Here is a 48,282-nt window from a genome sequence, read left to right as displayed (position 1 = left end):
GACCACGCGGAAGTAGGCCACGGCGGAGACGTCGACGCTCACGTTGTCCTTGGTGATGATGCCCTGGGACTGGATCGGCATCGTGACGACCCGCAGCGACACCCGGTGCAGGGCGTCGACGAACGGGATGATGAACCGCAGCCCGGGGGAGCGTGTTCCGACGAGTCGGCCGAAGCGGAACAGCACCCCTTTCTCGTACTGCTTGACGACCTTCACGGCCATGGCGAGCGCCACGAGGGCCAGGAGGCCGACCACCACGATGAGAACGATCAGGACTTGCATGGAAGGCTCCTCGGGACGAGGACCACGGCGTTCGCGCGAGGTCCTGAAAATGGGTCGGCGGAGCACGTGACGCCAAGGGGAGCGAGCACTCTGTGATGTGCTCGTGGCCCGTCGCGAGGAGCGCGATTCACCGGACCGGGCACCGAAGGCCGTGACGACCTGAGGACCGGCCGTGTCTCCAGCATCGCTCGTCGGGGACTGGGATTGCATGGGTCGAACGGCCCCCACCGTGCCGGCCTCCGTACGACGCCGGGTCAGCCCTTGTCCGCGGGGAGGGGGACGGTCCAGTCAAGGGTGGTGCCGGTGGGCCGGTGCGGGGCGATGGTGAGGACTCCGCCGAGTCCCGTGGCACGGGTGTGGAGGTTGGCCAGTCCGCTGCGACGGGTGCTGCGAGCCGGGTCGACGCCGTGGCCGTTGTCGGAGACCTGCAGCCTCAGGTGTGTGGCGGTGGCCTCGACGGTGACGTTCACGGCGGTGGCGTGGGCGTGCCGGGCGACGTTGGCGAGGGCTTCGCGGAGCACGGCGAGCAGCTGGTCGGCCATGGCGTCGGCGACGAGGGTGTCCAGCAGGCCGGTCATACGCAGGGCGGGAGTGAAACCCAGAGTCGCGGCGCCCGCGCCGACCTCCGCGACCAGACGCGTCCTCAGGCGCGTATGCCCGGTGCTGTCACGCTGTCCCAGAGCGTAGATCGTCGACCGGATGATCTTGATGGTGTCGTCGAGGTCGTCCACGACCTGTTGGATGCGCTCCGCGGCCTGCGGGTGATCGGAGACCTGCGCGAGGACCGATTGCAGGGTCATTCCTCCGGCGAACAGGCGCTGGATGGCCAGGTTGTGCAGGTCGCGGGCGATACGGTCGCGGTCGCCGAGGAGCAGGAGCTGTTCGGCGGCGCGGCGGTGCTCGGCGATCTCCAGGGCGAGAGCGGCGTGGTTGGCGAATCCGGCGATCATGGCGACGGTCGCGTCGGTGAAGGCGGATCGGCCCGGAAGACCGGCGACCTGCAAGACGCCCCGCACGTGTTCGGGGGTGCCGAGCGGGACGAGGAAGACCGGCCCCAGGGACATGAGGGCGGTGTCGTGTTCGGTTCGGGGGTCGGAGTTCCAGTCGTCGGTCGTGATCGTCTCGCCGGAGGTGTAGACCTTCGCGGCCAGCGTGGTGGCCGGCAGGACCAGCCCGCGTACGCGGTCGGCGTCCTGGCCGGAGGTGGCTTCGACGACCAGGTCGCCGGTGCGGGGGACGGGCACGGCGAGGGCGACCAGATGGGCGTCGGCCATCTCGCGAATGGTGGCGGTGAAGGAGTTCAGGACCTCGGCCGGGGCGGTGCCGGACAGCAGGCTGCTGGTCAGTTCGCTGCTGGCCGTCAGCCAGCGTTCGCGGCGCTGTACCGCCTCGTACAGCCGGGCGTTGTCGACCGCCACCCCGGCCGCCGCGGCCAGCGTCGCCAGCACCGCCTCGTCATCTGTGTCGAACTCGGCCCCACCGCGTTTGTTGGTCAGGTACAGGTTGCCGAACACCGCCTCGCGCACCCGGACGGGAACGCCCAGGAAGGTTCGCATCGGCGGATGCCCGGCCGGAAAACCAGCGGCGTCCGGGTGCTCGTTGAGATCGGCCAACCGCAGCGAGTGCGGCTCGCGGATCAACAGCCCGAGGATTCCCCGACCTTCTGGACGGTGCCCGATCGCGGCGAGGGTCTCCTCGTCCATCCCGTCCGTGATGAACTCTTTGAGGCCGCCTTCCTCGCCCAGTACGCCCAGCGCCCCGTACTCGGCATCGACCAGGGTGACCGCGGACCGTACGATCTGCCGCAACACCGCACCCAGATCCAGCTCGGTCCCGACAGCCAGAACCGCCTCCAGCAGTCCGAGCACCCGCTCCCGGGCGGTACGCACTCGTGTGATCTGGGCCTGCATCTCCTCCAGCTGCTCGTCCAACCGGATGTGGGGCGCCACCTGGTCTCCGGTACGCCGCGTAGCGCCCGTGCCCTCGTCCACGCGGACTCCCTTCGGGCGGAAAACTCCCTTTGGTCCCTCCAGCATGCGCCCGAAAAGCCGCCATCGGCCTGTCACGGAGGAGGACCCCGCTTGAATGTTCGAATCGAGCAGGTAGGACGACCATCGACTCGGTCGGCACTCCACGGCCCGGCCTGACCTGGCAGCGAGCCGCGCGCCTTCCGCGAACAAACGTGCGAGGCGCCTGTGGCGGGGCAGGCGATGCGCGGACGGCAGGTCAGCCGTGCCCTCAGTTGCCGGCTCCGTCTCGGAAGCGGCGCTCGCAGAGGTGGTGCGTTCCCACTCCGGGAACAGGCTGCGATCTCGGCGGTCCCCCGTTCTGCCCCGGAAGCAGGCGGCCGGTCACGGCCGGGAGTGGCTTGACGCTACCGAGAGCTTTTCGGGTGCACGACTGCGGCGCCCTTCCTGGCGGATCACAGACACGGGCAGTTGGAAGCGCCTCGACCGGCATGACACTCCAGAGTGTGGGCCGCTTCATCAAGCATCCCGAGGCCGCCAAGCGGGTGCTGCGGGCCGTGGAGAACCTGGACGAGACCATCAGGATCATCTGTTCGACCATCTTCGGGCTGCGGGCCCGGGCCGTAGACGTTGTCGGCGTGAGACCTCGGTGCTGGGTTTCACGCCCAGCGTCCGCCTCGAGAGCCTGCTCGACACCAGCGTCCCGCTGGAGATTGCCGACCACCTCGTGGTCGGCAATCTCCGAGGTCCTCACCAACATCGCTCGCCATGCCCATGCCGATAGGGGGCCCGCAACATGGCCGAGCGCACGGAGCAGCCGGGCGGGCACCTCCACGTGTCCAGCCCCGACGGGGGCGGTGCCACACTGCACTGGCGGGTACCCCTGCCCCCCACGTAGGAAGCGGGCACTTCCCTGGCGCGGGGGCGGAGTCCGGCAGGCCGTGTTGGCGGACCACACGGGCAAGGGGTCCAGGGACGGCCCACTCGGCCCATGTTCCGCGACCGCTCGCCGGTGCAGCCTGAAGGCGTCGTAAGACGGCACCTCGGCTCCCTGGAGGACGCCATGAAGGGCACTCCCACCGACGTGAGTGACGTGATGACCCGCAGGGTCGTCGCCCTGCGCACGGGCGCGGTCTTCAAAGACATCGTGCGGACCATGCAGGAGTGGAGGGTCAGCGCCCTCCCCGTGCTGGACGACCGTGGACACGTCGTCGGCGTCGTCTCCGAGGCCGATCTGCTGCCCAAGGAGGAGTACAGCGAGGGCGACGCGGGCCGGTACGGGCCGGAGGGCCGCAAGGCGGACGCGGTGACCGCCGGTGAGCTGATGACCGCTCCGGCTGTCACTGTGACGCCCGACGCCACCCTCGCCCACGCCGCGCGCGTCATGGCTCGCAGAAGGGTCAAGCGGCTGCCGGTGGTCGGCTCCGACGGGACTCTGCAGGGCATCGTCAGCCGGTCCGACCTGCTGAGCGTCTTCCTGCGGGACGACTCGGACATCGCCGAGGACGTCCGGCACGAGGTCGTCGCACGGCTCTTCGGCGCACACGCCGGAGCGATCCGGATCGAGGTGCGCGACGGTGTCGTGACCCTCACCGGCCGGGTCCGCGAAACCGCTCTGATTCCGCTCGCCGCCCGCCTCGCGCGATCCGTCGCGGGCGTGGTGGACGTGCACTGTGCGCTCGGCGGCACGCCCCGCCATCCGGACCTCGACCCGGACCTGCCGGACCCGCAACGGCCGGCCCCTGCCTGACGGAGGCAGATCGCAAGGCGAAGGAGGGCGGGCCGATGACACGGACACCTCCCATGACCGTGACACGGGTGAGGCTGTGGCGCTGGGGGCACAACCCGCTCAAGCGGCACAGTGACGTCGTCGAGGCCTGGATCGTGCTCGTCACCTGGGCCCTGGCGCTCCTCGGAGGAGTGCTCGCGGGCGTGGTGGCGGCGCAGGCCACGGACTCGGCGTTCGCCGCCCGGCGGGCTCAGGTGCACGCCGTGTCGGCTGTACTCACCGACGACGCGGCGAAGACCCCCTCCGGCGGCAGCGGATACGACAACGGCCGGGTGTGGGCCGCCGTGCGCTGGACGGACGCGGTCGGCAACGTGCACACCGGGCAGGCGAAGGTCCTCCCGGGCTCCCATGTGGGCAGCAGGCTCACCGTGTGGGCGGACCGTACTGGCGGGATCGTCTCCCCGCCTCCCAGTGGGACAGGGGCGACGCTGCAGGTGGTTCTGACCGGTGCCCTCGTGGCACCGCTGGCCGGTGCGACGGTCTGGGCCGGCGGCTGGCTGATCCGTACGCGGCTCCTTCGGCGGCGCCTGGCCGAGTGGGAGGAGGAGTGGGAGCAGGTCGGACCCGAGTGGCGTAAGCGGAGCGGCGGCAGAGGTTGATCGGCAATGCCGGCCGCGGCAGGCCCGGCATCAGCAGGCACGGGGCCGTGGCCCAAGGCGCAGTCCCACGGTACCGACGCAGCGAAAGCTCAGCCCCACGGTCGAGTGAGTTGGGCGGTCGGACGCATCGACGCCTGCCGATCGGCTGCGCCGAGGGCGTCACCCGGCGTCGGAGTCGGCGGCGGTAAGTCGGCAGTCCACGCCCACGACCCCTTCCACGCCCCGGACCAGGCGCTCGGCCAGTGGAATCCGCGCGGCGTCCCCGACGCGTCCCGTCAGGGTCGCGACACCGTCGCTGACGACGATGTGGACGGGCTCGACCGGGGCCGGGAAGAGAACATCGATGATGTCGCGTCGGATCTCGTCCGCCAGGTCGTTGTCGGGACGCAGGAACACCTTCAGTAGATCCCCGCGACTGACCACGCCTTCGAGGACGTCCTCGGCATTCACCACGGGCAGCCGCTTGACATGCCGCAGCGCCATGATCCGTGCCGCTTCGGCGAGCGTGGCGTCTTCATGGACGGTGACGGCCGGGCTGCTCATCAGCTCCTCGGCGGACACCGCCCCGGCCTTGGCCAGGTCGGGCAGCCGACGCAGCTGAGTGAACCGGTCAGGATCGCTGTCCCGGAACTCCTCCTTGGGCAGCAGGTCGGCCTCGGAGACCACCCCGATCACCCGCCCGTCGCCCTCCAGCACGGGAAGGGCACTGACCTTCCACTGCTCCATGCGTTCGACGATGTCCTTGAACCGGGCCTTGCGGCCCACCGCGACGACGGCATGCGTCATCACGTCGCTCACCCGGTGGGGGGTGCTGTCCATGCTGTCCTCCCATGACCGTCCGGCCGGACGGAGCGTGCGCGCGGTCACGACAGGTCACCGCTGCCGTAGGGGGCGTACAGGTCGAGCAGCCGGACCCGGGTGGCGTGCAGCCGCTGGGCGACCACGCGTCCCACCCACACCGCTACGGCCCGCCCGAACGTCGGATCTGCGGCGCACATCCCGCGCACCGCCTCGGCGTCGAACTCCCAGGCCCGCACCGGGGTCATCGCCTCGGCGCCCAGATGCCAGAGATGCGGCGGGAAGTGCCAGGACCAGCCGACCAGTTCGCCGTGCCCGAGTGACTCGACCACGGCCGGGCGGCGGCCGGGCACCTGCAGATCGAGGGCGACGGTTCCGGTGCGGACGATCCAGAAGCGGTCGGCGTGCCGGCCCTCCTCGAACAGGCGGGTCCCGGCCTCGAAGGAGACCTCGCGGGCGAGGCGCATCAGCCGTTCGCGGTGCACGGGCTCGAGCGCCGTGCTCATGGTGGTCGCGGAGGTCATCGCACCGACTCCCTTCCTGGGCTGTCGATCCCAGCGTGCGCGACCTCGGCCGCCGACGCCACGGGCTGCCCGGACCGGGCCGTGGGCCCTTCGGCTCATACCGCGCGGTGCGTCGCCGGGTCGGCCCCCGTACGAACCGAGCCGGTGCCGCTCACTCGAATGGGCCGCCCCGGCCCTTTGTCGGGACTCTTCGGCCCCGTGCGTCCCGCCCGCTGGTCCACGCACGCTGGACGCACCCGCAGTGGAGGGAGAACGATCATGAGCGTCTCCACGCGCATCGCCGTCATGGCGGTCGGTGACCCGTCCCGGCACGACGAAGGGGTCAGCCGGGCGGTGCTGTCCCGCCTGCGCGAGCGGGCGCTGGAGAGGTCTTTCCGGCCGGGCACCGTACTCGCGGAGTGCGACCTCGATCCGGGACGGCTGATCCAGCTGTGGGACCACACGGAGCTGACCGTCGTCCTGGAGTCCGCGCGCACCCGACCGGGGAACCCCGGCCACATCCACCCGCCTGGAACTAGGCGCCCGCCGACTGCACCGGCCGAACGCCATGGTTGCACGCGGACTCGGCGAAGCCGTCGAGGTGGCCTGGGAGCCAAACCGGCTGGCTGCCCGGTCACCTGGTGGCGTACGCCGTCGAGGCCGCCGACACCTCGGTCGGACCGGGGCTGTCCCCACCCGTCAACGCCGTGGTGGACATCCTCGTGAAGCGGGTGGAGGACGAGATCGTCCGGCATAGGGTCGCCGCGGCGCGTGGGGCCGACGGCGCGGCCATGGCATGACTGGACGGGAAGGGCTCGTCTCCCGCTTCTCGCGGATCCCGATTGCGCGGTGAGCGGCTGCCGGCCGCTTCTCCACGTCTCCTACGGGTCCTTCCCGCCACTACCAGCACACCACCGAAGCCGCTCGCCCACCAGGGCCGATCGGCCCCGATACGGCGGTGATCGCGAGGAGCCCGAGCACATGAGAACCGCGCTTCACGACTCAGCGGCCCAGCCCGCCGTAGGGTCCCGCCCCGCGCTGCTCACCTTCCTCGGCGGCGTGGGCACGGTCACCGGCAGCAAGTTTCTGGCCGAGAGCGACCACGCCCGGGTCCTGATCGACTGCGGCCTCTCCCAGGGCCTCACCGACCTCGCGTCGACGAGCACCTCGCGCTGCACGGCCCGCCGGATCTCGTCATCGGCGCGGAGGAAGACCTGGAGCAGATCGCGGTGGGTGACGATGCCGACGAGCCGGTCCTCCTCGTCGACCACCGGCAGACGTTCGATGCCGTGCCGAGTCATCAGCCGGGCGGCCTCCGGCAAGCCGGCTTGCGCACGGACCGTCACCGCCGGCGCCGACATGATTCCGCCGGCCGTACGAGCCCGGTTCCGGGCGGAACTCGCACATGCACGGCGGCGGAGCTTGCACGCCAAGTCGTCGAGACGGCCGCCGGATTCACTCGACCGCGCCTGTCGCTGCATCAGCTCGGTCTCCGAGACGACCCCGGTGGCCTTGTCGTCCTCGTCGATCACGGGCAGCCCGCTGACGTCGTGGTCACGCAGGAGGCGGACGAGGTCCATGAACGGGGTGCCGTACCGGGCGGTATGACGTCGCCACTCATGACGTCGCCGATCTTCGTGGGCTTCACGGCGGTCCTCCGTTTCGACGGTCGTGACCCGGTCAGCGCAGTCGGCGCAGGTACGGGTCGTGGGGCCGGCGCGGGACCAGCCGTACACGCGCGTCGAGGGTGGTGACGCCGCGTGGCCCGGCCAGCACAGGATTGAGGTCGGCCTCCACCAGCTGGGGAAGGTCCGCAGCCATCCGGGAGAGGCGGTGCAGGAGTTGCTCCAGGGCGGCGAGGTCGACGGCAGGGCTGCCGGCAAAGCCGAACAGCAGGGGAGAGCAGCGTGGGGAGGTGAGCAGGTCGTGCACGTCCAGGTCGGTCAGCGGCGCGAGCCTGGCGGCGTGGTCGGCGAGGAGTTCGGTCGCGGTACCGCCGAGGCCGAACACCACGAGCGGCCCGAAGACCTCGTCCTGGACGACACCGGCGAACAGCTCGGTGCCCCGTTCGGCGAGCGGCTGGACGACCACTCCGGTCATCCGGTCGCCGAACCGGGTGACCAGATCGCGGTGGGCCGCCCTGACCTGGGAGGCGTTCTGCAGGTCGAGGTGGAGGGCGTGCTGCTCGCTCTTGTGGACCAGACCCGGCCAGTACGCCTTCATGACCACGCGTCCGTCCGGTCCGGCGAGCCGTTCGGCCGCTGCGACCGCCTCGTTCTCGTCTCGCGCCCACCCCCAGGGGATCTGTCGGATGCCGTAGCAGCCCAGGAGCACGGCCGTGCTCTGAGGGTCGAGCCAGCCGCCCTCCGGATGGGCCTCCAGGTAGGCGGTGGCCAGGTCCTTCGCGCGTGCGGTTTCCACGTCCGGCAACTTCGGTACGGCGCCCGGCCGCCGGGCGAGCCAGTCGGCGCGCGTTGCGGCGTGGGCCAGGGCACGGGCGGCGTCCTCCGCGTCGGAGTACGCGGGCAGGGTGCCTCTGCCGGCGGTGGGCAGCAGCTCGACGCGGGCCGCTTGCGCGGGGAGCACCGCGACGACGGGGCGGGCGAGAGGGCCAGGAGCCGAGGTCAGGGCGCGCACCAGGTCTTCTCCGGTGGCCGTGGCGACCGCCGTGGGGACCAGGCTCACGAGGACGGCGTCGACGGCGTCGTGCTGGGCCAGAAGGCTGATGCATGCCTGTAGTTGCTCCTCGCCGACGGCCGCCGTGACGTCCACGGGGTTGGTCGCGGTGGCGCCGTCGGGCAGCAGGGCGAGGAGTGCGTCCACCAGGTCGGCGGCGAGTGGTGGGATCACCAGTCCGGCGTCCACGCACGCGTCGGCGGCCAGGACGCCGGCCCCGCCCGCGTTGCTGACGACGGCGATCTTCGTGCCGTGAGGCAGCGGCTGGGCATGCAACAGGGCCGCGGTGTCAAGGAGTTCGCCGATGGTGCGGGTGGCGGTGATGCCGGCCTGGGTGAACAGGGCCTGCCGGGTCATGGTCGGGGTGGCCGCCGCCGCGGTGTGCGAGGCCGCGGCCCGCCGCCCGGCCTCGGACCGGCCGGCGTCCACGGTCAGCACGGGCATCGTCCGGGCCACCCGGCGGGCGGTGCGCGAGAAGGCGCGGGGGTTGCCGAAGGACTCCAGGTGCAGCAGCGCCAGGTCGGTGTGCCCGTCGCTCTCCCACCACTGGAGCATGTCGTTGCCGCTGACGTCGTACTTGTCGCCGAGCGAGACGAAGGTCGACACCCCGACGCCGAGCCGGGCCAGCCCGTCCAGCAGCGCGATGCCGACACCACCCGACTGCACGGCGACACCGGCCGTCCCGGCTCCGGGGTGCCGGGCGGCGAAGGTGGCGTCCAGATGGACGTCGTCCTCGGTGTTGGCCAGGCCCAGGCAGTTCGGGCCGACGAGTCGCATGCCGTGGCGTCGGCACGCGCCCATCAGAGCGCTGCTCTGGTGCGTGTCCAGGCCCGCGGACACCACGAGCAGGGCGCGTACGCCGGCTCTCCCGCATTCCTCGGCCACCTCGGCAACGGCCGCGGCCGGTACGGCGATCACGGCCAGGTCAGGCACCTGCGGCAGGTCGGCGACGGACCGGCAGGCGTGCACCCCGGCAATCGCGGCAGCCTCCGGATGCACGGCGAACAGTCGCCCGGCGTAGGAACCGTTGTCGATGTTCCGCAGGATCGCGCGCCCGACCGACCCCGGCCTGCGGCCCGCGCCGATCACCGCGACCGTTCGGGGCCGCAGCAGCGGCTGCAGGCTGATGACGTCGGCGACCCGGCCCCGGGCTTCGACCGCGCTCAAGTAGGTCTCGTCCTCGGTGAGTTCGACCGAGCAGTGCACCTCCGGTCCGTCGAAGTGGCGAGTGACGCGCAACCCGAGGTCGTGGAAGACCTTGAGCACGTCGTGGTTCTCGGCCAGGGCGTCGGCGCTGAAGGCGGTGACGCCCGCCGTACGCGCGGCGTCCGCGAGGTGTTCCAGCAGGAGGGTGGCCACACCACGGTGGTGCCAGTCGTCGGCCACGGCCACCGAGATCTCGGCGGTGCCACCGCCGGGCAGAACCTCGTACTCGGCCAGCCCCACAAGCCGCCCCCCGCACTCGGCAGCCAGCGCACGGTATCCGGAGCGTCCGCCCCTGGCCACCCGCTCGGCGGCCTGCCGGGCGGAGGACGGGCTGACGGAGAAGAACCGCAGCCGCAGGTTCTGCGGTGCCATCGCCTCGTACAGGCGCTGCACCTCCTCCCGATCCGCCGGACCCGCCTGCCGTATGCGGACAGTGGTTCCGTCGGCCAGCAGGGCATGCAGCGGGGCCTCCTGGATACCGGTCATCACGAACTCTCCCTCCGGACGATCCCGCGTTCAGCGTCCGGCGGCGGGTCCCGGTGGCACAGGGGCTGACCGGGCACCGCGCGGGCCGAACGGCCCTCCCGGGCCGAGACCTGCACGATCTCACTGGGCCAGGGAGAAGTAGCTCTCCTCCTCCTGCGTGAAGTGCAGGAGGAGGACGGTGTGCAGTCCGTACAGGCAGGAGCGCAGGTCGTCGAGCTGGCTGGGGGACAGACCGCCCCCGGCGCGGGCCAGCTGCAGGTGGGTGGCGATGCGGTGGGAGAGGCGTTCGATCTCGGTGTGGGCCCGGCTCATGGTGGCCGTGGCCTCTGGGCCGCCGAGCGCGGGGGCGAGGGCGGGGTAGAGCTCGTGCTCCTCGGCGTGTTCGTGGGGCAGCAGCCGCTCGGTGAGCAGTCGATGAGCCTCTTCGACAGCTGCCAGAGCCTGCGGTCCGGGATCGTCGGAGAGAGTATCGGCGGCACCTCGCACCGATTCGAGCACGTCCTGGAGGTCGTCGTGCTCCGAGGCGAAGCGGTGGATGAGCGCCTCGGCGGCGGGCGTCAGTGCCGGCCGCGCGGCCTGGTCCGCGCGCAGTGCGCGCAGGGCGTTCAAGATGACCGCCACGTCGATGGCCTCCTGAAGGAGGGCGCCGACGGCGGGCGGCAGCAGTCCGAAGGCGGCCGCGGCCATCGCGGCCAGGGACATCGCCATCCCACCCAGGGCACTCTGCACGGCGATCCGACGAGCCCGTACGGCGATGAAGACGGCGTCGGCCAGCCGGTCCACGCGATCGGTGGTCAGCACGATGTCGGCGGCCTCCGAGGAGGCGGTGGAACCGTGGGCGCCCATCGCCACACCGATGTCCGCGGCGGCCAGCGCGGGGGCGTCGTTCACGCCGTCGCCCACCATGACGGTGACCGCGCGTTCGCGTTCGGCCCGTACGACGGCGACCTTGCCGGCCGGGTCGAGTCCGGCGCGGACGTCGTCCAGACCGAGGACGGCGCCCACCTCGCGGGCCGGCTCCGCGCGGTCGCCCGTCAGCATCAGCAGCCGCTCGATGCCGGCGGCCCGCAGGTGTCGCAGGGTGCGCGGGGCGTCGGGGCGGAGGGGATCCCGGAGCAGCACCGCACCTACCGAACATCCGTCGACGGTCAGCCAGGCGACCGCCGCGCCGTCGAGAAGCGCCCGGTTGTCCACCGCTCTGGTCCAGGCCGGGCGGGCGCCGGACGCGCCGATGCGGCCGACGGACACCCGGTGACCGTCCACAGTGCCCGCAGCACCCCGGCCGGGCTCCTCCGTGACATCGGACGGCACCGACAGGACAAGCTTGCGTGCGCGCGCGGTGTCGACGATCGCCTCGGCCAGAACATGCGGGGAGTACTGGTCCAGCGACGCGGCCAGCCTCAGCACCTTCGCAGGCTGCCACCCCGGTGCGGCCACCACGTCCAGGACGCGAGGGCAGCCGCGGGTGAGGGTGCCGGTCTTGTCGAGCAGCAGGGTGCGTGCCCGGCCCAGGTTCTCCAGGGCGCCACCGTCGCGCATGACGACTCCCAGGCGTGAGGCGCGGGAGATCCCGGAGACGATGGCCACCGGCGCGGCCAGCAGCAACGGACAGGGGGTGGCGACCACCAGCACCGCGACCGCTCGGACCGCCGAGCCGCTGAGCAGCCAGGCCAGTCCCGCCACCGTGAGAGTGAGGGGAAGGAACCAGGCCGCGTAGCGGTCTGCCAGCCGGACCACGGGTGCGGACTCGGCCCCGGCCTGCCTGGCCAGTCGCACGATTCCGGCGTAGGTACTGTCCTGCTCGGTCGCCGTGGCCCGCAGCTCGAAGGCGCCGCCGGCGTTGACCACCCCACTGCGGACCGTGTCACCCGCCGTCCGTTCGACGTGCAGGGACTCGCCGGTGAGCACGGACTCATCGAGGCAGGCCACGGCGCCCTCCATCCGCCCGTCGACCGGGACGACCTCGCCCGGACCAACGACGAGCAGGTCACCTATGGCGACTTCGCCCAGCGGGACCGTGGCGACGCCCTGCGCTGTCCGGCGGCGCGCCGAGCGGGGAGCGTGCTCCAGCAGCGCGCGCAGATCGTGCGAGGCACGCCGCTGGGCTGCCGCCTCCAGCGTGCGACCGGTGGCCAGCATCAGCGCGATCAGCGCACCGGCAAGGTATTCATGGACGGCGAGGGTGCCACCGAGAGCGAGAACCGCGATCAGGTCGACGCCCGCACGGCCATGACGAAGTGCGGCGACTACCCAGCCCACCGCGGGTAGGACCGCAGCCGAGGTGCCCAGACCCCACAGGAAGTCCGCGAGACCCTCGTCACCGGCGAGCCAGGCAGCACCCCCTGCTGTCAAGGCCGCTGCCGTGACGGCCAGGAGGGCGGGCTCCAGCCGTGCCGAGGCAACGGCCACGGTCGGAGAGCGCAGCCGTGTGATGAAGGCGCAGCGGTTCATGGCCACCTCTGTCTGCCCGGCGTAGTTGCCCGGTCCGGTCCGCGTCCACCACACCCCGGCGCGCCGGGTCCCTGGCAGGGGACGAATGGCTCTCTGCCAGGGCCGTCCGGACCTTGTCTGGGACTATGTGCGTGCCAGCGGCGATCAGAGTCTCCGGACGAGTGCGTGCTCGGGGCACCACGACGGCCGTCGCGTTGGCCGCACCGGCTCATGACGCACAGCTTGGGCGAGGGTGAGAAGCAGGCACTTCGAAAGTCGCAGGCGCCGAACCCTTACCGCTGTCGCTCGCGAGGAGGTGAGTTACTGTGATGATCTAGTACGGCCAAGGTGTGGGCCGATGGGGCTGGTTCGCCATGTCCGGTAGGCCTGATCCTCTTCTGGACCCTGAGCGTCACCCTCGGCATCATCCTGTACCGGGCCCTGGTGAGGCGGGGAGAAAGCAGTGACAGAGCCGACGCCAAGCCGATGGACCCCGCCCCAGGGCAGCTCCTTGCTAAACGCTTCGCCCTGAGTGCGGTAGACGAGGACGAGACATTGCTGATGGCCTGGGAGGTAGTGCAGCGATCCGGGCAGCGTCATCTGCCGGTGTTATACGAGAACGGCTGCTGCGCCGGTGTGCTGGGCCGCGCGAGGCCCGCCGTCGCCTGCGCCGACCCGCGGTGACACGGTCCCGCAGGGCGCGTCTTGCTCCAAGGCGCCGCATGGTCACGGCCCATCCGGAGGAATCGACACTCCGAGCGGCAGCCGTCATTACGGAGGAGCACGTCGACGCGCTGCCGGTCACCGACTCGCACGGACGACTGACCGGCCTGCTGACGGCGTAGGACTACGCGGCTGGTGCTGGTCTGCACCTGCACACCGGCTTGACGCAGGACACGCCGCACCTAGTCGCGCGAATCAGGACTTTGACTACCGAGTGTGATACTTGCTGAACGTCCTACCCCCTCCTTCCAGCCTGTCGGCGGGGTGGATCCCGCTGATCGGCGGGGTGACTTTCGGTGAGCGGCGCGCTGGGATGAGACGGGCGGCGGGATCACGAGGAGTTGCTGCGTTGACAGAGCGGGGCCAGGGCCCTGTCGGTGCTGGTGAGCCCGGTGTAGGGTCCAGCGCCGTGTGTGCCGGGCCTCGTGCGTCGTACCGTCTGCCGGTGGTCACGCCGGTCGACGTCCTTGTGCAAGTCCCGGCGGAGCGGCCGCCGGTCTGCTCCGAGTTCTGAAGCGGATTCGAATGATCTCTGTCCTGATTGTGATCACCACGGTGGTGGCCGGTTGGTCGCTGGTCGCCGGCCGGCTGGAACAACGGCACGTGAGGGCTCCTCTGGTGCTGGTGCTCGCGGGAGTCGTCACCGGGGTGTTCACGCACAGCCATATCGCCGCCACGTTGAACTCCGAGGTTGCTCAGCATGTGGCCGAGGTCATCCTGGCCGTCCTGCTGTTCGTCGACGCCACCGAGCTGCCGGGCGGGCGGCTGTTCGGAAACGACCCCGGCTCCGCCGCGCGGGCCCTGCTGGTGGCCCTGCCGCTGAGCCTGATCGCGGCGGTGCTGCTGGGAATGTGGCTGCTGCCCGGGCTGCCGGTGGCGCTGCTGCTGCTCATCGCGTGCATCGTCGTACCGACCGACTTCGCCCCGGCCGAGACGCTGGTCCGCGACCGGCGCATCCCGGCGAGGGTGCGCAGCGTGCTCAACTTGGAGAGCGGATACAACGACGGCATCGTCTCGCCCCTGTTCCTGTTCGCACTGATCCTCGTCGGCACCAACTCCGTCACCCGCACGCCCGAGCAGGCCCTCGGCACGGCCGTGCCGTTCGCGCTGAAGGCCGTCGTGGCCGGCTTCGTGGTGGGGGCGCTGGTGGCGTGGCTGATCAACAAGGCCGACCGCGCGGAGTGGATGACGGAGCAGTCCCGGCGGATCGTCGTGCTGGTCACACCGCTGCTCGTCTACACCGTGACCGTGGCAATGGACGGCAATGGCTTCGTGGCCTCGTTCGTGTGCGGGATCGCCTTCCGCTACGTCAGGCAGGCGCCGGTCCGCCGACGGGGCGTCTCGGCTCCCCACGCCTCGGACTTCCAGCTCATCGAGGACACCAACTCGATGATGACGATGTGCATGTGGTTCTTCTTCGGCAACGCCGTGGTGCTCGCCGTGGGCGAGGGCGTCCAGTGGCCCACCGTCGTTCTCTGCGTCGCAGCGCTCACCGTCGTGCGCGTCCTTCCGATCATGCTCGCCTTCCTCGGCTCGACGTTCACCTGGCGAGAACGGCTCATGGTCGGCGCGCTCGGACCACGCGGCACCACCTCCATCGTGTTCGGCCTGCTCGCGTTCAACGCTCTGCCGGACGGGCTGTACGCCGACACCGCCCTGTACGCCATGACCCTGACGGTGCTCGGCAGCGTTCTGCTCCACGGCGGCGGCTCGATGGTCATCGCCCGGTCCCTGACCGGCCCGCCCCCGTCGGCTGCCGGCGGCCCTGCCTGCCCGGGGACCGACGAGCCGGACTCGCGGGTCGTCGCCAAGCGGAGGTGATGTGCCTGGCGGTACCGCGTGCCTCGCGGTGCTGTGATGTCCCGCGGTGCTGCCGTGCTGGTGACGCGTCCGCCTCGCGGCCCCGGCGGCTCCTGCTCCAGGCCGGTCTTCTCCAGCCACTCGGCGGGGGTGGACCCGACAGTCGCCGGATGTGCGGAGAGCGGGCGGGCGTCCAGTCTGGAGGCATGACACAGCACGTTCGCGACAATGAGCACGAGACCACCCTCGGGGCATCGGCCGACACCGACGTGCCGCGCGGTGATGTCACACCGGGCGGAGGCGGGTTGCTGGAGTTCGTCGGTCTGACGCTGGCAGCGGGCGCCGGGGTCCTGTTCGTCGTCCGTCCCGAGTTCTACGAAGCAGGGGTGCACATCTTCGCCACGCAGACGGCCTCACTGTTCCACTGAGCCGACGATCGGAGACCTCTCCGGTGTGGGCGTCTCCGCGGTCACCGGCTGATCTCCTGGTTGCCGTTGCACACACGCTCGCTACGAGGGCTGTGGCACCGGCCCCCTGAGCCGCGGCCCAAAGTACTCGTGCGGGCCGGTGCCCGCAGCCGCTGACGCGGCGCGCGTCCGACCCCGTAGGAAAGGGAGTTCTGTGAACACCGCATCCGCCTCCGAGCCGACGGGCGCCGAGTCCCTACGGGCCCGCGAGACGCTCAAGGCGCTCTACGGGTACATCCGTCCGCACCGGTGGGCCGTCGCGCTCGGTCTGTTGTGCGCACTGGCCGGGGCCGCAGGGGGACTGCTGCAGCCGCTGGCCACGAAGACCCTGGTCGACCGGCTCTCGTCCGGTGGCACGATCGGCACCGTCCTGCTGGCACTGACCGCGTTGGTGCTGCTGGGCGCGGCGGCTGAGGCGTTCGGTGCCTATGTGCTGGAAAGGACGGCGGAGTCGGTGGTGCTCGCCGCCCGCCGCGGCCTCGTCGGACGGTTGCTGCGGCTGCGCCTTGCGGAGGTGGACCGGATGCAGCCGGGCGATCTCATGGCGCGGGTGACCTCCGACACCACCCTGTTGCGGGCGGTCAGCACCCAGGCCGTGGTCTCCGCGGCGACGGGGGCGGTGACGCTGGTCGCGGCGGTCGTGGTGATGGCGTTCCTCGATGCCGTCCTGCTCGGCGTCACCCTCGCTGTGGTCGCGGTGCTCGGCGTGGGCGCAGCGCTGGTGATGCCCAAGATCGGGCAGGCCACCGAGCGCTCCCAGGCGGCTGTCGGGGAGATGTCCACGGGCCTGGAGCGGGTCTTCGGCGCATTCCGTACGGTGAAGGCGTCCGGCGCCGAGGAGCGGGAGACCGCTCGCGTCGAGGCGGCGGCGCGCAGGGCGTGGCGCCATGGCGTGCGCAGCGCGAAGTGGGAGGCCGTGCTGGGGTCGGCGGACAACCTCGCCGTCGAGCTGGCGTTCCTCGCGGTACTCGCCGTCGGCGGGGCGCGGGTGGCGTCCGGGGCGATGCCCGTGTCCACGCTCGTCGCGTTCCTGCTGTACCTCTTCTTCCTGATGGAGCCGGTGTACAAGCTGGTCGACGCCGCGTCCCACTACCAGGAGGGGGCGGCCGCGATCGCCCGGATCGCGCAGGTGGACGGCCTGGCGACGGAGCCACAGGACCCGCATCGGCCGGTGCGGCCCGCGGAATCCGAGGCGGTGTACCCGCGTCCGGCGTCGGTGCGCTTCGAGGAGGTGTCCTTCCGGTACGGTCCCGGGCTGCCGGACATCCACCAGCAGGTGGACTTCGAGGTGCCGGGCGGCGGGATGACGGCCCTCGTCGGCCCCTCGGGCGCGGGCAAGTCGACGGTCTTCGCGCTCGTCGAGCGGTTCTACGAAGCAACCGGCGGCCGTGTCCTGGTCGACGGTGAGGACGTGACGCAGTGGCCGCTGCCGGAGTTGCGGTCGGTCATCGGGTATGTCGAGCAGGACGCGCCGGTGCTGGCCGGCACGCTGCGGGAGAACCTGGTGTTGGCCGCGCCCGGCGCGACCGACGACGACATGCGCGAGGTCCTCGCCCGCACCAGGCTCGACACCCTCGTCGAGCGTCTCCCGCACGGCCTGGACACCCTGGTCGGGCACCGCGGCTCGAAACTGTCCGGCGGCGAACGCCAGCGCATCGCGATCGCCCGCGCGCTGCTGCGCAGGCCTCGGCTGCTGCTCCTGGACGAGGCGACCGCCCAGCTCGACGCCGTCAACGAGCAGGCACTGCGGGACGTCATCGCCGAGACCGCACGCGAGACCACCGTCCTTGTGGTGGCGCACCGCCTGTCGACGGTCACGGACGCCGACCGCATCGTCGCCGCGCCGTCGCCGGGAGACCGCTGCGGCCCGTGGACCCGGGCGGGCCCACGGGCCGATCCCACCGGACGAGAACCGGCCGGCGCCATCCGCCGAGCCTCGTCCACCTGCCCGCCGACGGGCCCGGAGCGCTCCCCCCGACCGGCTGGAACGGGCCTGCCGGGTGGCGGGTGTCCACAGCGGCGGCACCGTCGCGCTCCGTGCCGGACGTAGAGTCGACAGCAGGCGATCACCGTACGAGCAGTGGACGCCCCGGTGCGGGGTGTGCGGGTCGCCGAGAAGCTGGACAGATCAGACGAGTGTGAGGCGGAACGCCGGTGATCCGGGTAGTGGTGGTCGACGACGAGGCACTGGTGCGGTCCGGGTTCGAGCTGATCCTGAACGCCTCGGACGGCATCCAGGTCGTGGCGACCGCGGCGGGAGCGCAGGCCGCCGACGTGATCCGGCGCGAGCACCCGGACGTCGTGCTCCTCGACATCCGCATGCCGGACGTGGACGGCCTGACCGTCCTGCGGGAGATCCAGACGCTGCCCCAGCCGCCGGCGGTGGCCATGCTGACCACCTTCGACGCCGACGAGTACATCGTGACCGCGCTGCGCTCCGGAGCCGCGGGCTTCCTGCTCAAGGACACCGAGCCCGAACAACTCGCCCAGCTGGTCCGCACCCTGGCCGCGGGCGGGGTGGTGATGTCCCCGAAGGCCTCGCGGGCTCTGTTGCGCAGTCACCCGGGGGCGGGCGCGCCCCAGGACGCGGACGTGGCGCGCGTGAATCTGCTCAGCGACCGCGAACGTGACGTCCTCGTCCTGATCGCGGAAGGACTGTCCAACGCCGACATCGGCACCCGCATCCATCTGAGCGCGGGCACCGTCAAGGACCACGTCAGCTCGATCCTGACCAAGCTCCGGGTCTCCAGCCGCGTCCAGGCGGCGCTCCTCGCGGAGCGGGCCGGACTGCTCAGCGACGACGGCGCCGACACGGCACGGGGCAACGGTTGATGAGCACGGGCCAGGCGCTGTGGCGGCGGGTGCCGCCCTGGGCCGTCGACGCGGGCCTCGTCACGCTCGCCGTGCTCGACACCTGGGTCAACCTCTACGGCGAGGCGACACCGTTCATGTGGGCCTGCGCCGCCCTCGGCTGCGCAGGACTGTTCCTGCGCAGGCGCTTTCCACTGGTCGTCTTCCTGCTGACACTGCCCATGACCCTGTTCATGGACGTGGCGGTCGCGCCGATCGCCGCCCTGTACGCACTCGCCACGCGGACCCGCAACCGCCCGCTGCTGGCCGGCTGTGCCTTGCTGAACGCGGCGGCGGCCACCCTCGCCTGGCCCCTGTCCGACACTTTCTCCCGCGACCGGACCTGGACGCTCATCCAGTTCGTCTACACGCTGGCCACGGCCTTCGCCCCGATCCTGTTCGGCCAGCTCGTACAGGCCGGACACGACGTGGCCCGCCAGCTCGCCGAGGTCGAAGACGCCCGCGAACACGAACGCGCCCTGTACGCCCAGACCGTCCTCGCCCGCGAACGCGCCCAACTGGCCCGCGAGATGCACGACGTCGTCTCCCACCAGGTCAGCCTCATCGCCGTACAGGCCGGAGCCCTGCAGGTCGCCGCCAAGGAGCCCGACGCCCGCGACGCCGCCCGCACCATCCGCACCCTGAGCGTGAACACCCTCGACGAACTCCGCCACATGGTCACCCTGCTGCGAGCCTCCGGCGGCAAGGAGACCGAACTCACCCCCCAGCCCACCCTCGCCGACCTCCAGCAGCTGATCGCCAACAGCGGCATCGAGACCACCGTGACCGGAGGCCTTCCGGCAGGCATCAGCACCACCGCCCAACGCACCGTCTACCGCACGGTCCAGGAAGCCCTCACGAACGTACGCAAGCACGCCCCCGGCGCCCGCGCCGAGGTGCGCCTGTGGCACGACGCGCAGCACTTCGGCGTCACCGTCACCAACACCGCCCCCACCCGTCCGTCCGTCGCCCTGCCCAGCGCCCGGCACGGCCTGATCGGCCTGCGAGAACGCGCCGAACTGCTCGACGGCACCCTCACCGCCGAACCCACCCCACAGGGCGGATACAAGATCGAACTACGGGCCCCCACCCGGCCCGCCTGAGAAGCCATTGTCTTTCGGGCGGCGCGTTCGACGCCAGGGCCTGCCGTAGCTGAAGCAGCATCGCATACGCCACCGCCGCACGATGCTGGCCGGTGCCGGTGCCGGTGCCGGTGCCGGTGCCGGTGCCGGTGCACTCGCGCTCGCCATCACCACGGCCCTCACCTTCACCAACGCCCAGGCCGCCCCTGTACCCTCGGCGGCCAGACTGTCCCCGGCCCGCCGCGACCACCCCCGCGTCCCAGCTCACCACCGGCACAGCCGGCGCGTATTACGACCACCTCGCTGGGTGGTGGGTGTCGCCCGTGTAGTTGACGCTGGCGTTCAGCGCGGTGACGGTGGGCCGGCGCTCTCCGGACCCCGTCAGCTACGCTCGGCGCCCGGCATGCCGACGCCTCCTCGGCTGGCGGAGGCGTCGACCCGGTCGGAGCGCGGTCAGAGACGGCGGGCCGCGCGCAGCCCTTGAGCGTAGTAGCCGTCACCGTCGAGCCGTGAGGTGCCGCCCCTGTCGCCCATGGTGGGGCCGTCCGCGTTCTTCCGGCTGGAGATGAAGCGCGGGTGGTCATCGGTGTCCAGGCCGAGGTAGATACCCATGTGGCCGATCCGTGCGCCGGGCAGCTCCCGTGTACTGAAGAAGACGAGGTCGCCGGGCTGGAGCTGCTGGATGACAGCAGGGCGGCGGTCGGTGAGGGGGATCACGGGTACGCCGAGCCGCGCGTGGGCGATCGCGTCGGGGGTCCGTTGCAGTCCGCTGCCCGCCGGGCTGTCCCTGCTGTTCAGCGGGAACCCGGCGCGGTATCCGTACACCAGCCGGACATAGCCGGAGCTGTCGACGGAGCGCGCGCGGTCCTTTTCGGGGCGGCGGGTGACAGCGTCGGGGAAGGTCCAGGGGATGCCCAGGTAGTCGTAGAAGTCCGAACCCGTGCGCGGCTTCCCTTGCCGGGTACGCCCCGAGTCGCTGGTGGTGCTGGGTGTGTAGCGGGCGGCACCGCTGTATGGGACTCCCGCCGCCGTCTTCCGGGCAGGGGCACCTGCGATGTAGTCGAAAGCCGTGGCGAGGACGTCGGGATCGCGGCTGCCGCGCCGGGAACCGAGCCACGTCTTGAACCATTCACTCCGCTCCGCGCCACGGGCCCATGCCTTGGGCAGCAGCCGCACCCAGCTCCTGGTGACGACGTGGGCATCCGTGGTACGCGGCTCCGCGAAGGTCCTGCTGGGTCCGGCCAGTACGGCCGTACGGGCGCCGTCGGTGAATGTGGCGATGACGGTGCCGCGGGGGTCTCGGGCGATCGTGCGGGAGGGGTTGCCGATCCGCTCGAAGTGCAGCGGACCGCTCCCGGTCCGGATTCCGGCACCCGGTGATGCCGGTGATGGCTTCGGATGGTCGGTGCGCTGCCTCAGCTGCAGGGTCAGCACGCAGCTCGCCGCGAGCAGGACGGCTGTCACCAGGAACAGGGCCGCGTTCCTGGTCAGGGAGAACCCACGGATTCTGGACAGGAGACGTTTCACTGGTCAACTCCGTTGACGGAAAGTGGAGATGGCGCTGGATGTGGGGGAGGGGCCGGCTCACGTCGTGGGCAGGGCACCGAGCAGCAGCCCGGACACCACAATCACGTAGGTGGCGAAGGTGACCGTGCCGGTGGACAGGACCGTCGCTGTCTTGGGCTGCCTCTGGAGCTGGTAGGCGATGAGGCCGGGGACGATGAACCCGAGGGCCTGATGGGCGAACAGCAGGGGGAACTTCTGCTGGAGCGACAGGGAGAGCCCGGCCTGGAGCAGGACGCCGGTGAGCACGACGGCGGCGAACAGCCGCTTGCCGTAGAGGATGACGAAGCGCTGCAGCAGCTTGGTCAGCAGGTAGGTCAGGCCCGCCACGCCCACGACCATGGCGGCGCGCCGCAGATCGTCGACGAGGGTGAGGGCGAGCCAGCCGGGGGTGATCATGCCGCCCGGTGAGAGGTTCGTGGTCAGGTAGCACAGGAGGGAGAACACCAGACCGAGCGCGATGCCGATGGCGGCGATCTGGGGGGTGACTACTGCGGGGATCAACGGGATTCTCCATGGGAGGAGTTGTGGTGGACACCGGGAGAAGTGGGGGCGTCGCTCGGGTGAGCTGGGTCGGCGCCGGCATCGAGGTGGTCGGGCGCGAGTGCCGTGAGCCGATCCAGGAAGAGTTCGCCCTGGCCGTGGATGTTGCCGATGGCGACGAGCGAGGAGTCGGGCCCCAGGTGAGCCAACAGATCCGTGGTGAGCCGGTCGGGGTCGCGGCGGTCGCCGCCGAGATCGACGACGTTCCCGGTCCAGTGGCTGGGTACGGCGTCGGCGGCCGACTTGGTGGGGTGGCCGATGAGGAACACCGTCTCCGGGTCGAGCTGGGGGATGAGCGCGCCCATCTGCCCGTTGCGCTCCACACGGTCGGGACGGCAGTTGATGACGACGTGCAACGGACGCTGGATCGCGCCCAGTTCGAGCAGCTGCGTGATGTTCATCAGCGTTGACTCGGGGTCGTTGGCGGCGAAGACGTTCGCGAAGCGCAGCCGCTTGCCGTCAGGGGTGCGGTACCGCTCGACGGACAGCACACCCGGGTCCGGGGGCGCCTCGTACATTCCCTTCAGCGCGGTCGCGCGGTCGACGCCGAGCAGTTCGGCGACCGCGAGTGCGATGGCGACGTTCTCCTTGAAGGTGAACCAGCTGAAGCCACGCAGTTCCTCATCGGTGACGGTTTCCGGGTCGGCGTAGACGAGCTTGCAGTTCCGGGCGTCGGCCTCCTCTTCGAGTATGTGGAAGCGCTCCTTCTCCGCTGTCACGCAGACGCCGCCTTCCGGCAGGGACCGGCACAGGGAGCGGGCCACGTCGTCCAGCGTCGGGCCCATCTCGGCGAGATGATCCTCACGGACGTTGCAGAGCACGCCGATGGTGGAGCGGATCAGCTTGGTCTGGTTGATCTCCTGGAGAGCGGGCATGACGGCCATGCACTCCATGACCAGGACATCGGGTCGGTAGGCGGCGGCCCGTCGGACGATACCGATCTGCTCCACGACGTTGGCGATGCCGAACTTGCGGTAGACCGGCTCCTCGGTGGCGTCGGGGTGGATGAACCGGGCAGCGGTGCCCGTGGTCTTGCCGACGGTCACCAGACCGCTGCCGCGCAGCGCGCCCGCGCACAGCCGGGTGATGGAGGACTTGCCGCGAATGCCGTTGACCAGCACTCGGGTGGGTATGGCGGTGAGGTTCGCGTCATGGCGGCGCTGTTCGACGATGCCTGCGACGAGCAGGCCGGCGCAGCACGTCGCGAGGACGCAGTACAGGAAGAGCACGGCGGGTCAGCTCCTGGGACCGGGGCCGGACGGGGAAGCGGAGGGGGCGGGCGCCCCGTCCGGGGAACACGGTGCGGGCGGTGCGTCGGTGCGGGGGAGTCGCTGTCTGATCAGTTCGAGGCTGCGGGCGACGGATCCCACCTCGTCGTGGTGGCGCGGGTAGAGCACCGTTGTGCGGTCCCCGGCCGCCAACGCCTCCGCACCTGCGGCGATTTCCCGCAGCGGACGTACGACGACGAGATGCAGCCAGCCGAGGCAGAGGGCGCCCGTCGTCAGTCCGAGCAGACCTACGAGCATGATCCGCCGCTGGGCCTCGTACTCGGGAAGGCCGATCCAGAACACCGGTCTGATCGAGGCGACCTTCCAGTCGAGTGCGCTCGCGACGCCTCGCTTGTCCTTGAACGGCGCCACTGCGGCGACCGCCGGATTTCTCCAGCCCAGTAGCAGTTCAGCGGAGCCCTTGGGTGCGCGGGCGGCCTCCAGCTGGGCCCGCAGCCGACCGTCGGAGACCCGCCCGAAGGCCACGAACCCCTTGTTGGACGCGATGACCCGATGCGCGGAGTCCACCAGCCACACCGAGCCGAGACCGGGTCGGTTGAGGATGCCGGTCAGATACCCGACCCTGAACTCGCCCACGACATAACGGCGTCCGGACCTCCTCGGCGTACCCTCGGCCGGTTGAGCGGCCACGGCGGCGAGCACCGGTACCGTGCCGGAGGTGTTCGTCTGCATGACGCCGGGCCTGACGCGGACTGTCTTCGGGGTACGGGGCTCACCGCCGGCGCGGACGAGGATCTCGCCGGCGCCGTCGACGACGTACAGGGACTGATACCGGCCGTGCTGCTCCAGAGACCTGTCGAGGACCTTGCGCGCCTCCTGCGGCCGGGAAGCGTCGACCACGGTGGCGAGATGGGCTAGATCCGCGTATCCGTCGTTGATCCCCCTGCGCACGCGATCCGCCGTCGTCTCGGTGCGTTGCCGCTGGTCGTCGGAGATCACTCGCGGTACGACCGCAGCGGGGTGCGGCCAGGTGCTGCCGAGGGCCAGCAGCATCGACGCGGGCCAGGCCAGCAGAGCGAACGCGCACATCACCAGGACGGTGCGCAGTCCGAGCCGGTGCCGGCTCTTGCCGGTCCCGAGCGGAATGCGCCTCTTGGCCGGCGGCCGCGCGGGCTTCCCCTGCGACGGTCCGCCCCCGCCGCGGAGTTGAAGGCGCAGTGCCTCGAGCGCGGCGCCGACCCGGGCAGGTTCCCCGAAGCGGGCCACATGGACGGGAGCCGTGAGGTCGCCCGAGCCGAGCCTGTGCGCTTCGCGACGCAACCGCAGCACGGGCCGCCGCACCAGCATGTGAAGGACCGCGGTGACCCCGGCCGCGAGGGTCACCAGGACAGCCGCGGCGAGGAGGGCCAGACGAAGGTCACCGGTCCCGGCCCCATGACGCTCGGTCCGCACCGTCGTGACGACCGTCAGCCCGAGTGCGCTGCTCGGACTCTCTTTCGTGGCAAGCCCCCGCGCCACCGCGGCGTACCCGACGGCGGTACGGGCGTTGCCGTCCGCTGTCCGGACGAGACTGCCGCTCGGACCGTCGAAGCCGTCGGCAGCGGCGGTGTCCGACGGCCCCTTGCGCTGCGCTTCGCGAGCGGCGGTGCCGGCCAGCGCCTTGGCCTGGTCGGTGCCGGATCCCGGTCCGGCCGAAGTGAGAGTGGCCCCGTCACGGTCCACGACGTTGAGCGTGTGATTCCTGCCGACGGAGATGCCCGGCAGCTTCAGACTCTGGGAAGCGGCGAGCAACTCCTGCCTGCCGCCTTGCGACAAAGTCGCAAGGACCAGCAGCCGGGTGATGCCCGAGTCGTCCCGCACCAGCTTCGGAGGCGGGTTCGCCGGCAACCCGCGGAGATCCGCCTTCCCGAGCGGTACGGCCTCCCCCTGCGAGGCGAGCAGCTGGCCGGTGGACAGATCGACGACGGCGGTGCCGCGCCACTTGCGGTAGGCCCGGTCGAGGCGGGTCAGCATTCCGTCCGCCGGTATGGACTTGGAGCCGCCGAAATCCGCGGCCGCTGCCCGCAGATCGGTGACGCTCTGGTCGACGGAACCCTGCAGCGCAACCGCCCCGTCCTCGGCGATGTGCTGCTGGGAGCTGAGGACGGCCTCGGGAACGCCCCGCTCGGCATCGCTTCCGACGGCGAACACCGTCAGGCCCGCGAGGAGCGCCAACAGAACCGGCAGGGCCGCCAGTGGCGGCCGCACACCTCCCAACACGGCCATGTCCGCCCGACGCCGAGCCGGGCCCCGCGTGGATATCGTGGATCGAGTGGTGGTCAAAAAACATCCCTTCCAGGGTTGGCAGATGTCGCGCGAAGCAATGAGCAAAAGTTCTTTACCTGCCTGACGAAGGGAATGCTTCGCCGGTTTATCGGGGAGGTGTGACGGTACTCACCCGCTGGCGAAAAAGCACCGCTTCACGCTTGCGGAAGACACTGCATCATGCTTCTGAACTGCTGGTTTGAGATGCTTGAGGAGTGGAGCCGATGGCTCGAACACTCGGTTCGGCACGCCTGTAAAAATGGTGAATTTACGCATCGCGGAATGTGGACAAATTGCGATGGGTCACGTGTGGGCGAGGTGATAATTGTCCGCAAGGATTATTTTGCATTTCTGCTGCCTTGCCCATCCCGCAGTCGGCTGCTCCACCCCCGCCGATCGGCGGGGGTGCGTGCGCGTTCCGCTCAACCCTGCGCACGGCAGTCGTACAGGCCGAAGTTGCCCCTCGTGCGCCAGCCGTAGGCTCCGGAGCGGACGCGCTTGCAGTGGGACTTCACCCAGGCCGTGGCGGGGGTGGTGGGCCGTAGGTGAGTGAGCAGCACGTAGCGGAGTTGGTGAGTGGCGATCAGATCGCCGAGCTGCGGGACGCCGGGGAAGGGGGTGTTGCCGGTGAATCCGCCCATGATGAGCATGGGTTGGGCCTGAGCGCGCAGCAGACGTTCCGCGGGGTAGGCGGCCTGGGTCGCGAGCAGGTACTTCTCGCCCTCGCGGTGCGCGATGAGGTAGTCCAGCAGGGCGGTGTCGCGGGTGCTGGGCCGGCCGAGCTCGGCCCGGCGCAGAGCGGACGGGAAGTGGAGGGCCCTGTGGTAGGCCTCGCCGACCGGACCCGCCGTCGGGGATGTGGAGGCTCCCGCGTAGCGCGGGTCGAGAGACGAGAGGGCCCAGCCGGCGGGTACGAGCAGCATGGCCGCGACTCCGGTCGCCAGAGAGCTTTGGACCAGCCTCAGGGAGATGTGCGACCGGTTGGACCACAGGCCGAGCGTCCCGCACACCGCGAAGATCACGGCGAACACCAGCAGCCGGGAGACGAACCAGGTCGTCCCGTCGAGTACGAGCGCCCAGGCTGCCGTCAGCACGATCGCCGACGGCAGCCACAGCCGTCGCCGGCCGCCCGCCTCGTACGCGCACCGGAAGAGCGCGAGCCCGCCTCCGGCAAGCGCGGCGATCGCCGGTGCGAGCACGGCCGTGTAGTAGGCGTGATTGCCGTTGGAGACACTGAACACCACGGCATGGATGGCAACCCAACCGCCCCAGAGGAGGAAGCCCGCACGCAGCGGATCGGTCCGCGGCGCGCGGGCGCGCCAGACCAGGGCCGTCACGGCGGAGAGCACGGCGAGCGGCAGGAACCAGGCGATCTGGGGGCCGACGGTGTGGTTGACGAGCATCCACCAGCCGGTGTTTTCGGAGGTACGGCTGGCGGCGGTGCCCGAGACGGCGCCGAAGGCGGTGCCGTCGTCACTGAAGCGGCTCATGCCGTTGTAGCCGAAGACCAGACTGAAGGGGTTGTTGTTCGACGTACCGTCGACATACGGGCGGTCGGCTGCGGTAGTCATCCACGCGATCAGCGCCCACGAACAGGAGACGGCCAGCGTGACCGCAGCGCTCAGCAGGAGGCGCAGAGCCCTCTGCAACGGTGAGTTGACCGCTGTGAGTTGATGAACCACGGCGAAGACCGGCAGGACGAGCCAGGCCTGCAGCATCTTCGTCTGGAAAGCGAGCCCGACCCAGACGCCACACGTGATCAGCGGGAACAGCCGCCCGGTGCGCGCCGCCTGCTGCAGGGATCCGGCGGCTGCCACCAGCAGCAGAGTGAGCGCGGTGTCCGGGATGGTGGCCCTGTTCAACACCACGGTGACCGGAGTGAAGGTGAGCGTCAGCGCGGCGACCAGCGCGGCGAACGGCCCGGCCCATGCCCGTACGATCCGGTGCAGCAGCCACACGGTGAGCACGCCCTCGACCACATGGGGCAGCGCGGCCGCCCACGAATGCGGCCCGAAGATCCATACGGAGACGGCATCGGGCCAGAAGGCGCCGGGCAACTTGTCGAGGGTGATCGAACCGCTGGGGTCGAGACCGCCGAAGAAGAAGGCCCGCCAGCTGGTGGCCATCGACCGTATCGCCGCGCTGTAGTAGGGGTGGATCGCGGCGTGCCCCATGCCCCAGGCATACAGCAGTGCGGCGACGCCCAGCACCGCAGCCAGCGCCGGGCGTTCCCAGCGCGCCGGAGCTTCAGGCCGGTCGGCGCGGCGGTGTGATTCCGAGCAGCGGCCGTGGGAGCCGGTGGTCTGGGCGGTGGAAATGGGGTCCATGGCGAAGGTCCTTGATCGGTGTTGAGGCGCCGCGACGGCGGGTGAGGGGCGGAAGACCGCGCGGGAGCCGCGGGGACCGCACACGCGTGCCCTCCGGAAGTACGCCGCCCGACAGACCGGAGATGCGCGTGGAGAGGGGGCTGCGGCCTCCGGAACCCGCATGCCGGAGGCCAACTCACGCTGCCGCTCATGGCATGGGGAAGGTGCCGAGGCGCGCGGCGGATATTCCGAACACGGCCAGTGCACGGGCGAGATCCACACCGACCAGCCGTGCCATCGGCGCGGGGCGTTCCGTCGCCGTGGCGGACGCGAGGTGACGGTATCGGCCGGGGAGGCGCCTTCTCGGCGCTGTCGATCTCGGTCACCGCGACAACCTTGCCGAGGCACCGCCGGTCGACCATCCATCGGGCTTCGGGAGGTACCCCGCCGGTCGGCCAGCCGGCCCCCTCCGATTGGCGGGGGTCGGTCTCGCCGTGAACCGAGTGACCGTGCCCGCCGACATGGTCGCCGGAATGCCACGCGGCGGGGCGGCCCGGCTCGGTGGCGGGCGAGCACAGGAGGAGAGTAAGAAGGGTCTTGCGGGTGACACGCAGGATGTCGCCACATCCATCTCTGCAAGGTGAGTTCTACGATGCGGGGGCGGAACTGCCAGGTCCGATCGGCTAGGAGCGTGTCTCAGTAACGAGCAAGCGGCCCGCTGGCCGTGATCGACGGGATCGGTCGTGGTCGTCTTGCCAGCACCTGTGCAGCTGTGGCCGGGTCCTGCCGGCGGGTGTTCGGCCGACAGGGCCCGTGACGTGGGCGGGGATGTTTGGCTGGTCAGCCGGCGAGGGCGGCGAGTCCGGGTGTCCTGGCGTGCCGGAAGATCTTGCGGAGGTTTCGGCAGGCGGCCAGCAGCCGCCACTCGCCGCGGGCTCCGTCCTCGCCGCGCAGGAGGAGCAGAAGGCCGTTCTGGCAGGTCGTGATCCGTCCGAAGACGGGTTCGACGATGGCCTTGCGGCGGCCGTAGGCGGCCTTCGTGAGCCCGCCGGTGGCCATGAACGTGTCGGTGCCGCAGGCCAGTTGGCGCTCTCGCGCGGCCTCAGGGTTGGTCTCGGAGAGCAGTAGCCGACGTCGACGAGGGCCTGCTCGGGGTGGACGCCGGTGTTCGCCGCGCACTGGTCGAGCATCGTGGTGTAGTTCAGCGTGGCATCGTCTGCGCCGCTGTCGCTCTGGTTTCCGACTCGGCCTGGGGGCTCCTCGCCGGTACGGCGCGTGGCTGGTTTCGCGGGTCGCCCCACCGCCTGTCCGCGATTGGTGCAGTGTCCGGAACGGTGATGGTCGGCCTCGGCGTCCGTCTGGCCCTCACCGGGAACGACGTGTGACAACACAGCGGATACTCGAAACGTTGCGGGTGCCGCTGGTCACTGAGACACGCTCCTGCAGTAGTCCGCGCCCGCAGGGCTCCATGTGTTCCAGGAGGACTTTGGCCTGTGGGTTCTCGCTCGTGCGGTCCTCCAGGAGGCGTGGTCGGCCCCGGCGAGGCGGCGGCTCATGGCGGACGTCATCGCCCACAGGACGCGGGCGCGGAACGAAGCCCTTCTCGTCCGGGGGTTGGGTCCGCCGGTCTCGGCTACCGGGTCGGCCGCCTCGGTCGCGGACAGCCACGACTGTCGCCAACACGATCGCCCAGGTCCCGAACAGCACCTGGCCGACCTGTTCGTGACGCGAGGGACCTGGACGGACGCCGGCCATGTGAAGTGGGCGATCTTCCCGGGCGCCACGTGGTACGACGAACAGCGTCTGTACTCCGCGCTCGGCTACTGACGACCGCCGAGTACGAGGAAGCCCGCTCGCACAACCAGGAGCACCACACAGTCCGCCTGAAACAAGATCATTGAGTTCTGCGAAACCGGGGCAGTTCGTTCCCCCAGCTGGCGGGTGGTGCCCAGCCGACCGGCGGGGGCGAACCGGCCGAGTGCCGGATGGGTTCCCAGCCGTCGGTCCCGGACACTGGGATCATGACGACGACGAGTGGCAACGGCGACGGAGGGCGACGAGAAGTCTTCTTCGAGATCGGGGCATTCACCTACGGCGGCGCGGCCACATGGCTGACTCCCGCCGCTCGGGGTACCTGCCGACGGCGCCACTGTCACTTCTCGGATCTGCTGTAGCCGATGTGCCGAACGCCGCCTTGGCTAGCGCACGGAAACCCAAAGCAAGGTGCCTCCACCCTCACCGGTGCCGGCACTGTCACATGTCCACTTCGAGAAAAACACTTCTGCGCCGCCCGCGCGGACGCCGACCGCGGTCGATGTCTGAAGCTGCCGGTCCACCACACCATCACGAGCAACAGGGAGATCCTCCATGACGTGCTTCTTCGACCCGGTCCATGGCCCCGCCGCCACGACCGTGACCTGGTCGCCCCAGTGGGGTGTGTCCCGACCTGTGCAGGTGTGCGGCGCCTGTGCGCAGCGCGTGCAGACCACCCCGCCGCCCTACTACAGCCCGTACCAGCCGGGTCATCCGCAGACTGAATACGCGCAGGCGCCGGGCTACCCCCAGCAGGGCTACCCGGTTCAGAACACGGGCCCCCAGCAACAGGGTTACCCGGCCCAGGCCATGGGCCCGCAGCAGCAGGGAGGCCGCCGCTTCGGCGCCGGCGCGCTGCTCGGCGCCGGCGCGGCCGGTCTGGTCGGTGGCGCGCTCCTGAACGAGGCGATGAGCGGTGACAAACCGGCAACGGTCGTGAACAACCACTACGAGGACGACGACTTCAGCGACTTCGAGTAAGGCGATCGACGTGGCCCGGCGCTTCGCGCGGAGACCATGGCGCATCCGGGACGCCACGCCTTCCCCGGGATCTTCCCTGGGCCGACTGCCTGCCAGGCCACGCTCGCGCCTCCCGGTCGGGCGACGTCGTGGAGTGAGGATGATCCTTGGGAGTGGACACCGGGAAGTGGACCTGGCCGCCTGCCGCCAGCCGTACAGCATCAGAGCCATCTAGTCCAGGGGGTCGATGTCGTCGGCCGGCATTTTGCGCAGGGCGGCGAAGTACCAGAAGGCCACGTCCCGACGAGCGCGAAGAAACGCTCGTCCCGGGCGCGGCCGCCGGGGAAGGTGCCCTCCAGGGCGTCCACGGCGCCGGCCCGGTCGGCGGGCAGGGGCACATCGTGTCGGCCGCTACCACGACGCGGTACAGGTCAGGCTCCTGGACGAAATCCAGTGAGTTGTCGACGCCCGACTTCTCGAACAGCCCGCGCAGTGTGTTTTGCCGGTCCTCCATGCCGACTCCGGACAGCTGGCGCAACGCCGTCTCGAACTCGAAGCGGCCGCGTCGGAAGGAGGTGGCGCAGTCCCCGGGGACATCGTGGCGTCCACCAAGAAGGTGCGCAGGCCTGCGCGTTGGAGGGTGGCCGGCGGCGGTCAGTCCGACGTTGCCCGCGCCGACGACCACCGCGTCGAAGTCCGTCGTCGCGTCACTGCTCGGCAGTCTCTCGGAGGATCTGCTCGAACTGGGCGCCCATGGCCTCGGCGAGCGCCTGGGCGGCGGAGAGCGGACGCACCATCACCGTGAACTCGTCGATCTTCCCGTTGTCGTCGAAGTGCAGGAAGTCGCAGCCCTGGAGCTTCCTGCCGGCGACGGTGGCGGTGAAGACGAAGGCGTGGTCGCGGCCGTCGGGGTTGGCTATCTCGCGGACGTAGGTGAAGTCCTCGAAGACCCGGGACACGGCGCGCAGGATCGCGGCGGTGATGGCCTTGCCCGGGTACGGCTTGAAGGCGACGGGGCTGGTGAAGACGACGTCGTCGGCCAGCAGAGCGGCCACGGCCTCCAGGTCCCCGCTCTCGACAGCTTTGCGGAAGGGATGCATGAGCCTACCTCTGGTAATCAAAAAATTGAATAGACGTAAGGAAGGATAGAGAGCCTGCCAGCCCTTGTCCACAAGGGCAGGGGTGACCACCGTTCACTTCATTGAGTAATCACAGCGGTGCTAGCGTGTGTCCATGGCTTTGCGGAACGCGGTGATGGCCGCGCTGTTGGAGGGCGAGGCGTCCGGGTACGACCTCGCGAAGGCGTTCGACGCGACGGTCGCCAACTTCTGGATGTCGACGCCGCAGCAGCTCTACCGGGAGCTGGAGCGCATGGAGGCCGAGGGCCTGGTCACGGCTCGAGTCGTCGAGCAGGAGCGACGCCCCAATAAGCGACTGTTCTCCTTGACGGAGGCCGGGCGGAAGGCTGTCCACTCTTACACCGCCGAGCCCTTGGGTAAACCCGCGGTCATCCGCGACGAGCTGATGGTCAAGGTGCAGTGCCTGGACGCCGGCGACATAGGAGCCGTCCGGACCGCCATCGCCGCGCGCATGGAGTGGTCCACCGCCAAGCTGGCCCGCTACGAGCGGCTCCGGCAACGTCTGCTCGACGGGCGCTCCGAGGAAGCGTACTTTGCCGAGGCCGAGCGCATCGGTCCGTATCTCACGCTGTTGCGCGGCATGTCGTTCGAGCGGGAGAACCTCCAGTGGGCGGACATGGCACTGCGAAGGCTCGAACAACGCACGGCCGCGCTCCGGGCCGACGGCTGACCTGCGGCGGTCTCCCCGGAGCGAGTGCTACAAGGCACTCAGGCCCGGACCGCTGTGCGAGTCGAGCCGATGCCCGTCCCCGACCTGCCCCACCGGGCAGGATTGGCCGACACCAGGAGCAGGCAGCGGGCAGCTCGACCTGGGTGGGCTTGCAATGTCCGACTGCTTTGAAGGGAGTTCAGCGCGAGGAGCCACCCGCGTCGTCGACAGCCTGAGCATCACACCGTTGGGGAGGTGTTCCCAGCGGGCACGACCACTGGAAGCAGCGTCGGCCGCTTGGCCTGGCGGCCGTCACCGGAGGAGCGGCCACGCAGGCGGCGGCCGATCCAGGGGCCGAGGAAGGTGCCGGCCCAGCGCAGTTCGGCACCCATGGCCCTCCAGGCAGAGATGTCTGTCCCCGTGGCCGGAAGGGGAAGGGTCCACTTGTCGTCGCTGTCCTGCAGACCGAGCGCCTGGGCCACGGCAGCCGCGATGCGCGCGTGTCCCAGCGGGCCTGCGTGCAGCCGGTCGGCACTCCACAACCGCGGATCGGTCGCCGCCGCGTGTGCGGCCGTCTCCGCCACCACCACGCCGTGGCGGTCGGCGGCCTCCCGGATGCGCGCGTTGAGAGCGAGAACACGGTGACCGATCGGGCGGGCCAACGGCGTGATGCGCCCGACGTCGGGAAACATGAGTGTCGCGACGGTGGCGCCCTGCGCGGTGAGGGCGGCGAACATCGCCTCGACATGGCCGGCCACCTCGTCGGGATCCCAGCTCGGACGCAACACGTCATTGACCCCAGCCACCACGGTGGCGAGGTCGGGCTGCATCGCGAGAGCCGGACCGAGCTGCTCGGCTCGCACCTGACCGGCCTTACGGCCGCGCACCGCGAGGTTGGCATAGAGCAGGCCGGGACTGTGGCGGGCGACCTGCTCGGCTAGCCGGTCCGCCCAGCCCCGGAGACCACGGACATCGTCGCCGTCCCCGAGCCCCTCGGTGTGACTGTCACCCAGGGCGACGTAGCGCAGATATCCGCTGCTCGACACGGGGCCGACCGCCTCTCGTCAACGCTGTTGATGGCAGTGGTGCACGGCCACCGCTACTAAAATTAGCACTTAGTCGCATTGTTGAGTATCACGGTAGCCGCGAGCTCACCTTCCTGCAAGGTGACGCCGCTCTGGTAGGAGCCGAGGCCGTCGGGGGCAGCCCACCGCCCCGTTCCCACCACCGGTGTGGCCGCCCCACAGCGTGAGAACCGCGTGGCGGTATTGCTCCCCGGCCGACGCTTGCGATCCCGACCACGGCTCCGGTCGGGGCGTGTCCGGAGTGACACGCAAACAAGCGATCTAATGCCGGTATGGAGGTGGGTCGGTTCTGAGCTGCCGGTGGCAGTCACCCGTGCGAGCACCCAGGGCGTCGTGCTGACGGCCGCGGCCGGCACTCAGTTGTCGGGGTGGGATGCGGTTTTGAGTTGCCAGCCGCTGCCGCTGCCGCTGCCGCTGCGACTGTCGTGCAGAGGCGGGAACCGGTCCCACTAACCCCAACGTGGGATCAAGTCGGTCGGTATTGACGCTCCTCGGTGCTGGGCGACGCGGATCTTCGGATAGGCATCAGAGTCGGGCCGGTGAGCAGGCGTACCCCCAGGACCGGTGAGCATCAACATCCGCACCGTGGTGGCGGCCGTGGGAACGCTCGGCGCCACCGGTTTACCCAGAGGCATCAGAGCGAGCAGCGCAGTAGGCATCCGTCCGACGTCCACGCGACCGCCGCCACAGTCAAACGCGAGGCCCGCCGGCGCTCCAACGAGAGGCTTCACCGGCCCAGCTCGAAGAAGGCGTAAACGGAATTCACGGCTCGAACACAGCGGCAACCCCGCCCGGAGCCACCGCCGTGCTGAGTAAGGAATCTGCAGCGCAGCCGGACACTGGGCTGCCCGGATCCCTCGTACGGTCTGATGGCGCTGCCGCCCACCGTCCGCAACGGATCTCACCGAACCCGGCTGTGCCGCCGGTACGGCCGAGAGATCTGAACCAATACGGGGAATCAGGCGGCGACGAGCTCCTGCTCGCGTTCCGGCGTTTCGACCTTGGGCTTCTTGTTCGGCAGCGAGAGCCGGAAAACCTTGCGCCACGCGGAGAACACCTGCTTGGGCAGCGGGCCGGTGACGTACTCCAGCTCGTACTTCTCGAACAGCGCGCGCACCTGCACCGCGACCTCGGCGTACCGGTTGCTCGGCAGGTCCGGGAACAGGTGGTGCTCGATCTGATGCGAGAGGTTGCCGGTCATGAAGTGCATGGCCTTGCTGCCGCTGATGTTCGCCGAGCCCATCATCTGGCGCAGGTACCACTGGCCGCGCGTCTCGCCCCTGATCGACCGGCGTTCGAAAACCTGTACGCCCTCGGGGAAGTGGCCGCACATGATCACCGAGTGGGACCAGATGTTGCGGACCAGGTTCGCGGTGAACGTGGCGGCGAGTGTGGTGAGGAACGACGGACCCGACAGCAGCGGGTGGATCACGTAGTCCTTGAGCACCTGCTTGCGGATCTTGCGGCCCACGGCCTTGGCCCGCGCGCGGAACTCCGGTTCCTTGCGGCGGCGTTGGTGCAGATTCTTGCCGAGTTCCAGGTCGTACGCTGCGATGCCGTACTCGAAGAAGCAGGCGTTGATGAAGTTCCACAGTGGCTGGCCGAGGTGGAACGGGTGCCACTTCTGGTCCTCGTCGACGCGCATGATGCCGTAGCCGAGGTCGTTGTCCTTGCCGATCACGTTGGTGTACGTGTGGTGGAGCTCGTTGTGGGAGTGCTTCCACTGGTCGGCCGGCGAGACGTGATCCCACTCCCAGGTCGTGGAGTGGATCTTCGGGTCGCGCATCCAGTCCCACTGGCCGTGCAGGACGTTGTGGCCGATCTCCATGTTGTCCATGATCTTCGCCACGGACAGCCCGGCAGTGCCGATCAACCACGCCGGCGGGAAGATCGAGAAGAGCAGCACGCCCCTGCTGACCAGCTCGAGCTTGCGCTGCGCCGAGATGACCTTACGGATGTAGGCGGCGTCTTTCTCGCCGCGGCCGGCGATCACCGTGTCGCGGATCGCGTCCAACTCGCGGCCAAGATCCTCGATCTGCTCCGCGGTCAGGTGGGCGGTGGGGTCGATGGCGGTCAATGTGCTCCTACCGTTCGATGTCGCAGGGGCCCGCCGCGGCGGACACGCAGGTCTGGATGAGGACGCCCGACTCGGCCTCGGTGATCTCGCCGGTGCGCAGGTCGCGGACGGCGCCTGCCTTGAGCGGCGTGACGCAGCCGAAGCAGATGCCCATGCGGCACCCGGAGGGCATGAACACGCCCGCCTCCTCGCCGACGTCCAGCAACGGTGTGGCGCCGTCCGCGTCGACGGTCTTGCCGGTGGCGCTGAACGTGACCTCGCCGCCGTCGCCGGTGACGACGATGCTGGGGCGGAAGCGTTCGGTGTGCAGGCGCTCTTGTGCGCCGTGCTCGTTCCAGTGCTCCTCGGCGGCGTCGAGCAGACCCGCGGGTCCGCACGCCCAGGTCTCGCGCTCGGCCCAGTCGGGCACGAGTTCGTCCAGACGGCCGATGTCGAGCATGCCGTCCGTGTCGGTGTGCACCTCGGTGAGACGCAGCTTCTTGTCCGCGACCAGGTCGTGCAGCTCGTCGCGGAAGATCACGTCGTGCGGCCGTGGTGCGCAGTGGACCATGACGGCGTCGCCGAACTCGGTGTCGCGCAGCATGCCCATCACGGGCGTGATGCCGCTGCCGGCCGTCAGGTAGAGCACCTTGGCGGGCTTGGCCTGCGGCAGAACGAAGTCGCCGGTCGGCTGGTCGAGCTGGACCAGCGTGCCCGGTTTCGCCCTGCGGACCAGGTGGTTGCTGACCTTGCCGTCCGGGATCGCCTTCACCGTGATCGTGACACGGCCGTCCTGGCGGTTTGTCGGCGAGGTGATGGAGTAGGCACGCCACAGGCGCACCCCGTCGACGTCGACCCCGATCCGCACGTACTGACCGGCTGTGTGGCCGCGCCAGGCCCGCCCCGGCCTGATCACGATGGTAGCGGCGTCGCCCGTCTCGGGGTGCACGGCCTCGATGCGCCCACGCAGGTCGGCGCCCGCACGCAGCGGGCTGATCAGGTCGAGGTAGTCCGACGGCAGCAGCGGCGTCGTGACCATCTCCAGCAGTTTCCACGCCCTGCTGCGGAGGGCTGCACTCGTCATGACTCCAGCTTGCTGCGCCGCAAGGCGTAAAGTCCTGACCGCAGGATGTGAATCTGGTCGGCTGAATTGTTTGCAGGGAACAAAAACATGAGCCATGCAATCCAGAGGGCCAGCGAACTGGCCCTGGATGAGACGACGGTCACCGCACTTCGGGCCGAGCTGAAGACCACCGCCGACGAGGTCGTCCAAGCGATCATCGACGAGGTCCCGCCCTACGCCAACGCCCTCACGGGCCACATGGGCGCCACCATCCGCCGAGCCGTCCGCACCGCCCTGGGGAACTACCTGGACCTCGCGAGCGGGAACGCCACAGGCGGCGACGCCGGTGACGCGGCCTACGAGCTGGGCCGCGGCGAGGTGCGCGACGGCCGTTCGATGGACGCCCTGCTCAGCGCCTACCGCGTCGGCGCCCGCGTGGCCTGGCGATGCCTGGCAGCGGGTGCCGTACCCGCAGGTCTGCCCGCCGCCGAGGTCGCCAAGTTCGCCGAGCTGACCTTCGCCTACATCGACGAGCTCTCCGCCGCGAGCGCCGCGGGCCACGCCGACGAACTGGCCGCCCGGGGCCGGGCCCACGAGCGCCACCTTGAACACCTGGCCCGCGACCTCCTCGCCGGCGCGAGCCCGGACGTGCTGCTGGCCTCTGCTCAACGGGCCGGGTGGCAGCCTCCGGTTTCACTGACCGCGGTCCTGCTGCCCGCCCCCCAGGCCCGGCCTGCCTACCGCGCACTCGACCCGGGCACCCTCGTCCTCGACGATCTGCCGGACGCCACCGGTGTGCTGCTCGTCCCCGATGCCGACCGAGCACATCTCTTGCGGCAGCTGACCGACCGCACCGCTGTGGTCGGCCCGGCCCGGCCATGGACTCGTGCGTCCGCCTCGTACGCACGAGCCGTACGCGCGCGCTCCCTCTCCTCTGATATTCGCGACACCGAGGACCACCTGCCCGAGCTGGTGCTGAGCGCCGACGTCGACGCGCTCGCAGACCTGCGTGCCCGAGCCCTCGCACCGTTGCGGACCCTGCCTGTCGCGACCGCACGGCGGCTGGAGGAGACGTTGCGGGCGTGGCTGCTACACCAGGGCAGGCGGGACGAGGCGGCGGCGGCGTTGTTCGTCCATCCCCAGACGGTCCGGTACCGGATGTCGCAGCTGCGGGAGCTGTTTCCGGATCTCGCATCGCCACACCGGGTCCTTGAACTGACGCTGGCGGTCGGTCTCCGGGTCAGCTGACGACTACTTCGACCCTGCGGCCCGGGTACGAGCGGCATGAGCCGGCTGGGACCGGGTTGACGTGAAGGCCGGACAAGGCCTCGGCAAGCTCGTCGGAGGTCCAGTCCCTGAGAAGCGCGGTGGCGGATACGGCTCGACCGGATCCGGTGGACGATGCACACCGGCCCGCTCGTCGACGCGCTCATCGAGCATCTGGTCGGTGATCTGGGACGCTATGCCGCGAAAAACGGCTTTCACATCGTCGTCCTACCCGAACAGCGGGGCCAGCCGTTCCCGCTTGGTCTTGGAGGAGGGCAGCTTCCAGTCGTTCACCCGCTCGTCTCCCGGGCCGCATGATCCACGAGGTGATCTTGCGAGGGCTCGGGATGTCGGATCGGATCGGCGGTACCCGCGCGGAGGGCGGCGAGATGTTTGCGGACGACCTGGCGGCTGCCCTGGTAGCCGCGCGCCTGGATGGCGGACGGCCTTGCGGTCGAGGTTCAGCCGCCGGGCGATCGCGCTGATCGTCCAGCGTTTGTCCAGGAGACTGTGGATGTCCTGGAAGCGGTGGCGGGTGCGCTCGATGATCTGGGTGCGGGGCGGCTCCGCGGGCGGTGACAGCATCGGGGTCACCTTGGGCGCTTCGGCTGCTTCGGCCGCCGTCTTCTCCTCGGCGTGTTTGCGCAGGCAGTCCCGATGCCGGGGGCAAGTCTTCTCCACTGCGGTGGACAGGTTCTGCAACAGGGCACTGGTGGGCCGTCGGCGAGGTACCCGCTGAGCAGGTCCCTTTCCCACGGCCCCCAGCCCGAACGACGCTTGCGACTTTCGCCGCACGTCGCTCGCCAGCGACTACTCCGTGAGTGCTGTCACAGGTCTTGAGCCGGTGGAGGTCCGTACGACAACTTCCGCAGACGACGAGGGTTTTGCGGTGTCGGGCGGCCATGAGAGCTGCCCCCGGCGGCCGGTTCCCGGATCGTCCGAGGTCGGCGAGCCTGGCGACGTGGTGGACTTCCACCTCGTCAACGCGTCCGCAGGCCTCGCACCGTCCGGCCAGGAACCAGGTAACCAGCTCCTTGCCTTTGGTGTTGACCGGGTCAGCCGACGGTCGGTGCTGATCGAGGTCTCCATGGCCCATTGCAGCCGGGCGAGTCGGAAGACATCGCCCGGCCAGAACGAGAGCGGGAGAGACCGGCGACGCGGCCACCTGAAGTACGACCGGGGCACTCATCAACCGATCATATGGGGCGGCATTTTCACCCGACGCCGGCCGCGTCCGGCGCCTGCCGCCTTGCGACCGCCCCGTCATTACTGTGTCCGCACGCGCAGAGCCTGGACGGACCAATCGAGCACTGGAGCCAGACTCTCCGGGGCCGGCCAGCCGTTGAGCACTGCGAGCAGCTGGAGGTATCGCTCCCAGCGCGGGTCGTTCACGCTCTCCAGCCGAGTCACCAGCCGGCGGCGAAGCTCGACGTCGTCGGGGCGGCCGAGGAGGTGCGCGTAGTACGCCGTGAACTTTGCGACGATCGGATCGGCCTGGGGTGAGGCTGGGTCGATGCCTGCGGTCAGGGCCGGGCCGGCCTGGTCACGGACGGCTGCGGCGATGTCGCGGCGCGGGACCATCATGTCGCTTCGAGTCTGCTCGGCTGCCTGGTCCTCGGCCATCCGCCGCACGACGGCGCGGAAATCCGGGTCCAGGGACATTTCGGCCAGCTCCACCCACGCCTGGACCTGCTCTGTCTCCGGGTTGTCGGGCAACTCGGGGGTCATCGAGCGCATGACGCCCGCGAATGCGGGGGCGGCACCAAGACCGCCGAAGACGGCGTCAAGGAAATCGCCGATCAGCCGTCTGCGTTCGTCCTCGGAAAGCTGGGCCAGCTGGTGCATGAGTTCGGTCTCCTCAGGTGTGGACCCGCGCTCGGCCACCGCCGTCAGCACCGCGCTCCGCAGGCGCAGGACGCGGATCTGCACTGCCAGTGCTTCGGCGTGCGCTGCGGCGACCTCGGGAAGCGACAGCTCGCGGTCCACGACCTTGCGGATCGTGGGAAGGTCCAGTCCCAGCTCGCGCAGGGTCCGCACGAGATCCAGACGTGCGACGGCGTCGATGCTGTAGAGGCGGTAGCCGGCCGGGCTGCGGTCCGTCGGCGCCACGATTCCGCGATCGGAGTAGAACCGAATGGTCTTGACCGTGAGACCGGTCAGCCGAGCGAGTTCACCGATCGAGTAGAGCGTGTCGCCGTCCATGTCCCCACCTTTGTGTCTCCCCCTACTGGAGACTCAAGTCCCGTCGCCTGTCAGCAGGCAACCGCTCCTCATCCGCAAGTCTTGACAAGCCCTCACCACCACTTCCCGTGGATGTACCAGGCGTTGTGGAGCATCTGCTCGCCGCGCTGGCAGACTGAACCCATGGCAGGGACTCTGTACGCGCAGACAACCGGCGATCCCTCGAACCCGGCTCTGATCCTCCTCCACGGCGGTGGCGCGGCGTCCCGCATGTGGAAGAAGCAGCTGTCCGGCCTGTCCGAGCACTATCACGTCATCGCGCCGGACCTGCCCGGCTTCGGCCGGTCCCCGGGACCGTTCTCCCTCCATGCCTGCGCCGACGCGGTCGCCGACCTGATCGGCAAGTCCCAGCCGGTCCACCTCTGCGGCATGTCATTGGGTGCCCTTGTCGCCGCGCAGGTCGCCGCCGACCACCCCGCGAGTGTGTGCCGCCTGATCCTGCAAGGCGCCTCGATCCGCCCGGCCGAGCGCGGCCGACGTGCCATCCGCTTCTATCGCTCCCGCCCCGGCTGGTGGTACATGAAAGCCGCCTCCGATCTCCACGACCGCCCGACCCTCCTGACCATGGTCAACGAAGCGGAGGAGACCGACATCGCCGATCTCCTTCCTCGTATCGCCGCCCCGACGCTCATCCTGTGCGGCGCGCGCGACAAGGAGTGCCTGCCGGACGCGCAACTCCTGGTCGACGCCATCCCGCGCGCGTACCTCGTCGTCGTTCCCCACACCGGACACGGGATGCCGGTGACGGCTGCCAAGGTGTTCAACACCATCGTCGACGGCTTCCTCACCGACGCGTCACCCACCAGCGGCTCACGTAGCCGCGACGACAGCTCCATGAGGTAGGTGTCCGACCCCACCGCACCGCCAATCACCGATCCCGTCATCGTCGTCCGCCGGAAGCCCAGCAGCCCTTGGAATCGATCGTCTGGTCTCTTTCGTGTGCCGGAAGACACCGGTGCCGACGGTCCCGGGCGGTGCAGGCAGATGCCGCCGCACTCGCGGGATGGCGGAGCCCGGCTACACCGGAGCGCCGTTGTGTGTGTGGGGCACTGCTGTCGTCCGCGACCGAGCGGGGGAGTCGTTGTCCGCCCGGCTCATGTGGGGACCTCACACCCCGACCGGCCGTGCCGCCTTCCTTGACGAGGTGGTCAAGGGTGAAGGCGCCGGAGTGCTGTCCGTCGAAACCGGCGTCCGGATGTTCGTTGATGCCGGATACCCCATCGGCGACGCCCATGAGGAGTTCGACCGCATCAGTCCCGTGCCTTCGGTGCCGCTGCCCACCTCGCCGATGCCACTGGCGACAACACGGCTGTGCGCGCGTACCTTGCGCTCCCCGAGGCGGATGCGGGCGTACCGCCAGTTTTTTCTCCCGCCCGCTCGGGTTTCCGGCCGCGGAGAGGGTACGCGGAGGGGGCGATGGCACGGTGTCAGGAGTGATCAGCCTAGGCTGCCGGCCATGTCTACTGCGTTACCTGACTTGCCCGAGCTGTTTACTGACCCTCATTCGGCTTATGCCCGGCTTCGGGAGGCTGGGCCGGTTCACCGGATCATCGGGCCGGACGGCTTGCCCGTATGGGTCGTCATCCGCTATGCCGATGTGCGGCAGCTGCTGGCCGACCCGCGGCTCTCGCTGGACAAGACAAACCGGCTTGCCGGCCACTACGGTGGTTTCTCGCTGCCTGCGGCTCTCGACGCCAACCTCCTGAACATGGACCCGCCCGATCACACCCGGATCAGGCGGCTGGTCGCCCAGGCGTTCACCCCCGGCCGTGTCGAACTGATGCGCCCGGGCATTCAGCTCCTGGCCGACCAGATGCTGGACAGCGTGGCCGAGCGAGGGCATGTGGACCTCGTCGCCGAGTTCGCCGCACCGCTACCGATCACCGTCATCTGCGATCTGCTCGGTGTGCCGCATGACTCGCGCCGGGACTTCCGCGCCTGGACCGACGCGCTGGTCGCCCCGGATCCCGGAAACCCCGACGGCGCGAAGCACGCTGTGGCCGCCATGCTGGCGTACTTCCCCCAGCTGATTTCCGACAAGCGCCGCGTGCCCGGCAATGACCTGCTGTCCGATCTGATCGACGTGCACGACGGCAGCGACAAACTCACCGAAGACGAGCTGACGTCACTCGCGTTCCTCATCCTGTGGGCCGGCTACGAGAACACGGTGCAACTCATCGGCGCCGCCGTGCTGGCGCTACTGGACCACCCGGCGCAACTCGCCCAGTTACGCGACAATCCAGCCAAAATCGACGATGTCGTGGAGGAGGTCGCACGCTTCGACGGCCCGGCGCTGCTCGCCATCCGCCGTTTCCCGGTCGAGGACGTGGAGATCGGCGGGGTGACGATCCCGGCAGGGGAGACGGTCATGCTGTCGCTGGCCTCAGCCAACCGTGACCCCGCCCGTTTCCCCGACCCCGACCACATGGACATAGACCGAGGCGATGGGGGGCATCTGGCGCTCGGCCATGGCATCCATTACTGCTTGGGCGCCTCCCTGGCTCGGCTGGAAACTCAGATCGCTGTGAGCACACTGGTGCGCCGGTTCCCCACCCTGGAACTGGCCGTGCCGCGCGATGAGTTGCGTTGGCGGCCGTCGATGCGGGCCCGCGGGGTGATCGCGTTGCCGGTCCGGTTCTGACTGATCGCACGCGATAGGGCGTTCGTAGCGCTGCCGACGGCGTCCGTAGCGTGGGCGCCACCCTGGTTCAGGAGTCGGGGCTGGGCTTGGTCCAGAACGTAATGTCGCTGCTTGTCGCGACGGCGAGCGTGCGTCCGGACGGGGAGAAACCGACTGCGCTCAGGTGGTCACCGGGGGCGAGGCCCTGCCGGGTCAGGGATACTTCCACCAGCCCACCGTGGTGACGGGCCTGCGGCAGGAGGACCGGGCTGTCCAGGAGGAGGTCTTCGGGCCGGTCATCACCGTCCAGCCGTCCAGCGGTGACGAAGAGGCGCCTCGCCAACGATCGACGCGGGCTGTGCCTGGATCAACTGTCACATCCGGTCGCCGCCGAGATGCCGCACGGCGGGTTCAAGCACTCCGGCTACGGCAAGGACCTCTCGTCCTACAGCCTGGAGGACTACGCCCGCGTCAAGCACGTCATGACGTACCTGGGGTCGTAGCCGTCCCCGCCGTACCCGGTGAGCTCCACCGCGGCCCGAGCTGGGCAGCGCCTGTCGGCCGACGTGCCGTGTGCTCAGTGCGTGGGGCGGGCTGATCACATGCTGGGATTGCTGCAGGGTTGGGCGTAAAGCGTGTACTGCGCATGCGTGGGTACGCGCCGGGGTGTGAACGGGGAATCAAAGGGGGTCAGCGATGGAGCCAGCGCCGGTGGGTGAGGACAGTGCGGCACCGGATGAGCAGGCCATACAGGCCACGGTGGCGCTGGAAGGCGACGGCGCGTGCATCGCCCGTGCCCGCCGTCTCGCTGCGGACTTCCTCACGCGTGTCCAGGCCGATCACGGTCTGCCCGTCTCGGAGCGCGCCATGGACCTCACCCAGCTGGTGGTCAGCGAGCTGGTCACCAACGCCCTCAAGTACGCGCCGGGCCCGGTGTTGATGGACCTGCGCATCACCGGCGACGCGGTCGAGGTCGTGGTGTGGGACGGTGATCCGGTGCTGCCGGTGGCCAGGGCCGCCGACGTCGGACGGGTGGGCCAGCACGGCCTGGAGATCGTCATGGCCATCGCCCAGGGCTTCGAAGCGCACCGGGAGCCGGTCGGCAAACGCATCACCGCCCGCATCGCCCTGGTGGACGACCCCGGCGGAGCCGTCGCCGGGCGCCCGCCCCTGTAGGACGCCGGGGGCCATCCGCCGGTCAGAGGCCGGGGCGAGGGTCGGCGGCGTGGCGGGCCAGCGCCGCCTGCAGCTGGCCGAGGAGAACATCGGGCAGCGCCGCGCCCTGGCCGTGTTTGAGGACCTCTTCTGCGACCTGGGTGAGTTTGGTGTTGGTGTGCTGGGAGACCTCCCGCAGCACCGTGAAGCCGTCGCGCGGGGCAATCTGCGCCAGGACGGTCAGGGCGCCGATGGCCTGGTCGATGACGGCATGCGAGGCGAGCGCCTGCTGCAACTGTCTGTTCTCCGCCCGCACTCTCTCCAGCTCTGCCACCAGTTCGTCGACCGACGCGGGCGTCAACTGTGGATGGGAACGGGGGGAGGAGGTCATGGCAGATCACCGGGAGAGACAGCGGACAGCGGACTTCACACGTCTGCCCCAGTTGCCTTCCGACAACCATTCAACCTGAGCACGTCACTACGCGTGAGTCCCCCGGCAGCAGTTCTCCGGAGGACCCCGCGCTTGCTTCCCAACCCCACCGGCGGCGAGTTGCCACCTTCTTCCAAGGCCATTCCTCCCAAGACCTGAGCCTGAGCGTGCACACCGGCTCCGTGCGGGCACGCGACGGGACGGGTGGCACTGGGGTGAGTGACGCGGCGGCATGGCATCGATGACCGTGCCGCCGCGGCATCCAGGGCCTGGCGCCCAGTACGTCCTTGCCAAGGCTGCGGACATCGCGCCCAAGCCGGCCGGCCTCAGCTGGGAGCCGACCGCGGCGAGGCCCATCGCCGTCGAGGCCGCCGACCGCGTGCTGGGCCTCCTCGAGGTGACCGCCGGCGAGACGCTGCTGATCCACGGGGCCGCCGCGCCGCGGGCTCGGTGTGGGAATCTCGGGCGACGTAGGGCCGAGCCGAACCACTGGGCGACGACGGCATCGACGTCTTCGCGGGTCGAGGGCTTCGCCGAGCGGCGCGGCGACGCTGCTCGTTGTCATGATGTGGCCGACGATCAGTATCGGGAGGGACACCTTTTCGGCCCAAACGGTGGCGAGTGCGAGGACTCGGCCGCGTCGGAGGCTGAGCCTGTGGACGTGGGAAGGCAGCTGCGTGACGAGCTGGCCGAGACGATCGATTCGATCCGGTCGCGGGCTGCCATGGTGGTGGGGCTGCCGCCTGCTGAGCGCACGCGCCGAGAAGACCCGGGACAGCCAGATGCGTAGAGGGTCGGTGTCGGCTTCGGACGCCGTTGGCGCATCACACAGTGGGGCTTTGCCCCGGCGACCCACTGGCCGGGACAGAGCCCCTCACGCATGCCACAGCATCATCGCCGCAGCATCACGCCAGACGAACGACGTTCTCCGCCTGCGGTCCCTTCGGGCCCTGCGTCACTTCGTACTCGACCGCTTCGCCCTCATGCAGCTCCTTGAAACCGTTGGTCTGGATGGCCGAGAAATGGACGAACACGTCCGGTCCGGCGTCATCCTGCTGGATGAATCCGAACCCTTTGTCGGCGTTGAACCACTTCACTACACCCGTTGCCATCGCTACGCGTCTCTCCTTCAACGCCGCCGCACGAGCGGCATCTGAGGTCAAGGCAGCCCGCTGCCGCCTGCTCCGCTCACTGAATACCCCTCATGCAGTGGATCTCCAAGCATCGGCAGACAGCGAGTCCCCGACAGCGCCCGATCTCGGCCCGACCCTCGACGGCTCCCAACGCGGGCGTGTCTGGAAGATCTGTGGGGGGCTCGGACGCGCGGCGGATACGGCACCCGGCCCGGACCCCGGACCCGTGTACGGCCTCTTCGGCCGGTCGGCCCCCTCCGTGGCTCAGGAGTAGGTCATCGGGCAGCCGTACCGCAGGGAGTACTGCGCGGCGCGCAGGTAGAGCGCCACGTAGAAGGCAGCGTCCCGGTCCTCGGCCCACGGTCCCGGTCGCACCCGGGCGGTCCGCTCCGCCCCGCCCTCCAGGAACCACAGGGTCAGTGCGAGGTTCTCGCCCGCCGGTATCGCGTCCACGGGCAGTTTGACGGCACCGGCCAGCCGCTCGGCCAGGTCGAGCACCCGCGGGGCCCCGACGACCGCTGTCTGTTCGCCGGAATATGCGGTGCCGACGGGGAGCACGATCTCCTCCTCCAGCGCGAACGGCACCAGCACGCTCCAGTCGAGGAGGGCCGACAGCTCCGCGTCGGTCAGCCGCGTCCTGCACAGCGCCACGAAGCCGTCCATGGACGGGCTGACCTTCTCCTCGAACCAGCCCGGGGCCCGCCGTGTGGCCTGCCGCAGCTCGTAAGGGGGCAGCCCGCGCCGCTCCAGCTCGGTGTTCAGCGCGGCGGCGACGTCCCCGTACCCGTCTTCACCCGGCTGCGACCAGTCCTGCGCGGCGACACTCACCAGATAGACACCCATGATCGCAACGTACCGGCCGCCACCGACAACGTCCCGGCCCCTCGTGACAACCAGGCTGAACAAGCGCTTAGATAGTGAGGGATCGCGCTCGCGCGACAGCCGTGCGGCGCCGGAGGAGAGGGCCCGGCGGGGCGGCCTGTCCGGTTCCGGCCCGGGTGCAGCCCGCCGGGCTCGCTGACACCCCATCACGAACAGTCCCGGAAGGGACTGGCCGCTGAGCAAAGCGCGGCAACTGGGTTGTGCAGCAACTCAGAGCGTGTGCCGAGTATCTCCACGCGTCGCCTGCGGGTCTCAAGTTCGGTGCGTGAACGCAAACCTTTTGGACCCTTGGTACAAACGAAAGGCGCGCGCGGAGCAGAGCACAGTCCGCCCAGCGCGCGCCTATGTGACGCTCTGTCAATCTTGCATCAGATGTTCAGTAATGTGGCCACGGGCGCCGCGGCCTGTTGCAACTCAGTTGCCCGTGAAAGCGATCAAGTTCAGTGTCGCCCTGCCAGTGCGCCCGCCGTCCCGGACATAGCAGTAAGTTGCCGCCGCCCGAGCCGTAATAGACCTTGACGACGGAGGACAGGTTGCACGAGGAGTTCACGCCCGTGGCGCTGGCCGGGGTTGCAGCGACAAGGCCAGCGGTGGTGAGGCCGGCCGCGATGGCTCAGGCTGCCAGCTTTCGGGCGAGTTTCATGTGCACTCCCTGATCCCGTTACCCGCCTCTGCGGGTAGGCCTTGGACATGTAGGAGGGCAGCGGACTCCTCGCCGGCCGGCCTGTCCGTGGTCTTCTTCATGTCCGCATGAGCCGCTCACGTTGAGCGGTCCGCCGTCCGGGCGAGCTCCACGATCTCGTCGACGGGCCTTCCGGTGTGCAGGGCGAGGGTCTGCGCGATGAGGTCGGTGAGGTCGGGCCAGGGCATGTTCCCGTGCGCGTTGTACAGAGCGACCAGGCCGTGCAGGGCGGTCCAGAGCAGCAGGCCGGCCTGCCACTCCTGTTCGGGTCCGCGACGGTCCTGGTGTTCGTGACGGCCCTGGTGTTCCGGTTGGGCCTGCCGGGCGCCGGCCAGCGAAGCGACGACGGATCCGAGCAGTTCCTCGCCCGCGCCGTGTGCGTTCGTGGGCACCAGCTCGGCGGGCATCCCGCCGCCGAAGAGCGTGCGGTACTGCCCGGGGTGGTCGACTCCCCAGTGCACGTAGGCGGCGCACCGGGCGACCAGGTCGGCCAGGGGCCCCTCGGCGCCGTCCGCGGCCGTGCGCATGACCGCCGCGAGTTCGTCGTAGCGCAGCCGCAGTACGTGCTGGACGAGCGCGCCGAGGTCCGGGAAGTGCCCGTAGATGCTCGCGGGGGCGACGCCGACCTCGCGGGCGACCTGCCGGAGGGTGAGCGTCTCGGGCCGTTCGAGCGTGGCCAGCAGCCGGGCGGCGGCCTCCACCAGTTCGGCCTTGAGGACCTGCCCCTGTCCCCGCGGGTTCCGTCGGCGGGGGACGGCCTCTTCGCTGCTCACAGGCGTACTCCGGGCGTTCGGCAATAGTCGTTCACTGTACCGCCGGCCGCGCGCCCGCCTCCAACCCCCTGTCTTGACATTGGTTACCAACACTTGTTCACTTACATAACCAACAGGTGTTCAGTTATTCGGGAGGAAGCATGCGCATCGCCGTACTCGGGGCAACCGGCAGGGTCGGCCGCCTCGTCGTCGAGCAGGCCCTTCAGCGCGGGCACGAGGTCGTCGCGCTGGTCCGCCGACCGGAGACCCGCCCGGTGTCCGGGCAGCCGACCGTCGAGATCCGCCGGGCCGACGTCACCGCCCCCGCCGCTTTCCCGGACCTGGCGGACGTCGACGTGGTGGTCTCCGCGCTCGGCATCGGCAAGGGCGACGGCCGTGGAACGCTCGTCGCCGGCGCGAGGGTCCTCGCCGACGTCCCGGTGCGCACGCTGTGGCTCGGTGCGCTCGGTTCCGGCTCCTCCGTCGGCGCCGGCGGCGGGATCTACCAGCGGGTCATGAAGGCCTTCGTCGGCGAGGAGCTGGCGGAGAAGGCCGCCGCGGACTCGATCGCCCTCGACGGCGGCGCGACCGTCTTCCACGCCCCCGACCTGTGGGCCGGCGGCGTCAGCACCCGGCGCCGCAACATCCCGCTGGAGGACTATGCGAAGCCCGTCCTGCCGCCGCACGCCTCCCGTGCCACCGTCGCGGCGCTGATACTCGACGAGGCCGAGCGGCCGACCCGCGCAGCGGGGAT

40 protein-coding genes and 4 pseudogenes (1 of these 44 only partly in view) are annotated in these 48,282 nt (G+C 70.0%); 20 read left to right on the top strand and 24 right to left on the bottom strand.

Features of this window, described 5'->3' with window-relative positions:
* Together ACFYMM_RS26110 and ACFYMM_RS26105 are read right to left on the bottom strand one after the other, a co-directional pair.
* On the bottom strand, nt 1–282 hold a 282-nt coding region (locus ACFYMM_RS26110; RefSeq protein WP_388390536.1), incomplete at its 3' end, for an SPFH domain-containing protein.
* 254 nt (nt 283–536) lie between these two features.
* The gene (locus ACFYMM_RS26105; RefSeq protein WP_388390558.1) at nt 537–2,192 is read right to left on the bottom strand and encodes a GAF domain-containing protein; all 1,656 of its coding nucleotides are present in this window, start codon (nt 2,190–2,192) and stop codon (nt 537–539) included.
* A 539-nt stretch (nt 2,193–2,731) separates the two neighbouring features.
* On the opposite strand from ACFYMM_RS26105, the pseudogene ACFYMM_RS26100 reads away from it, so the two are divergent.
* The 3 genes and pseudogenes from ACFYMM_RS26100 to ACFYMM_RS26090 all read left to right on the top strand — a co-directional run.
* A pseudogene (locus tag ACFYMM_RS26100) lies at nt 2,732–3,147 on the top strand (histidine kinase); the annotation flags it as partial.
* A 165-nt stretch (nt 3,148–3,312) separates the two neighbouring features.
* On the top strand, nt 3,313–3,999 hold the full coding sequence (locus ACFYMM_RS26095) for a CBS domain-containing protein (protein ID WP_388390556.1): 687 nt from the start codon (nt 3,313–3,315) through the stop codon (nt 3,997–3,999).
* 35 nt (nt 4,000–4,034) lie between these two features.
* Complete coding sequence (locus tag ACFYMM_RS26090) at nt 4,035–4,637, top strand: hypothetical protein (RefSeq protein WP_388390534.1); 603 nt, start codon at nt 4,035–4,037, stop codon at nt 4,635–4,637.
* 159 nt (nt 4,638–4,796) lie between these two features.
* On the opposite strand, the gene ACFYMM_RS26085 is transcribed toward ACFYMM_RS26090, so the two are convergent.
* On the bottom strand, nt 4,797–5,456 hold the full coding sequence (locus ACFYMM_RS26085; RefSeq protein WP_388390532.1) for a CBS domain-containing protein: 660 nt from the start codon (nt 5,454–5,456) through the stop codon (nt 4,797–4,799).
* Nucleotides 5,457–5,500: 44 nt separating this feature from the next.
* On the bottom strand, nt 5,501–5,959 hold the full coding sequence (locus tag ACFYMM_RS26080; protein ID WP_388390531.1) for a Crp/Fnr family transcriptional regulator: 459 nt from the start codon (nt 5,957–5,959) through the stop codon (nt 5,501–5,503).
* Between the two features lie 620 nt (nt 5,960–6,579).
* Here ACFYMM_RS26080 and ACFYMM_RS26075 point away from each other — a divergent pair.
* Nucleotides 6,580–6,738, top strand: coding sequence for a hypothetical protein (locus tag ACFYMM_RS26075; protein WP_388390529.1), 159 nt, complete (start codon nt 6,580–6,582; stop codon nt 6,736–6,738).
* Nucleotides 6,739–6,933: 195 nt separating this feature from the next.
* On the opposite strand, the gene ACFYMM_RS26070 is transcribed toward ACFYMM_RS26075, so the two are convergent.
* From ACFYMM_RS26070 to ACFYMM_RS26060, 3 genes are all read right to left on the bottom strand, one after another.
* Nucleotides 6,934–7,518, bottom strand: a complete 585-nt coding sequence (locus ACFYMM_RS26070; RefSeq protein WP_388390527.1) for a CBS domain-containing protein — start codon at nt 7,516–7,518, stop codon at nt 6,934–6,936.
* 100 nt (nt 7,519–7,618) lie between these two features.
* Nucleotides 7,619–10,306: a GNAT family N-acetyltransferase gene (locus ACFYMM_RS26065; protein ID WP_388390525.1), complete on the bottom strand. Its 2,688-nt coding sequence runs from the start codon at nt 10,304–10,306 to the stop codon at nt 7,619–7,621.
* A 120-nt stretch (nt 10,307–10,426) separates the two neighbouring features.
* Nucleotides 10,427–12,757 (bottom strand): heavy metal translocating P-type ATPase, encoded by a 2,331-nt coding sequence (locus ACFYMM_RS26060; RefSeq protein WP_388390523.1) that lies wholly within the window; start codon nt 12,755–12,757, stop codon nt 10,427–10,429.
* Between the two features lie 701 nt (nt 12,758–13,458).
* Between ACFYMM_RS26060 and ACFYMM_RS26055 the strand changes: the two genes are divergently transcribed.
* The 6 genes from ACFYMM_RS26055 (at nt 13,459) to ACFYMM_RS26030 (ending at nt 19,679) form a co-directional block, all read left to right on the top strand.
* Nucleotides 13,459–13,581 carry a CBS domain-containing protein gene (locus ACFYMM_RS26055; protein WP_388390521.1) on the top strand — a complete coding sequence of 41 codons (123 nt, stop codon included), beginning with the start codon at nt 13,459–13,461 and terminating at the stop codon, nt 13,579–13,581.
* Between the two features lie 403 nt (nt 13,582–13,984).
* Nucleotides 13,985–15,280 (top strand): cation:proton antiporter, encoded by a 1,296-nt coding sequence (locus tag ACFYMM_RS26050; protein ID WP_388390519.1) that lies wholly within the window; start codon nt 13,985–13,987, stop codon nt 15,278–15,280.
* Nucleotides 15,281–15,465: 185 nt separating this feature from the next.
* On the top strand, nt 15,466–15,687 hold the full coding sequence (locus ACFYMM_RS26045; protein ID WP_388390517.1) for a hypothetical protein: 222 nt from the start codon (nt 15,466–15,468) through the stop codon (nt 15,685–15,687).
* A gap of 193 nt (nt 15,688–15,880) precedes the next feature.
* Nucleotides 15,881–17,776: an ABC transporter ATP-binding protein gene (locus ACFYMM_RS26040; RefSeq protein WP_388390515.1), complete on the top strand. Its 1,896-nt coding sequence runs from the start codon at nt 15,881–15,883 to the stop codon at nt 17,774–17,776.
* A 104-nt stretch (nt 17,777–17,880) separates the two neighbouring features.
* A complete protein-coding gene (locus ACFYMM_RS26035; RefSeq protein ID WP_388390513.1) occupies nt 17,881–18,558 on the top strand; it encodes a response regulator in 678 nt (225 codons plus the stop codon).
* Nucleotides 18,558–19,679, top strand: coding sequence for a sensor histidine kinase (locus tag ACFYMM_RS26030; protein ID WP_388390511.1), 1,122 nt, complete (start codon nt 18,558–18,560; stop codon nt 19,677–19,679). Before ACFYMM_RS26035 ends, ACFYMM_RS26030 begins: the two co-directional genes overlap by 1 nt.
* A 432-nt stretch (nt 19,680–20,111) precedes the next feature.
* Here ACFYMM_RS26030 and ACFYMM_RS26025 read toward each other — a convergent pair whose 3' ends face one another.
* The 6 genes and pseudogenes from ACFYMM_RS26025 to ACFYMM_RS26000 all read right to left on the bottom strand — a co-directional run.
* Complete coding sequence (locus ACFYMM_RS26025) at nt 20,112–21,185, bottom strand: NlpC/P60 family protein (protein WP_388390509.1); 1,074 nt, start codon at nt 21,183–21,185, stop codon at nt 20,112–20,114.
* Nucleotides 21,186–21,242: 57 nt separating this feature from the next.
* Nucleotides 21,243–21,725 carry a poly-gamma-glutamate biosynthesis protein PgsC/CapC gene (locus tag ACFYMM_RS26020; protein WP_388390507.1) on the bottom strand — a complete coding sequence of 161 codons (483 nt, stop codon included), beginning with the start codon at nt 21,723–21,725 and terminating at the stop codon, nt 21,243–21,245.
* Complete coding sequence (pgsB, locus tag ACFYMM_RS26015) at nt 21,722–22,993, bottom strand: poly-gamma-glutamate synthase PgsB (protein ID WP_388390505.1); 1,272 nt, start codon at nt 22,991–22,993, stop codon at nt 21,722–21,724. The genes ACFYMM_RS26020 and pgsB overlap by 4 nt, the downstream gene beginning before the upstream one ends.
* Before the next feature lie 6 nt (nt 22,994–22,999).
* Nucleotides 23,000–25,258 (bottom strand): cache domain-containing protein, encoded by a 2,259-nt coding sequence (locus ACFYMM_RS26010; protein ID WP_388390503.1) that lies wholly within the window; start codon nt 25,256–25,258, stop codon nt 23,000–23,002.
* 461 nt (nt 25,259–25,719) lie between these two features.
* Nucleotides 25,720–27,624, bottom strand: a complete 1,905-nt coding sequence (locus ACFYMM_RS26005; protein WP_388390502.1) for an ArnT family glycosyltransferase — start codon at nt 27,622–27,624, stop codon at nt 25,720–25,722.
* 819 nt (nt 27,625–28,443) lie between these two features.
* Nucleotides 28,444–28,829: pseudogene (locus ACFYMM_RS26000) on the bottom strand (IS1182 family transposase); the annotation flags it as partial.
* Nucleotides 28,830–29,624: 795 nt separating this feature from the next.
* Here ACFYMM_RS26000 and ACFYMM_RS25995 point away from each other — a divergent pair.
* Both ACFYMM_RS25995 and ACFYMM_RS25990 read left to right on the top strand, forming a co-directional pair.
* Nucleotides 29,625–29,777: a hypothetical protein gene (locus tag ACFYMM_RS25995; protein WP_388390500.1), complete on the top strand. Its 153-nt coding sequence runs from the start codon at nt 29,625–29,627 to the stop codon at nt 29,775–29,777.
* A gap of 193 nt (nt 29,778–29,970) precedes the next feature.
* Nucleotides 29,971–30,396: a hypothetical protein gene (locus ACFYMM_RS25990; RefSeq protein WP_388390498.1), complete on the top strand. Its 426-nt coding sequence runs from the start codon at nt 29,971–29,973 to the stop codon at nt 30,394–30,396.
* Nucleotides 30,397–31,082: 686 nt separating this feature from the next.
* Here ACFYMM_RS25990 and ACFYMM_RS25985 read toward each other — a convergent pair.
* The gene (locus ACFYMM_RS25985; protein ID WP_388390496.1) at nt 31,083–31,475 is read right to left on the bottom strand and encodes a nuclear transport factor 2 family protein; all 393 of its coding nucleotides are present in this window, start codon (nt 31,473–31,475) and stop codon (nt 31,083–31,085) included.
* Nucleotides 31,476–31,608: 133 nt separating this feature from the next.
* On the opposite strand from ACFYMM_RS25985, the gene ACFYMM_RS25980 reads away from it, so the two are divergent.
* A complete protein-coding gene (locus tag ACFYMM_RS25980; protein ID WP_388390494.1) occupies nt 31,609–32,184 on the top strand; it encodes a PadR family transcriptional regulator in 576 nt (191 codons plus the stop codon).
* 218 nt (nt 32,185–32,402) lie between these two features.
* Here the strand turns inward: ACFYMM_RS25980 and ACFYMM_RS25975 are convergent, their stop codons facing one another.
* The 3 genes from ACFYMM_RS25975 to ACFYMM_RS25965 all read right to left on the bottom strand — a co-directional run bounded on the left by ACFYMM_RS25975 (nt 32,403) and on the right by ACFYMM_RS25965 (nt 36,388).
* Nucleotides 32,403–33,209, bottom strand: coding sequence for an SGNH/GDSL hydrolase family protein (locus tag ACFYMM_RS25975; protein ID WP_388390492.1), 807 nt, complete (start codon nt 33,207–33,209; stop codon nt 32,403–32,405).
* Between the two features lie 997 nt (nt 33,210–34,206).
* Complete coding sequence (locus ACFYMM_RS25970) at nt 34,207–35,325, bottom strand: fatty acid desaturase family protein (RefSeq protein ID WP_388390490.1); 1,119 nt, start codon at nt 35,323–35,325, stop codon at nt 34,207–34,209.
* 7 nt (nt 35,326–35,332) lie between these two features.
* Nucleotides 35,333–36,388, bottom strand: a complete 1,056-nt coding sequence (locus ACFYMM_RS25965) for a ferredoxin reductase (RefSeq protein WP_388390488.1) — start codon at nt 36,386–36,388, stop codon at nt 35,333–35,335.
* Between the two features lie 87 nt (nt 36,389–36,475).
* Between ACFYMM_RS25965 and ACFYMM_RS25960 the strand changes: the two genes are divergently transcribed.
* The gene (locus ACFYMM_RS25960) at nt 36,476–37,615 is read left to right on the top strand and encodes a PucR family transcriptional regulator (protein WP_388390486.1); all 1,140 of its coding nucleotides are present in this window, start codon (nt 36,476–36,478) and stop codon (nt 37,613–37,615) included.
* Between the two features lie 246 nt (nt 37,616–37,861).
* Here ACFYMM_RS25960 and ACFYMM_RS25955 read toward each other — a convergent pair whose 3' ends face one another.
* The 3 genes and pseudogenes from ACFYMM_RS25955 to ACFYMM_RS25945 form a co-directional block, all read right to left on the bottom strand.
* Nucleotides 37,862–38,218 (bottom strand): hypothetical protein, encoded by a 357-nt coding sequence (locus tag ACFYMM_RS25955; RefSeq protein WP_388390564.1) that lies wholly within the window; start codon nt 38,216–38,218, stop codon nt 37,862–37,864.
* Between the two features lie 334 nt (nt 38,219–38,552).
* Nucleotides 38,553–38,729, bottom strand: a pseudogene (locus tag ACFYMM_RS25950) (hypothetical protein); the annotation flags it as partial.
* Between the two features lie 170 nt (nt 38,730–38,899).
* Nucleotides 38,900–39,835 carry a MerR family transcriptional regulator gene (locus ACFYMM_RS25945; RefSeq protein ID WP_388390484.1) on the bottom strand — a complete coding sequence of 312 codons (936 nt, stop codon included), beginning with the start codon at nt 39,833–39,835 and terminating at the stop codon, nt 38,900–38,902.
* Nucleotides 39,836–39,997: 162 nt separating this feature from the next.
* Between ACFYMM_RS25945 and ACFYMM_RS25940 the strand changes: the two genes are divergently transcribed.
* From ACFYMM_RS25940 to ACFYMM_RS25925, 4 genes and pseudogenes are all read left to right on the top strand, one after another.
* Nucleotides 39,998–40,717 carry an alpha/beta fold hydrolase gene (locus ACFYMM_RS25940; RefSeq protein ID WP_388390482.1) on the top strand — a complete coding sequence of 240 codons (720 nt, stop codon included), beginning with the start codon at nt 39,998–40,000 and terminating at the stop codon, nt 40,715–40,717.
* A gap of 613 nt (nt 40,718–41,330) precedes the next feature.
* Complete coding sequence (locus tag ACFYMM_RS25935; protein ID WP_388390480.1) at nt 41,331–42,515, top strand: cytochrome P450; 1,185 nt, start codon at nt 41,331–41,333, stop codon at nt 42,513–42,515.
* Nucleotides 42,516–42,576: 61 nt separating this feature from the next.
* Nucleotides 42,577–42,997 (top strand): annotated as a pseudogene (locus ACFYMM_RS25930) (aldehyde dehydrogenase family protein); the annotation flags it as partial.
* A gap of 193 nt (nt 42,998–43,190) precedes the next feature.
* Complete coding sequence (locus tag ACFYMM_RS25925; protein WP_388390478.1) at nt 43,191–43,670, top strand: ATP-binding protein; 480 nt, start codon at nt 43,191–43,193, stop codon at nt 43,668–43,670.
* A 22-nt stretch (nt 43,671–43,692) separates the two neighbouring features.
* Here ACFYMM_RS25925 and ACFYMM_RS25920 read toward each other — a convergent pair whose 3' ends face one another.
* Entirely contained in the window at nt 43,693–44,010 is a 318-nt protein-coding gene (locus tag ACFYMM_RS25920) for an ANTAR domain-containing protein (protein WP_388390476.1), read from the bottom strand.
* A gap of 301 nt (nt 44,011–44,311) precedes the next feature.
* Here ACFYMM_RS25920 and ACFYMM_RS25915 point away from each other — a divergent pair, with 301 nt between their 5' ends.
* Nucleotides 44,312–44,869, top strand: coding sequence for a hypothetical protein (locus tag ACFYMM_RS25915; protein ID WP_388390474.1), 558 nt, complete (start codon nt 44,312–44,314; stop codon nt 44,867–44,869).
* A gap of 115 nt (nt 44,870–44,984) precedes the next feature.
* Here ACFYMM_RS25915 and ACFYMM_RS25910 read toward each other — a convergent pair whose 3' ends face one another.
* From ACFYMM_RS25910 to ACFYMM_RS25900, 3 genes are all read right to left on the bottom strand, one after another.
* A complete protein-coding gene (locus ACFYMM_RS25910) occupies nt 44,985–45,191 on the bottom strand; it encodes a cold-shock protein (RefSeq protein ID WP_388390472.1) in 207 nt (68 codons plus the stop codon).
* A gap of 285 nt (nt 45,192–45,476) precedes the next feature.
* Entirely contained in the window at nt 45,477–46,055 is a 579-nt protein-coding gene (locus tag ACFYMM_RS25905; RefSeq protein ID WP_388390470.1) for a hypothetical protein, read from the bottom strand.
* Nucleotides 46,056–46,853: 798 nt separating this feature from the next.
* A complete protein-coding gene (locus tag ACFYMM_RS25900; protein WP_388390468.1) occupies nt 46,854–47,549 on the bottom strand; it encodes a TetR/AcrR family transcriptional regulator in 696 nt (231 codons plus the stop codon).
* 140 nt (nt 47,550–47,689) lie between these two features.
* Between ACFYMM_RS25900 and ACFYMM_RS25895 the strand changes: the two genes are divergently transcribed.
* On the top strand, nt 47,690–48,282 hold the 5' portion of the coding sequence (locus ACFYMM_RS25895) for an NAD(P)-dependent oxidoreductase (protein WP_388390466.1). It continues 25 nt past the right edge of the window; the window shows 593 of its 618 coding nt (coding positions 1–593); it begins with the start codon at nt 47,690–47,692; its stop codon lies beyond the right edge, outside the window.

This window comes from Streptomyces sp. NPDC006739 (assembly GCF_042869815.1).
Classification (GTDB): domain Bacteria; phylum Actinomycetota; class Actinomycetes; order Streptomycetales; family Streptomycetaceae; genus Streptomyces.
This window is presented reverse-complemented; position numbering and strand designations above follow the sequence as displayed.

Excerpts from the sequence above, each read along its gene's own strand:
- ACFYMM_RS26105 (WP_388390558.1), bottom strand. The coding sequence starts at position 2,192 with ATGCAGGCCCAGATCACACGAGTGCGTACCGCCCGGGAGCGGGTGCTC.
- ACFYMM_RS26095 (WP_388390556.1), top strand. The coding sequence starts at position 3,313 with ATGAAGGGCACTCCCACCGACGTGAGTGACGTGATGACCCGCAGGGTC.
- ACFYMM_RS26090 (WP_388390534.1), top strand. The coding sequence starts at position 4,035 with ATGACACGGACACCTCCCATGACCGTGACACGGGTGAGGCTGTGGCGC.
- ACFYMM_RS26085 (WP_388390532.1), bottom strand. The coding sequence starts at position 5,456 with ATGGACAGCACCCCCCACCGGGTGAGCGACGTGATGACGCATGCCGTC.
- ACFYMM_RS26080 (WP_388390531.1), bottom strand. The coding sequence starts at position 5,959 with ATGACCTCCGCGACCACCATGAGCACGGCGCTCGAGCCCGTGCACCGC.
- ACFYMM_RS26070 (WP_388390527.1), bottom strand. The coding sequence starts at position 7,518 with ATGGACCTCGTCCGCCTCCTGCGTGACCACGACGTCAGCGGGCTGCCC.
- ACFYMM_RS26065 (WP_388390525.1), bottom strand. The coding sequence starts at position 10,306 with ATGACCGGTATCCAGGAGGCCCCGCTGCATGCCCTGCTGGCCGACGGA.
- ACFYMM_RS26060 (WP_388390523.1), bottom strand. The coding sequence starts at position 12,757 with ATGAACCGCTGCGCCTTCATCACACGGCTGCGCTCTCCGACCGTGGCC.
- ACFYMM_RS26055 (WP_388390521.1), top strand. The coding sequence starts at position 13,459 with ATGGTCACGGCCCATCCGGAGGAATCGACACTCCGAGCGGCAGCCGTC.
- ACFYMM_RS26050 (WP_388390519.1), top strand. The coding sequence starts at position 13,985 with ATGATCTCTGTCCTGATTGTGATCACCACGGTGGTGGCCGGTTGGTCG.
- ACFYMM_RS26045 (WP_388390517.1), top strand. The coding sequence starts at position 15,466 with ATGACACAGCACGTTCGCGACAATGAGCACGAGACCACCCTCGGGGCA.
- ACFYMM_RS26030 (WP_388390511.1), top strand. The coding sequence starts at position 18,558 with ATGAGCACGGGCCAGGCGCTGTGGCGGCGGGTGCCGCCCTGGGCCGTC.
- ACFYMM_RS26010 (WP_388390503.1), bottom strand. The coding sequence starts at position 25,258 with ATGGCCGTGTTGGGAGGTGTGCGGCCGCCACTGGCGGCCCTGCCGGTT.
- ACFYMM_RS26005 (WP_388390502.1), bottom strand. The coding sequence starts at position 27,624 with ATGGACCCCATTTCCACCGCCCAGACCACCGGCTCCCACGGCCGCTGC.
- ACFYMM_RS25995 (WP_388390500.1), top strand. The coding sequence starts at position 29,625 with ATGACGACGACGAGTGGCAACGGCGACGGAGGGCGACGAGAAGTCTTC.
- ACFYMM_RS25990 (WP_388390498.1), top strand. The coding sequence starts at position 29,971 with ATGACGTGCTTCTTCGACCCGGTCCATGGCCCCGCCGCCACGACCGTG.
- ACFYMM_RS25985 (WP_388390496.1), bottom strand. The coding sequence starts at position 31,475 with ATGCATCCCTTCCGCAAAGCTGTCGAGAGCGGGGACCTGGAGGCCGTG.
- ACFYMM_RS25980 (WP_388390494.1), top strand. The coding sequence starts at position 31,609 with ATGGCTTTGCGGAACGCGGTGATGGCCGCGCTGTTGGAGGGCGAGGCG.
- ACFYMM_RS25965 (WP_388390488.1), bottom strand. The coding sequence starts at position 36,388 with ATGACGAGTGCAGCCCTCCGCAGCAGGGCGTGGAAACTGCTGGAGATG.
- ACFYMM_RS25960 (WP_388390486.1), top strand. The coding sequence starts at position 36,476 with ATGAGCCATGCAATCCAGAGGGCCAGCGAACTGGCCCTGGATGAGACG.
- ACFYMM_RS25955 (WP_388390564.1), bottom strand. The coding sequence starts at position 38,218 with ATGCTGTCACCGCCCGCGGAGCCGCCCCGCACCCAGATCATCGAGCGC.
- ACFYMM_RS25945 (WP_388390484.1), bottom strand. The coding sequence starts at position 39,835 with ATGGACGGCGACACGCTCTACTCGATCGGTGAACTCGCTCGGCTGACC.
- ACFYMM_RS25940 (WP_388390482.1), top strand. The coding sequence starts at position 39,998 with ATGGCAGGGACTCTGTACGCGCAGACAACCGGCGATCCCTCGAACCCG.
- ACFYMM_RS25935 (WP_388390480.1), top strand. The coding sequence starts at position 41,331 with ATGTCTACTGCGTTACCTGACTTGCCCGAGCTGTTTACTGACCCTCAT.
- ACFYMM_RS25925 (WP_388390478.1), top strand. The coding sequence starts at position 43,191 with ATGGAGCCAGCGCCGGTGGGTGAGGACAGTGCGGCACCGGATGAGCAG.
- ACFYMM_RS25915 (WP_388390474.1), top strand. The coding sequence starts at position 44,312 with ATGGCATCGATGACCGTGCCGCCGCGGCATCCAGGGCCTGGCGCCCAG.
- ACFYMM_RS25910 (WP_388390472.1), bottom strand. The coding sequence starts at position 45,191 with ATGGCAACGGGTGTAGTGAAGTGGTTCAACGCCGACAAAGGGTTCGGA.
- ACFYMM_RS25905 (WP_388390470.1), bottom strand. The coding sequence starts at position 46,055 with ATGGGTGTCTATCTGGTGAGTGTCGCCGCGCAGGACTGGTCGCAGCCG.